We start from the raw sequence: 55,978 nt of genomic DNA on the forward strand, positions 1-55,978 counted from the left end.
CCCGCCGGGCCCTTCGCCGTCTCTACAGGTACGGTCCGCCGGAGCGGCCACCCGTGCGGGGGTCGTCGCCGTCCTCGTGGCCGACGCCCGGCGGGAGGGCGCGGCGCATCTGCTCCAGTTGGGCCCGGGCCGCCATCTGCTGGGCGAACAGGGTGGTCTGGATGCCGTGGAAGAGGCCCTCCAGCCAGCCCACCAACTGGGCCTGCGCGATACGCAGTTCCGCGTCGGACGGGGTCGCCTCGTCGGTGAACGGCAGGGACAGCCGCTCCAGTTCCTCGACCAGCTCAGGGGCGAGTCCGTCCTCCAGCTCCTTCACCGAGCTGGCGTGGATCTCCTTGAGCCGGACCCGGCTGGCCTCGTCGAGAGGAGCCGCGCGCACCTCTTCCAGCAGCTGCTTGATCATGCTGCCGATCCGCATGACCTTCGCGGGCTGCTCCACCTGCTCCGTCACCGGAATCTCACGGGAGTCCTCGTCTGCGGTGCCACCACTGAGCGCCATGCCGTCCTGGCCCACGACCAGGATCTGCGGGTTCTCCGGCGACCTTTCGTTCCTCGGCATCTCCATGCCGCCATTCTCTCGCACCCCTACATCTCATCAGCGTGGTGCCCCCCGTGGCAGGTGATCCACCGTTTACGTACGCGGACTTTCCGTCACCCGGTGGCAGGGTCCGGAATGCCTGACTTATTGGCCGATGTAAGGCTTGTTCCGTGACTCCATGGCTGCGGACAGTGCGGGCGACGGGACTGGCCGTCGTCCTCGTGGCGGGCTGGGGGTGCCAGGTGGCGTACGGCGAAGAGGGCACGCCGTCGGCTTCCGTGTCCGCCTCCGTCTCGCCCTCCCGGGCCGGGAGCGCGGCCGGGGAGGGGCGGGAGCGGCCCGGGCGGCGGGGGGAGAGCGTGCCCGAGGCCGAGGAGGAGACGCCGTTGGCCGAGCCCTCCCCGACGGCTCCGGCCGAGGCCACCGGCTCCCCCGTGCCCGCCGGGCAGGAGGTCGTGAGGGCCGAGCCCGTCCTTGAGGTGCTGCCGCTGGGCAGCGGTCTCGTACTGATCGGGCTCGGCCTCGCACTGGCCTTCGTGGGGCTACGGCTCAGACGTACCGACTGATCCGTCACGCCGTCACGAGCAGCACCTTTCCGACGTGCGCGCTCTCCTCCACGATCCGGTGCGCTGCCGCCGCCTCCCTCATCGGGACCTCCCGGTCGACCACCGGACGCACATGCCCGCCGTCCAGCAGCGGCCACACATGCTCGCGCACGGCCGCCACGATCGCCGTCTTCTCGGTCAGCGGGCGGGCCCGCAGAGAGGTCGCGCTGACCGCGGCGCGCTTGTTCAGGAGCGTGGCGATGTTCAGCTCGCCCTTGACGCCGCCCTGCATGCCGATGATCGCGAGGCGGCCGTTGACCGCGAGGGCCCGGACATTGCGGTCCAGGTACTTGGCGCCCATGTTGTCGAGGATGACGTCGGCGCCCGCCCCGTCGGTGGCCTTCCCTACCTCCTCGACGAAGTCCTGCTCCTTGTAGTTGACGAGGATGTCCGCGCCCAGCTCGGCGCACCGGTCCAGCTTCTCCCGCGTCCCGGCGGTGACCGCGACCTTCGCGCCGACGGCCTTGGCGAGCTGGATCGCCATGGTGCCGATGCCGCTGGAGCCGCCGTGCACCAGCAGTGTCTCCCCCGGGCGCAGGTGGGCGATCATGAAGACGTTCGACCAGACCGTGCAGACCACCTCGGGCAGCGCCGCCGCCTCCACCAGACCGACGCCCTTGGGCACGGGCAGCAGCTGTCCCGCCGGAACGACGACCTTCTCGGCGTAACCGCCGCCCGAGAGCAGCGCGCACACCTCGTCGCCGACGGCCCAGCCGGAGACCCCGGGGCCGACCGCGGCGACGCGTCCCGAGCACTCCAGGCCCGGATAACGGGACGTGCCGGGCGGCGGGTCGTAGAAGCCCTGCCGCTGAAGGATGTCGGCCCGGTTCACGGCGCTCGCCGCCACCTCGACCAGGACCTCGCCCTCCGCGGGCGCCGGATCCGGCACCTCGGCCCAGACCAACGCCTCGGGCCCGCCGGGTTCCTCAATCGTGATCGCATGCATGAGAGGGACGCTACTCCTCGGTCCTGCTCCTCGGTCCGCGGTCCCGGCCGCTCTCCGTCCTTGGACCGGTCTGCCGGGAAAACCCTGTGCGGGAGCGATGAGTTTGCGCGACGGTGAAGGTCTCCCCATGCGTAGCCCATGTACGCGGAAGGACATCCCACCATGAGCCAGCACACGTCAGCCCTGGCCATCGAGACGGCGGGCCTGGTGAAGACGTTCGGCGAGACCAGGGCCGTCGACGGAGTCGATCTGGCGGTCCCGGCCGGCACCGTCTACGGCGTCCTCGGCCCGAACGGCGCCGGGAAGACCACCACCGTGAAGATGCTCGCCACCCTCCTGCGCCCGGACGGCGGCGAGGCCCATGTCTTCGGCCACGACGTCGTGCGCGAAGCCGACGAGGTGCGCGGCCGGGTCAGTCTGACCGGTCAGTACGCCTCCGTCGACGAGGACCTCACCGGCACCGAGAACCTGGTGCTGCTGGGCCGGCTCCTCGGCCATGGCAAGCAGGCCGCGCGGCGGCGCAGCGAGCAGCTCCTGGCGGCCTTCGGGCTCACGGAGGCCGCCGGCAAGCAGGTCAAGCACTACTCGGGCGGCATGCGGCGCCGTATCGACATCGCCGCGTCCATTCTCAGCACCCCCGATCTGCTCTTCCTCGACGAGCCGACGACCGGGCTCGACCCGCGCAGCCGCAACCAGGTGTGGGACATCGTGCGCGCGGTGGTCGCCCAGGGCACGACCGTGCTGCTGACCACGCAGTACCTGGACGAGGCCGACCAGCTGGCCTCCCGGATCGCGGTCATCGACCACGGCAAGGTGATCGCCGAGGGCACCAAGGGCGAGCTGAAGGCGTCCGTCGGCGCCGGATCCGTCCATCTGCGGCTGCGGGATCCCGAGCAGCGGCCGGAGGCGGAGCGCGTGCTGCGTCTCGCGCTCGACGCGGACGTCCAACTGGAGCCGGATCCCGTGGCGCTGACGGCCCGTCTCGCCTCGGCGAGCAGCGACAGCGCGGCGGAGCAGGCCTCGCGGGCGCTCGCCGAACTGGCCCGTACCGGCGTCACCGTCGACAACTTCTCGCTGGGCCAGCCCAGCCTGGACGAGGTCTTCCTCGCCCTCACCGGACACGGCACACAGACTTCCGAGGAGGTGGCGGCGTGAGCACCGCGACCACGACCGACAGCAAGGACCTCGCCCCCGTCAGCGCCGAGTCGCTCGCCGCGCTGCTGGTGAGCGGTGAGCGGCCGCCCCGGCCGAGCGCGCTGTCGGCCTCGCTGACCTTCGGCTGGCGGGCGGTGCTGAAGATCAAGCATGTGCCGGAGCAGCTCTTCGACGTCACCGCGTTCCCGATCATGATGGTGCTGATGTACACGTACCTGTTCGGGGGCGCCCTGGCCGGGTCCCCGAAGGAGTACATCCAGTTCCTGCTGCCGGGCATCCTGGTGATGTCGGTGGTGATGATCACGATGTACACCGGTGTCTCGGTCAACACCGATATCGAGAAGGGCGTCTTCGACCGGTTCCGGTCGCTGCCCATCTGGCGGCCGTCGACGATGGTCGGCTATCTGCTCGGTGACGCCCTGCGGTACACCATCGCGTCCCTCGTGATGCTCACGGTCGGCATGATCATCGGCTACCGACCGGACGGCGGGGTGGGCGGTGTCCTCGCCGGGGTCGCGCTGCTGGTCGCCTTCTCGTTCGCGTTCTCGTGGGTCTGGACGATGTTCGGGCTGCTGCTGCGCAGCGAGAAGTCGGTGATGGGCGTCAGCATGATGGTGCTGTTCCCGCTGACCTTCCTGTCGAACATCTTCGTCGACCCGAAGACCATGCCGGGCTGGCTCCAGGCGTTCGTCAACAACAGCCCCATCACCCATCTGTCCTCCGCGGTGCGGGAGTTGATGGCGGGCGACTGGCCGGCCGACGAGATCGCCTGGTCGCTGGGGTGGGCCGGACTGTTCGTGCTGGTCTTCGGGCCGATCACGATGCGGCTGTACAACCGCAAGTAGCCCTCGGAGGCCCTCAGTCCTGGGGGATCGGGCGGGCGTCGGGCGCGACCTGTGTGCCCGGCGTCGCCCGGACGATGGTGATGAGCCGGTCCGTTGCCTGAAGGGTGCCGACGGCCGGGTCGTCGTATCCGAGCACCCGATGCCCCCGTACGACGCTGACCACCAGGTCCGATGTCTCCCTGGGCCCCTTGCCCACCTCGGCCTTTATGACCGGCCGTTCGACGATGTCGAGCCCGCTGCCCTGCTGGATCAGGTCCTCCATCACCATGCCGGCTGCGGGGCTGAGCACCGACAGACCGAGCAGCCGGCCGGCCGCGCTCGCGCTGGTGATGACCGCGTCGGCACCGGACTGCTTGAGCAGCGGGGCGTTCTCCTCCTCGCGGACCGCGGCCACGATCTTCGCCCCGCGGTTGAGCTGGCGGGCCGTCAGTGTCACCAGGACGGCGGTGTCGTCGCGCTGGGTGGCGATGATGATCTTCCGGGCCCGGTGCACCTCGGCCCGCATCAGCACATCGCTGCGGGTGGCGTCGCCCACGATGCCCGCGTAGCCCTCGGCGGTCGCCGCGTCGATCACCTTGGTGCTGGGGTCGACCACGATGACCTGTTCCTTCTTCAGGCCCGTGGCGCAGACGGTCTGGATCGCCGAGCGGCCCTTGGTGCCGAAGCCGACGACGACGGTGTGGTCCCGCAAGGCGGACCTCCAGCGGTTCAGACGCCATTCCTCCCGGGTGCGCTCGGTGAGGACCTCCAGCGTGGTGCCGACCAGGATGATCAGGAACAGCACTCGCATGGGCGTGATGACGAAGATGTTGGTGAGCCGGGCGCCGTCACTGACGGGGGTGATGTCGCCGTATCCCGTGGTGGAGAGGCTGACGGTCGCGTAGTAGAAGGCGTCGAGCAGGTCGACGGAACCGTCGGAGTTGTCGTTGTAGCCGTCATGGTCGGCGTAGACGACGAGCGCGGTCGCCACCAGCAGCGTCAGCGCCATGACCACCCGCTTGGCGACCTGGCGGAACGGGTGCGCCACCACCTTCCTCGGCAGCTTCACCCGATGGGTCACCACACGTTCGTCCGGCCGGCGCGCGATGACGTCCTGGCCCGGAAGTTTCACGTGAAACACACCCCGATGCCTGAGGACGCCCAGGGCAGGTCCAGCAGTTCCGCCTCCTCCCCGGCCCCGGTACCGCCCGGCGGTACGACGGCCAGGGCGTCGGCGGCCGCGACGCCCCGCAGCATCGCCGGGCCGTTGTAGTGCAGCGGCACGGCATGGTCACCGCGCAGCACCACGGGGATGAGCCGGGTGTCGTACGGATGCCCGTGCGCCGCGTCCTGCAACGGCAGCGTGTACGGCTCGGGGGCGGGGCGGGCCGCGAGGGTGCGCAGGAGGGGCTCGGCGAGCGTCAGCAGACCGGAGACGGCCGCGAGGGGGTTGCCGGGCAGGCCGACGAGGTGCTGGTTCTCCTTGGTGCGGGCCAGCAGCATGGGGTGGCCCGGGCGCACCTTGACGCCGTTGACCAGGAGTTCGGCGCCGAGGCGGCGCAGGGTGGGGTGGACATGGTCCACGGGTCCGGAGGCGGTACCGCCGGTGGTGACGATCAGGTCGGCCTCGGAGTAGGCGATGGCCTTGTGGAGCGCCTCGGCGTCGTCGCCGAGCCGGCGCACGGTGGTGACCTCGGCGCCGAGCGCCCGCAGCCAGGGCGGGAGCATCGGGCCGAGCGCGTCCCGGATCAGCCCGTCGTGCGGCCGCCCCTCGGTGAGCAGTTCGTCGCCCAGCACGAGTACGTCGACGCGCGGCCGGGGTACGGCGGTGAGGGTGTCATAGCCCGCGGCGGCGGCGAGGCCGAGGACGGCCGGGGTCATCAGGGTGCCGACGGGGAGCAGTTGGTCGCCGGAGCGGCACTCCTGGCCACGGGGGCGGATGTCCTGGCCTTGGTGCAGGGTGGGGGTCCCCCCGGTCGAGCGAAGCCGAGAGTGGGGGAGGGTGGTGTGCAGCCGGCCCTTGTCGTCGGTGCGGCCGTGCTCGCTGCGCAGGACGGCGGTGGTGTCCAGGGGGATCCGGGCGCCGGTGGCGATGCGGACCGCCTCGCCGTCGGTGAGCGGCGCGGGTTCGGCGTGCCCGGCCAGGACACCGGTCTCCCGTACGTCCCAGGGGCCGGGTCCGGCGACCGCCCAGCCGTCCATCGCGGAGGTGTCGAAGGAAGGCAGGTCGGTGAGGGCGGTGAGGGGGACGGCGAGGGTCAGGCCGAGCGATTCTTCGAGGGGCACGGAGACGGGGGCGCGGCGGGCGCCGCGCCGGCGGCCCGCGCCGGCCGCGATGGTGCGGGCCTCGGGCCAGGGGGTGGCCCGGTGGCGCTCGGTCCGGTGCTCCTGAGGGGCGGCCGGCCGGTGCCTCGGGGCGGGTGTGTGGTCGCCGGTGGGGGGGTTCTCCTTCACGAGTGCGAGCACCTCCTCGACGTCGAGGTCCTCGGCGTCCTCGTCGTGCCGGACGCTGCGGGCGGTCATCCGGCGTCCGGGGTGGCGTTCGGCTCCGCGTCCGTGCCTGCGCTCGGGGTCTGCTCCGACGCCCAGCGCGCGGCGAGGTCCGCGGCCTTGCGGGCGGCCTCGGCGACCGCCTCGGGACCGCCTTGGGCCTGCGCTGCCGCGTAGCCGACGAGGAAGGTGGTCAGCGGGGCCGCGGGCCGCGCCACTCCGTGGGCGGCGTCGCGGGCCAGGTCCAGCAGGACCTTGATGTCGACGTCGAGGTCGATGCCCAGCTCGTCCTTGACTGCGGAAATCCATTCATCCAACACGTGCCCATGCTCCCTGATACGTGCCCTGGCGGTGGCGATGTCGTCCCAGGTGTCGCAGTCGAAGGACGCGACGGGGTCGGGGACGCGGCTGAGGCGGAGCCCTGCGGTGAGCCGGCGCAGGGGCAGGCCGGTGAGGCCGCCGTACTCCTTGACGATCGCGGCGAGGCCCTCGCGCAGCACCGGTGCGCGGTACGCGGCGACCAGGGGCTGGTCGCGGCCGTCGGCGTCGGTGAGCAGCACACCGTCTTCCGTACCGTCCCGCAGCGCGGCCAGCAGTCGCCGTACGGTGCCCTCTTCGAGGAACGGCAGGTCGGCGGAGAGCGCGACGACGTGGTCCGCGGTGGTGTGGCGCAGGCCGGCGTCGAGGGCGGCGAGCGGGCCGCCGCCGGGCGGGTCCTCGCGGGCCCAGGTCACCGGGCGGGCGGTGGGCCTGGGGTCGGCGACGACGACGGTGGTGCGCGCGTCGGCGCAGGCGGCGAGCACCCGGTCCAGCAGCGGGCGCCCGCCCACGCTCAGGCCGGGTTTGTCGGCGCCGCCGAGCCGCCGGGCTGCGCCCCCGGCGAGCACGACGGCGTCGTACGCCTCAATGCCCGGGTCGACCGGGGGCTCGTACGCGGTCACACCCTGAGTATGCGTGCCCCGGCGATCACACGGAACGGCGGGGAGCACGCGCACTCATAGTGTGCGCAGCAGCACCGCCGGCTGTTCCACGCAGTCCGCCACATAGCGCAGGAAGCCGCCCGCCGTGCCGCCGTCGCAGACCCGGTGGTCGAAGGTGAGCGAGAGCTGTACGACCTGGCGCACCGCGAGCTCGCCCTCGTGCACCCACGGCTTGGGGACGATGCGGCCGACGCCGAGCATCGCGGCCTCGGGGTGGTTGATGATCGGGGTGGAGCCGTCGACGCCGAACACGCCGTAGTTGTTCAGCGTGAAGGTGCCGCCGGTGAGTTCCGCCGGCGTCAGCGCGCCGGTGCGGGCCGACTCGGTGAGCCGGGCGAACTCGGCGGTCAGCGACTCGGCGTCCCGCGCGTGGGCGTCCCGTACGACCGGGACGACCAGGCCCCGCTCGGTCTGCGCGGCGAAGCCGAGGTGGACGTGGTCGTACTGGACGACCTCCTTGGCCTCCATGTCCACGCTGGAGTTGAGCTCGGGGAACCGGGCGAGGGCGGCGGTGCAGATGCGGGCCAGCAGGGCCAGGAGGGAGATCTTCGGGCCGCCTGCCGCGTTCATCGCACCGCGGGCGCGCATCAGCTCGGTGGCGTCGGCGTCCACCCAGCAGGTCGCGTCGGGGATCTCACGCCGACTGCGGGAGAGCTTGTCGGCGACGGCGCCGCGGATGCCCTTGAGGGGGGTGCGGATCTCGCCGGTCGTGACGGGGACGGCGGGGGCAGGGGCCGCGGGAGCGGCGGTACGTCCGCGCGCGGCGGCGGCGCGAAGGGCGTACTCCACGTCGGCGCGCAGAATCAGGCCCTCGGGGCCCGAGCCGGTCAGTTCGCGCAGGTCGAGGCCGTTCTCGCGGGCGAGGCGGCGGACGAGGGGGGAGATCACCGGAACCGGCCCCTCCGGCACCTCCGGCGTCTGCGGCACCTCCGGCGCCTCATGCACGGCGGCCGTGCCGTTCGCCGACGGCTGCGCCGGGCGTACCCGCCTGCGCCGCGCCGGTGCCTCCGACGTGCCGTAACCCACCAGCACATTGCCCGACCCCTCGGTCTCACCGCCGGAGACCGGTGCTCCCACGGCGACCGTGATCAGCGGCGCCCCGACGGGCAGCTCGGTGCCCTCCTCGCCGAAGCGGGCGGTGACCACGCCGGCGTAGGGGCAGGGGACGTCGACCATCGCCTTGGCCGTCTCGACCTCGACGACCGGCTGGTCCACGGCGACGACATCGCCGACCTGCACCAGCCAGCGCACGATCTCCGCCTCGGTGAGCCCCTCGCCGAGATCGGGGAGCTTGAACTCCAACACCTGTGCCATCAGCTCTCGGCCTCCCATTGCAGACGCCCCACGGCGTCCAGGATCCGGTCCACGCCGGGCAAGTGGTGACGCTCCAGCATCGGCGGCGGGTAGGGGATGTCGAACCCGGCAACCCGGAGCACCGGCGCCTCCAGATGGTGGAAGCAGCGCTCCGTGACGCGGGCCGCGATCTCCCCTCCCGGGCCGCCGAACCCGCCCGACTCGTGCACGACGACCGCTCGCCCGGTCCGTCGTACCGAGGCGCAGACCGTCTCGTCGTCGAACGGCACCAGCGAGCGCAGGTCGACGACCTCCAGGTCCCACCCTTCCTCCCGGGCCGCCTCGGCGGCTTCGAGGCAGACGGGAACGGACGGACCGTACGTGATGAGCGTGGCGCTCCGGCCCGAGCGCCGCACCACCGCGCGGCCGATCGGTTCAACGCTCTGCGGGTCCTCCGGGTTCCAGGAGTCCTTCGACCAGTACAGACGCTTCGGCTCCAGGAAGACGACCGGGTCGTCGGAGGCGATCGATGCGCGCAGCAGGCCGTAGGCGTCGGCGACGGTGGCGGGGGTGACGACATGGAGCCCCGGGGTCGCCATGTAGTACGCCTCGGAGGAGTCGCTGTGGTGCTCGACGCCGCCGATGCCGCCGCCGTAGGGCACGCGGATGGTGATGGGCAGGGGCATGGTGCCGCGGGTGCGGTTGCGCATCCTCGCGACATGGCTGATCAGCTGCTCGAACGCGGGGTACGCGAAGGCGTCGAACTGCATCTCCACGACCGGGCGCAGGCCGTACATCGCCATGCCGACGGCGGTGCCGAGGATGCCGGCCTCGGCGAGCGGGGTGTCGGTGCAGCGGTCCTCGCCGAACTCCTTGGCGAGTCCGTCGGTGACCCGGAAGACGCCGCCGAGGGTGCCGACGTCCTCGCCCATGACGTGCACGGACGGGTCGTCCGCCATGGCGTCGCGCAGCGCGCGTGTGAGGGCCTGCGCCATGGTGGCCGGCTTGAGGGCGACGGTGGTCATCGGTGCGACCCTTCCGACTCGGCGTCGAGCTCGGCCTGCAACTGGGCCTGCTGTTCCCGCAGTTGCTGGGTGGGCTCGGCGTACACCTGGGCGAACAGGTCCCTGGGGTCGAGCCGCGGGTCCTGGTTCATGCGCTCGCGCAGGTCGGCGGCCATCGCCTCGGCGGCGTCCATCGCGGCCTGTTTGCCGGCCTCGTCGAGCAGGCCGCGCTCGGTCAGCTCGTGCTCCAGCAGGGCGATCGGGTCGTGTCCGCGCCAGGTCTCGACCTCGGAGTCGCCGCGGTAGCGGGTGGCGTCGTCGGCGTTGGTGTGGGCGTCGATCCGGTAGGTGATCGCCTCGATCAGGGTGGGGCCGCCGCCCGCGCGCGCGTGGCGCACGGCATCGGTCAGCACCTCGTGCACGGCGGCGGCGTCGTTGCCGTCGACCAGCCGTCCCGGCATGCCGTAGCCGACGGCCTTGTGGGCCAGCGACGGGGCCGCGGTCTGCTTGGCGAGCGGGACGGAGATCGCGAAGCCGTTGTTCTGGACGAGGAAGACGACCGGCGCCTGCCAGACGGCGGCGAAGTTCAGCGCCTCGTGGAAGTCGCCCTCGCTGGTGCCGCCGTCGCCGACCAGGGCGAGCGCGACCACGTCGTCGCCCTTGAGGCGGGCGGCGTGAGCGAGCCCGACGGCGTGCGGCAGCTGGGTGGCGAGCGGCGTGCACAGGGGGGCGACGCGGTGCTCGCGCGGGTCGTAGCCGGTGTGCCAGTCGCCGCGCAGCAGGGTGAGCGCCTGGACGGGGTCCACACCTCGGGCGACGGCCGCGAGGGTGTCGCGGTAGCTGGGGAAGAGCCAGTCGCGCTCTTCCAGGGCGAGCGCGGCGGCGACCTCGCAGGCCTCCTGGCCGGTGCTGGACGGGTAGACGGCGAGCCGGCCCTGCTTGGTCAGGGCGGTGGCCTGGGTGTTGTACCGACGGCCGCGCACCAGTTCGGCGTAGAGGCGGCGCAGCAGGCCGGGGTCGGCCTTGGCGGCCGCTTCGGTGCCGAGGACGCGGTAGGGCTCCGCGTCGGGCAGCAGCGGCGCGGGGTCGGTACGGGGCTGCCAGGCGGGCGGCGGCGATGGCCGGTACGCGCCTCGCTGCTCCATGACCGTCATGACGGCACCTCCTCGTGGGAGCGGCTACGGGAGGCGTGTCGGCTGTGACCCGCCTCACCTACCGATTGTTCGGTCGTCGGCACATTTTGGCTACAGGCCCCTCCAGGCTGTGGACAAACGGTTCTCCACACCCTGAAATGAACGCAGTACGTCCACGACAGGGAGGCGGGGGGACATGGCACCTGAACAAATGGCCGAGAGTCCCGAGGGCGGTGCCCTGCCACCGCCACGTCCTCTCGACGCCATCGATCAGGACATCCTCCAGATGCTCCAGGCGGACGGCCGGGCCTCGATACGGTCGGTCGCCGAGCGGGTGCATGTCTCGCGCGCCAACGCCTACGCGCGCATCAACCGCCTCATCGAGGACGGCGTCATCCGGGGCTTCGGCGCCCGCGTCGACCATGAGCGCGCCGGGCACGGGACGTCGGCGTACATCACCTTGAAGATCGTGCAGAACACCTGGCGCACCGTGCGCGAGCAGCTCAGGCAGTTGCCGGGGGCCTCGCACATCGCGCTGGTGGGGGGCGATTTCGATGTCCTGCTGCTGGTGCACACGCCCGACAACCGGGCGCTGCGCGAACTGGTGCTCACCCGGCTCCAGGCCATCCCCGAGGTGCTCAGCACCCGCACCCTGCTGGTGTTCGAGGAGGAGGACCTGGAGCCGCAGGGCTGACTCAGGCGGCCCGGCGCAGTCCGCCGAAGACCACCTGTACGACGGCGTCGGCGACCTCGCGCTCGCTCATGCCCCGGCTGTCCGGGCGGTACCACTCCACGATGGAGTTGATCATCCCGAAGACGAGCCGGGTGGCGAGCCGCACCTCCACATCGCCGCGTACGTCCCCGTCGGCGGCCGCCGCCTTCAGCAGCTCGGCGACCTTGTGGTCGAAGTCGCGGCGCCGCTCCAGGGCCCACCGCTCGGTGTCGGTGTTGCCGCGCACCCGCAGCAGCAGCGTCACGTACGGCAGCTCGGATATCAGTACCTCGACCATGCGCCGTACGACATGTTCCAGGCGGTCCGAGGCGCGCCCCACGCGCGCGTGCTCCTCGTCGAGGATCCCGAAGAGGCCGTCCAGCGCCCGGCTCACCGCGCGGCGCAGCAGCTCCTCCTTGCCGGTGACGTGGTGGTAGATCGACGACTTGGAGATGCCGGCCGCGCGGGACAGATGCTCCATGGAGGTGCCGTCGTAGCCGCGCTCGTTGAAGACCTGGACGGCCACCGACAGCAGCGTCTCGGGGGTGTACGTGTCCCGCTTGGCGGTGGTCATGAGCCGTTGCCCTCCCGCTTGTCCGTGGCGTACGCGTGCCGGTACAGCGCGAGGGAGGGCGCATACCGCCCGGAGGGGTCGCGCAGATGGAGGTCGTCGAGGAGGGCGTAGGCCCAGTTGCGGCCCAGCCTGCGGCTCCACTCGAAGGGCCCGAGCGGGTAGTTGACGCCGAGGCGCATCGCCGTGTCGACGTCCTCCTCGGTGGCCACGCCCTTGGCGACCGCGTCATGGGCGAGGTCGACGATGCGGGCGACCGTGCGGGCGACGATCATGCCGGGCACGTCGCCGATGACGCTGACGTCCTTGCCGAGCGCCTGGAACAGGCCGATCGCCTCGGTGAGGGTCACCGGGGAGGTGTCCTGGGAGGCGGACAGGGCGATCCGGGTGGCGCGGCGGTAGTCGAGCGCGAGGTCGAAGTAGACGACGTCGCGGAACTCCACCGAGGTCTGTCCGTCGGCGAGCGCCAGCTGGCCGCCGCCCGGCAGGACGAGCCGGGTGCCGTGGTCCTCGTCCTCCTCGCGCACGGAGATGCCCGCCTCGCGCAGCAGCGTGAGCAGTTCGGCGGCGGGGCCGAGGTCGCCCTCGGCGACGACGTACGCGGGCGGGCGTTCGCGCTCGGCGGTGTGCGGTTCGGAGCGGTCGGCGCCCTCTGCGTAGTCGTACCAGCCCTGTCCGCTCTTGCGGCCGAGGCGGCCGGACTCGACCAGGCGGCGCTGGGCGAGGGAGGGCGTGAAGCGGACGTCCTGGAAGAAGGACTGCCACACCGAGTGAGTGACGGACTCGTTGACGTCCTGCCCGATCAGGTCGGTCAGTTCGAAGGCGCCCATCTTGAAGCCGCCGCACTCGCGCAGGACCGCGTCGATGGTGGCGGGGTCGGCGCCCTGGGCCTCGTAGACGGCGAAGGCCTCGGCGTAGAAGGGCCGTGCGATGCGGTTGACGATGAAGCCGGGGGTGTCGGCGCAGGCGACCGGGGTCTTGCCCCAGGCGCGGGCCGTCTCGTACGCGCGCGTGGCCGAGGTGACGTCGGTGGCGAACCCGGAGACGACCTCGACGAGCGGCAGCAGCGGGGCGGGGTTGAAGAAGTGCAGGCCCACGAAGCGGCCGGGGTTCGCGAGGGCGCCGCCGATGGCGGTGACGGACAGCGAGGAGGTGTTGGTGGCGAGCAGGCAGTCGTCGGCGACGACCTCCTCCAGCGCGCGGAAGAGTTCCTGCTTGACGTCGAGGCGCTCCAGGACGGCCTCGACGACCAGGGCGCAGTCGGCGAGGTCGGTGAGGTGCTCGGCGGGCAGCAGCCGGGCGTGCGCCGCGTCCCGGTCGGCGCCGGTCAGGCGGTCCTTCTCGACGAGCCGGTCCAGGCGGGCGCGGATTGCGGCGGCCGCTTCCCGGGCTTTCCCGGGCGCGGCGTCGTACAGCCGTACGGGGTGGCCGGCGACCAGCGCGACCTGGGCGATGCCCTGGCCCATGGTGCCGGTGCCGACGACGGCCACGGGGCTGCTGAGGTCGAGTGCTGTCATGTGCGCGATCCTCCCGCACGGGGCTTTCCACAGATGCGGCGGACCCCCTTGAACCGACCGATCGTTCGGTTACTCTAACTCTGACCGCCCATTCCTGCCCATGTTTCTGCCCAGGTCATGAACTCGACGGAGAGTTCTTGAAACAAGGAGTTGGTCCCGCATGGCCGCCGCCCTGACCGCCCACGACCTGATCGCCAAGCACCGGCCCACCCTCGACCAGGCGCTCGAAGCCATCCGCACGCGCGCGTACTGGTCCCCGCACCCCGAGCACCCCAAGGCCTACGGCGAGAGCGGCAGCCTGGACATGGCGGCGGGCAAGGCCGCCTTCGACGCCCTCCTCGGCACCCGCCTGGACCTCGGCCAGCCCGGCACCGACGGCTGGGTGGGCGGCGAGGTCTCCCCCTACGGCCTCGCGCTCGGCGTGGAGTACCCGCACGCGGACGTGGACGTGCTGCTGCCCGCCATGAAGGCCGGACAGCGGGCCTGGCGGGACGCGGGCGCGGAGATCCGCGCGGTGGTCTGTCTGGAGATCCTCAAGCGGATCAGCGACCGCACCCACGCGTTCGCGCACGCGGTCATGCACACCTCCGGGCAGGCGTTCATGATGGCGTTCCAGGCGGGCGGCCCGCATGCGCAGGACCGCGGCCTCGAGGCGGTGGCGTACGCGTACGTGGAGCAGGTCCGCACCCCCGACACCGCCGAGTGGACCAAGCCGCAGGGCAAGAAGGCCCCCCTCGCCCTGACCAAGGCGTTCACGCCGGTGCCGCGCGGGATCGCCCTGCTGATCGGCTGCAACACCTTCCCGACCTGGAACGGCTACCCGGGGCTTTTCGCGTCCCTGGCCACCGGCAACGCGGTGCTGGTGAAGCCGCACCCGCGCGCGGTGCTGCCGCTCGCGCTCACCGTCCAGGTCGCGCGCGAAGTACTGGCCGAGGCCGGGTTCGACCCGAACCTCGTCGCGCTCGCCGCGGAGCGGCCCGGCGAGGGCATCGCCAAGACGCTCGCCGTGCGCCCCGAGATCCGGATCATCGACTACACCGGTTCGACCTCCTTCGGCGACTGGCTGGAGGCCAACGCCCGTCAGGCGCAGGTCTACACGGAGAAGGCCGGCGTCAACACGGTGCTCGTGGAGTCGACCGACGACTACAAGGGGATGCTGTCCAACCTCGCCTTCTCGCTGTCGCTGTACAGCGGGCAGATGTGCACGACGCCGCAGAACCTGCTGATCCCCCGGGACGGGATCCGCACGGAGGACGGTCCGCGGACCTTCGACGAGGTCGTCGCCGATCTGGCTCGCTCGGTGGACGGGCTCCTCGGTGACGACGCCCGCGCGAACGCACTGCTCGGCGCGATCGTGAACCCGGACGTCAAGGCGCGTCTCGAAGCCGCGGCGGGACTGGGCGAAGTCGCCCTCGCCTCCCGCGGGATCAGCAACCCGGACTTCCCGGACGCGGTCGTCCGTACGCCGGTCATCGTCAAGCTGGACGGGGCCAAGCCGGACGACGAGGCCGCGTACATGAGCGAGTGCTTCGGGCCGGTGTCCTTCGCGGTGGCGGTCGACTCGGCCGGCGACGCGGTGGAGCTGCTGCGGCGGACGGTCCGGGAGAAGGGCGCGATGACGGTGGGGGCGTACACCGTCGACCCGGAGGTCGAGGCGGCGGTGCAGGAGGCCTGCCTGGAGGAGGCGGCCCAGCTGTCGCTGAACCTGACGGGCGGGGTGTACGTCAACCAGACGGCGGCGTTCTCCGACTTCCACGGCTCCGGCGGCAATCCTGCCGCCAACTCCGCTCTCACGGATGGGGCGTTCGTCGCGAATCGCTTCCGCGTGGTGGAGGTGCGGCGGGAGGCCTAAGAGCCCCTGAACGCGCTCCAGTGGTACAGCGTCATCGCGACGCTCGTCGCCAAGTTGTAGCTGGACACCTGCGGGCGCATCGGCAGGGACAGCAGGTGGTCCGCGCGCGTGCGGACCTCGGGCGACAGGCCGCTGCGTTCCGAGCCGAAGGCCAGGACGGCGTCATCCGGGAGCTTGGTGCCCCGGATGTCGTCGCCCTCGGGGTCCAGGGCGAACAGCGGGCCCTCGGGGAGTTCGTCCGCCGTCAGACGTTCCACCGCCGTCGCGAAGTGCAGGCCCGCGCCACCGCGTACGACCGTGGGGTGCCAGGGGTCGAGGGTGCCGGTCGTGACGACGCCCGTCGCGCCGAAGCCCGCCGCCAGGCGGATCACGGCGCCCGCGTTGCCGAGGTTGCGCGGGTGGTCGAGGAGCACCACGGGGGCAGTGCGCGGGGCGCGGGCCAGCAGCTCCAGGTTTGCCGCACGGGACGGTCGTACCGCCAGAGCCGCCACGGCCGTGGGATGCGGGCGCGGGACCAGGGACCGGTATGTCTCCTCCGGGACCTCCGTGAGGAGCGCGGCCAGCGTGTCCCGTACGTCCGGGGCCAGCTCGTCGGCCAGGGCGAGGGCCGCCCGCCGGTCCGTCGCCACCGCCACCGGGACCTCGGCCCCGAAGCGCACCGCGTGCTTGAGGGCGTGGAAACCGTCCAGGAGTACGGCGGTGTCGGCGAGGCGGTGCCAGGTGGTGACGGGGGTGGTCATGACGGGGAGCCTACGTGGGCCTGCTCGGGGTTCTCCGGGCTGCGGGGCCGGGGAAGCGCCGCGCGGTCGGCCCGCCGTACACGCACGCGTGCCGCCCAGGCGCCCAGGCGGCGCAGGAACGTCGTCGGCAGGAAGACCGCGTCCGCCGCGATCATCGCCAGCGAGAAGAACGGCAGGCCCAGCACGACGGCGATCACCGCGTGCTCGAAGATCATGGCGGCCAGCAGGACGTTCTTGACCCGCCGGTTGAACAGCGTGAACGGAAAGGCGACCTGGACCAGGACCGTCCCGTACGTCACCAGCATCACCATGGTGCCGCTGGCCGAGAGGGCGTCGGCGAGCGCGGGCCAGGGGGAGAAGTAGTCCAGGTGCAGCGGGTAGTAGACGGCGGTGCCGTCCTGCCAGCGGGAGCCCTGGATCTTGTACCAGCCTGCGGTGGCGTAGATCAGACAGGCCTCGGCCATGATCACGAACAGGGCGCCGTTATGCACGATGTTCGCGATCACGTCGAGCAGGACGCGCGGTTCGGCGGTGCGCGCCCGGTGCCCGACGACCCACCACACGGCCTGGGCGATCCATACCGTCCACAGGATGAGCGGCACGGTCAGGTCGCCGTCGAGCCGGCCCGCGAGCGTGGCCGCGACCAGCACGAATCCCAGTACGGCCCACAGGGCGGGCCCCACCCGGTCGGTCACCCGCTCGCCACGCGCGCGTGCCGCCTGTTCCCGGTCCGCCCTGCGCGCGTCCAGGGACCAGACCCGGCCGCAGCGGGTGAAGACCAGGTACATCGACATCAGATGCAGGACGTTGTCGCCGCCGTCTCCCATGAAGATGGAGCGGTTCTGCAGCGAGAGCACGCCGACCATGAACAGGACGGACATCGTGCGGGTGCGCCAGCCGAGCAGGAGCAGGACGGCGAAGAGGACGGCGAGGGCGTAGACCACCTCGAACCAGAGGCGGCCGTCGGTCCAGATCAGCGCCGTGAAGGCGCCGTTCGTGCCGATCAGCTGCTGGGCGAGGTCGAAGCTCCAGGGGCCGCCGGGGCCGTACAGCTCGTGGCGGTGGGGCAGCTCCCGCAGCAGGAAGAGCAGCCAGGTCGCGGCGAAGCCGATCCGGACCACGGCCGTCTGGTACGGGCCGAGGGCGCACTCGGTGACCCGGGCGATGCCGGCCGAGAGCGCGAGGGCGAAGCGGTTCATGCCGGATCCCCCTCGGCCTCGTCCTCGGGGACCTCCCACCAGGGCAGCTCCCGGTACATCGGCTTGTCCGACACCTGCTCCTGGCTCCACTCGGGCGGGCGGACGTTGGTGGTGCGGGAGCGGATCTGGACGCGCTCGACGAGTCCCCCGGGTCCGGCCGCGTCCTCGCGGTCCAGGCGCAGGACCACGATCCGGCGCAGATACGACTCGGCGAGGTCGCCGCGCAGGCCGACCGGGCGGTTGTCGTTGTCGTGGGTGGCGACGAGGAAGTCCCAGGCGCGGCGCAGTTCGTTCTGCTGGGTGTGGCTCGGCAGGAGGTTGCCGTCGATGTCCCGGCCGTCGTGGGCGGACAGGTCGTACCAGCCGGTGGTGCGTATGCCGCCGTCCGGCTCGCGGATCTCGGCGCGTACCTGGACGGCGATGTTCTGCTGGAGCGGGTTGGGCGCGAAGAGCTTCCAGTTCTGCTCGAACTCGGGATAGATCCAGTCCTCGATGGCCGGGCCGTGCTTCTTGCTGACCGTGTTCGATGGCGCGACGTGCAGGAAGACCATGCCTATGTGCACACAGACGGCCACCGCGACGACGGCGAGCGCGAGGGCGGCGGCGATCTGGTAGCGCAGGGAGAGGGCGGCCACGCCTTTGCGGGGCGCGGGCTCGGGCCCCGGCCCGTGGCGGGCGTCGCCCGCTGTGTCGTACGCGTCCATTCCGCCCCCTTTCCCGATCCCGGTCCCGGCAGCACCTCCCCGGGCGGCCCTGCCTCGGGGGGACACCTTACGGCGCCCGGCTCACGAAGAGGTCACGTCCGCCGAACGGCCGGTGGGCGGCTCAGTCCCTGCCGTTCCCTTCTTCTAGAACCTGTTCTATCTTGACGCACCGTCAGATATCCGTGTGCGCGGGAGGGCAGGGACCGTGGACTTTTCCTTCACCGAGGAGCAGCAGGCGGCGGCCGAGGCGGCGCGGGGGGTGTTCGCCGGGGTCGCGCCGGACGCCGTGCCGAGTCCCGCGCTCACCCCGGGCGCGGTGGCCGAGGACTTCGACCGCGCGCTGTGGGCCCGGCTCGCCGACGCCGATCTGCTGAGCCTGCTGCTCGCCGAGGAGCACGGCGGGGCGGGGCTCGACGCCGTCGCGCTGTGTCTGGTGCTGCGGGAGGCGGCGGGGGTGCTGGCCCGGGTGCCGCTGCTGGAGCACAGCGCGGCGCTCGCCGTCCTCCAGGCGTACGGCGGTCAGGAGCTGACCTCCGGCCTGCTCGCACGGGCCGGGCGGGGGGAGGCCGTGCTGACCGTCGCCGCGCACGGGCGCACCGGGCACGATCCGGCGGAGCTCGCGGTGACCGCGCGGCGGGACGGTGCGGGGTGGGTGCTGGACGGTGCGCAGACGGCCGTTTCCTGGGCGTACGACGCCGATCTCGTCGTCGTTCCGGCGTGCGCGGACGGGGATCGGACGGTCCTTGGGGTCGTACCGCGCGGGCATGCGGGGGTCGGTCTCGCCGAGCAGTACTCCACCAGCGGGGAGCGGCTCGGGGAGCTGCGCCTTGACTCCGTGCGGCTCGCGGAGCGGGATGTGGTGGAGGCGGAGGGGGCCTGGGAGCGGCTGCGGGAGCTGTTGACGGTGGGGACGTGTGCGCTGGCGCTCGGTCTCGGCAGCCGGGTCCTGCGGATGACCAGCGAGTACACGGGCAAGCGGGAACAGTTCGGCCACCCCCTCGCCACCTTCCAGGCGGTCGCCGTGCAGGCCGCCGACCGGTACATCGACCTACGCGCGATGGAGGCCACGCTCTGGCAGGCCGCGTGGCGGATCACCGCGCGGGCGCCGGGGGCGCTGCCGGTCGCCGGGGATGTCGCCGTGGCCAAGATCTGGGCCTCGGAAGGGGTACGGCGGGTCGTGCAGACGGCACAGCATCTGCACGGGGGGTTCGGGGCCGACGTCGACTACCCGCTGCACCGGTATCACGCGTGGGCCAAACAGCTGGAGCTGGCGCTCGGGCCGGCGGCGGCGCACGAGGAGGCGCTGGGGGACTTGCTGGCCGCGCACCCCCTGGCCTGAGGCGGGGGCTATCTGGCCTGAGTCACGGCTACAGGACGAAGCCCTGCTCGCCCTCGTCCGTCACGACCGGTCGGCCCGCCGCCGCCCAGACCTGCATGCCGCCGTCGACGTTCACCGCGTCGATGCCCTGCTGGACCAGGTACATCGCGACCTGGGCGGAACGGCCTCCGGAACGGCAGATCACATTGACCCGGCCGTCCTGCGGGGCGGCCTCGGTCAGCTCGCCGTAGCGGGCGACGAACTCGCTGATGGGGATGTGCAGCGCCCCCTCGGCATGGCCCGCCTGCCACTCGTCGTCCTCGCGGACGTCCAGAAGGAAGTCGCCGTCCTTGAGGTCCGTGACCTCGACCGTGGGCACGCCTGATCCGAAATGCATGGTTCAGACGCTACCGGAGGGTGGGGAGAGCAGTTCCGCCAGTTCCGCCTCACGTGCGGAAACATCCGCCAGCAACTGCTCCGCGATCTCCTCGAGCAGCTTGTCCGGGTCGTCCGGAGCGAGCTTCAGCATGGAGCCGATCGCGCTCTCCTCCAGCTCCCGTACGACCAAGGTGAGCAGCTCCTTGCGCTGGGAGAGCCACTCCAGGCGGGCGTAGAGCTCCTCGGCGGGGCTCGGTTGCCGGTCCTTGGGGGCCGGGCCCGCCGCCCACTCCTCGGCCAGTTCCCGCAGGAGGGCCTCGTCGCCCCGGGCGTACGCGGCGTTCACCCTGGTGATGAACTCCTCCCGGCGCGCTCGCTCCTCGTCCTCCTGGGCCAGGTCGGGGTGGGCCTTGCGGGCGAGCTCGCGGTAGAGCTTGCGGGCCTCCTCGCTGGGGCGCACCCGCTGCGGGGGCCGTACCGGCTGGTCCGTGAGCATCGCGGACGCCTCCGGGAACAGACCCTCGCCGTCCATCCAGCCGTGGAACAGCTCCTCGACCCCCGGCATCGGCATGACCCGCGCCCGCGCCTCCTGCGCCTTGCGCACGTCCTCCGGATCGCCGGAACGCGCGGCCCTGGCCTCGGCGATCTGAGCTTCCAGCTCGTCGAGACGGGCGTACATCGGGCCGAGCTTCTGGTGGTGCAGCCGGGAGAAGTTCTCGACTTCGACGCGGAAGGTCTCCACGGCGATCTCGTACTCGATCAAGGCCTGCTCAGCAGCCCGAACGGCCCGCTCCAGCCGCTCCTCGGGCCGCGGGGCGGTCTCCTCGTCGGGCTGGGACTGATCGGCTTCCGGGGTCGTCACCCGCCCAGCCTAGGCCACCGCTCGACCGCACCGGTCGGGCGATCACGACTTCGGGGCTTCGGGACAGTCGGCCGGGACAGCTCCACCTGGAACTCCCGTCGGCTCACCGACCCCCGCCCGTCGGGCTCGGCGTACCTCACACCCCCGTCTCCGCCGCGATCCTCCCCGCCCGTACCGCCGTCACCAGGTCCGCGTGGTCTGCTTCCGTGCGGTCGGCGTAGGACACCGCGAAGGTTGCCATCGCCTCGTCCAGTTCCTCGTTCTTGCCGCAGTAGCCCGCGATCACACGCGGGTCCGCGCTGTGGGTGTGGGCTCGGGCGAGGAGGGCGCCGGTCATGCGGCCGTAGTCGTCCAGTTGACCGGGGGAGAGAGCCGCCGGGTCCACGCTGCCCTTGCGGTTGCGGAACTGGCGTACCTGGAAGGGGCGGCCCTCGACCGTCGTCCAGCCCAGGAGGATGTCGCTGACCACCTGCATGCGCTTCTGGCCCAGGACCACTCGGCGGCCCTCGTGTTCCACCTTCGGGGTGTCGAAGCCGGCCGTCGCCAGGTGCGGGAGGAGGGCGGAGGCGCGGGCCTCCTTCACCTGGAGGACCAGAGGTTCGCCTCGATGGTCGAGGAGGAGGACGACGTAGGAGCGGGTGCCCACACTGCCCGTGCCCACGACCCGGAACGCCACGTCGTGCACCGCGTGCCTGGCCAGCAGCGGAAGACGGTCCTCCGAGAGCGTCGCGACGTACTCCTCCAGCGACGCGGCCACCGCCGCCGCCTCCTCGTCCGGTGTCCGGCTCAGTACCGGCGGTGCGGCCACGAAGCGACGGCCGCCGTCCTCGGTCGGCTCCGTCGACTTCGCCGCGAACCGGCCGCTGGTGTTGGAGCGCGCCTTCTCGGCCACCCGCTCCAGCGTGCCGAGGAGGTCATGGGCGTCGGTGTGGGAGACCAGTTCCTCGTCCGCGATGGCGTTCCACGCGTCCAGCACCGGGAGCTTGGCGAGCAGCCGCATCGTCCGCCGGTACGCCCCCACCGCGTCGTGCGCCGCCTTGCGGCAGGTGTCCTCGGACGCGCCCGCCTCCCGGCCCGCGAGCACCAGCGAGGCCGCGAGCCGCTTCAGGTCCCACTCCCAGGGTCCGAGCAGCGTCTCGTCGAAGTCGTTCAGGTCGATGACCAGGCCGCCGCGGGCGTCGCCGTACAGACCGAAGTTCGCCGCGTGGGCGTCGCCGCAGATCTGGGCGAGGACGCGGGTCATGGGGGTGCGGGCCAGGTCGTGGGCCATCAGGCCGGCCGAGCCGCGCAGGAAGGCGAAGGGCGTCGCCGCCATCCGGCCCACCCGAATCGGCGTGAGCTCGGGGATACGGCCGCGGTTGGACTCCTCCACCGCCGCGAGCGCGTCGGGGCGGCCCGGGTCCAGATCGAGGAGTGCGTGCGTACTGCGCGGAACACGGTCCCGCAGGGCCTTGCCCTCCTGCTTCGCGGCGCCGTTCCCCGGCCACTCGGCGAATCCGCGCACCCGGGGCAGCCGCCGGGACCCCGCGCCTTCCTCCGAGGTCGCCCTCGCACCGACGTCGACCACACCGACCGCCTCCCCCGCACCCGAACCGCCTCCGGCCCGCACGAACATCAACTCGTGCCGACGGTACAGCGGGGGGACGGAAACGCGTCAGCCCCTGTGGACAACCCGGGGCCTGTGCAGGTGTCAGCGTGGCCCGGCCCGGTCTCCCCGCGCGCTCAGAAACGCCGTGAACGCCTCGATCACCAGCCGCAGCGACGCCTCCACGGCCGCGTCCCCGTCCGCGGTGGCCGCGGGGCGGGCGACCACGGCGCCCGACTGCCTGCCCCGGCCCGTCTCCAGGTACGCCAGGACGTCCTCGGCCCGCAGCGGCGCCCCGTCCGCGGGGCGGGGCAGGGCGTCGAGCAGACCTTGCAGGGTGTCGAGCAGCTGCCGCCGTTCCGCGGCGGTTTCGCGATTCATACCCCCAGGCTGGTGAAGAGTGGTCAAGGACCGTTCAAGGAGCCGCCAACGGCTGAGGTCCGGGGCATGTGCTCATGCTGCCGACCGGTCGGGGACGGACGTACCGAGAACCGCCGTGTCCCGTACGACCGTCCCCGTGCCCACCGCCCGGTCCACCAGGCCCGGAGCGGCACCCACGTACCGTGCCGGATCCAGCAACGCCTCCAGCTCCGCCGCGGTCAGATGCCGCGTCACCTCATCGGCCGCCGCGAGGACCTCCGCCAGGCCCGTCCCACGGTCCGCCGCCTCGTGCGAGGCCCGCGTCAGCAGCGCCCGCGCCTCAGCCTTGCCGAGCAGCGGGGTCAGTACGGCCGCGATCCGCTCGGAGACGATCTGTCCCCCCGTCAGGTCGAGGTTCGCGCGCATGCGCCCGGCGTCGACCGTGAGGCCCTCCAGCAGCTCAGCCGCCGTGTGCGCCGAACCGCCCGCCAGCCGCAGGCACTCCCGCAGAGGCCCCCACTCCGCGTGCCAGGCACCGCCCGAACGCTCGTCCTCCGCGAGCATCGTGCCGTACAACACGGCGGCGAGCTGTGGGACTTGGAGCGCGGCCGAGCGCATCAGCGTGGCGAGCACCGGGTTCCGCTTGTGCGGCATGGCCGAGGAGGCGCCGCGTCCGGCCACCGCCGGTTCGGTGACCTCGCCGACCTCGGTGCGGGCCATCGACTGGACGTCGACGGCGATCTTGCCCAGCGCGGAGGTGAGGTAGGCACACACCGCGCCCGTGTCGGCTATGGGTGTCCGCAACACATGCCAGGGCAGTGCGGCCGGGGCCAGGCCGGTCTCGCGCGCGTACGCCTCCACCAGGCGGTCGGCGTAGTCGTCGCCGGGGCCGCCGGCGTGTTCCAGATAGCCGGCGAGGGTGCCGGCGGCACCGCCCAACTCGACGGGCAGGGAAGCGGCCAGCTCGTCCAGGCGGCGACGGGCGTCGGTCACCAGCTGAAGCCAGCCGGCCGCCTTCAGGCCGAAGGTGGTGGGCACGGCGTGCAGGGTGAGGGTGCGGCCCGCCATCGGGGTGGCCCGGTGGGTGCGGGCCAGCCGCTCCAGGGCGGCGACGCAGCGGTCGAGGTCGGCGCGGACGAGTCCGGCGGCCCGCCGGACGATCAGCATCGTGGCCGTGTCCAGGATGTCCTGGCTGGTCGAGCCGCGGTGCACATACTCGGCGGCGGCCGGGTCCCGCGCGGCGACCACGGCGGTCAGCGCCTTCACGAACCCGACGACGGGGTTGGCCGTCTCCCGGGCCGCGTGGGCGAGGGCGACGAGGTCGAGGCGCTCGGGGTCGGCCGCGTCGACGATCGCGCGTGCCGCGGACTCCGGCACGGTGCCGAGGCGGGCCTGCGCCCGGACGAGCGCGGTCTCGGCCTCGACCATGGCCGACAGCCAGGCCTCGTCGGACACCGCCGCCTCCACGGGCGTACCCGCCCGCACCGGGGACAGCAGCCCGGAGTCCACGAAGGACGAAGGCTCCGGGGAGAGAGGGATGGTCATGGTTGGCTCCGATTTCCGGTGAAGGTTGGCGATCGGCGGATCCGTGCCGGCCGGCCGCCGGTTCCCCGGCGTGTGCCTGGCACGGATCCGCCGTTCGGCGTCCGTGACGCCCAGGTGTCACGCCGCCGTCCGCTGCAAGCTGTCCCGCTGTTCCAGTACCGCCCCGAGCGCCGCCTGGGCGATGGCGTCGGAGTCGGTGAGGGTCACCGAGTTGACGCCGGGACGGATGCCCGCGGCCGTCACCCAGTGGACCGACTCCGTGGGCACGCCGAAGGCGTACCGGCGCGGGTGCGGGCGCCGGGCGGCGTCCAGGAGCTGGAAGGGGCGAGGGGTCACCGCGAGGCCTTCCGTGTAGATCCAGGTGCCGTTGCGGGTGGCGATCCGGTGCGTGGCGCACTGGCCGGTGTCCAGCAGGTGCCTCAACAGCGGATCCTCGGTGCGGCTGAGCGTGATGTCGGGCAGCCGCGCCTCGATCAGCACCTCGGTGCTGATCCGGGAGCCCGGCACCAGCGGCGAGTGGGCGTGGAAGCCGTGGCGGTCGACGTCGACGCGCAGATCGGGGCCGACGATGTGCAGCACACCGGCCTCGATCAGGGCGGCCGCCTCCTCGATGCGGGACGCGGGCGGCCCGATGGAGAGGAAGGCGTTGAGCGGCGTGTACCAGCGGTCCAGGTGCTCACGGTGGGAGTCGCCGTGCAGTCCGCCGTGATCGACGACGAGCCGGATCTCGTTGCGCAGGTCGCGCAGCACGTCCAGGGCGGCCTTCAGCGGACCGCTGACATTGCCGCTGCGGGCCTCGGCGACATCCTCGCGCAGATGGTCCAGGAGCCAGGCGGTGAAGTCCTCGGGGCTGCCGAACTCCTGGTCCTGGTACGGCTGGGAGAGCCGGTCCCAGTCCCAGCGGTCCTTCTCACCGATCTCGTACGCGTCGAGCACCGTCTCCTCCGCGGACGTGCCCGGCAGCGCGCTGAGAAAGGCCCGCTGGAACGCCTCGGCGCGGTCCGCACGACCGCGCGAGACCAGCAGCGTCCTGTAGTAGACGGTCTCGACCTCCTTGGCGACCAGCGGCCACACGTCCCGCAGGAAGTCGGCGCCGCCGGAGCCGCGCGCGGCCCGCATCCGGGCGGTCCGGGCCGGGGTGAGCAGCAGCGGCTCATGCCGACCGTGCGGGCCCTTCTCGTTCTCGCCGCGTGCCTGGTAGGGCACCCCGCGCCGGGAACCGGCGTACAGCCGGGGTTCACGCCCGGAGGGCAGATAGACCAACCGGCCGTAGACGCGGGTGAAGCTGCCGCCGCGGCCGGTGGTGAGCAGGGCCATGTAGTCGAAGAAGTTCAGACCGAGCCCGCGCAGCAGGACCGGCTGGCCCGGGCGTACGCATTCCAGGTCGGTGTCGGCCGGGTTGGAGGGGGCGAGATGGGTGTGGCCGTACTCGCGGGCGAGGTCGGCGAACTGCTCCTCCACGGCCGTCGGCCGGGCCGGCAGATGGCCCTGGGCCAGGACGACGGAGTCCAGGTGCTCCAAGGCCGTGCCGTCGTCCAGGGTGACCGTCTGGCGTGGTGGATGGCCGGTCGCCAGGGCGGCGGCCTCGTCGTCCAGGGCCACGGCACGGGCCCGGTGCCAGGTGACGGTCACGCAGTCCGGGGCGCCCGCGACGGTGCGGTCGAAGGCCCAGCGCAGATAGTGGCCGTAGAACGCCCGGGTCGGGTAGGTGTCGGGGCCCAGCTCGCGGGCCTCGGCGAGGACATGGTCGGGGTGATGGCCGGGGATGTCACCGGCGACCAGCGACCGGGCCCAGGCGTGCAGGCTGGGGCCCGGTTCCAGGGGGCCGGTCAGCTCGACGCTGGCGTCGGTGAACACCGAGATCTGTCCGGCCACCGTGTTCATCAGCAGATGCGCGGACTGGCTGGTGCGCCAGACCTGGCCGGCACCGGGCGCGTGCGGGTCGACGACATGGATGCCGACGGTGGTGTCGGGGGCGGCGGCACGGGCGGCGGCGCAGAGCCGCTCGATCACGGAGAGACCCCGCGGTCCCGCGCCGATCACGCACACGGTGTGCTGTCTGGTGGTCATGTCTGCTGTCCGTCCTGCTGAATACGGAACTCGGTACGGGAAGTGGGGGAGCCGGGCGGCCACGGCAGGGCGACCGCCGCGATCATGCGGCTGCCGACCACGGCGCAGCGGCCGGTGGTGCCGGGCGCGGGACCGCGTACGACACGCAGCCGCACCGGCACGCCCGGGTCCTGGCCGGCCGGCGGCTCCTCCCACTCCAGGTCCACGGACTGGAAGGAGACGCCGTCCTGGGTGTCGGGCGGCAGCGCCTTGTAGAGGGCCTCCTTGACGCAGAACAGCCGGAGCACGGCACGGGCCGGGTCGGGGCAGTCGCGCAGCCGGTCGCGCTCCTCGGGCGTGCACACGTAGTGCACGGCGGAGAGCAACTCCTCGCCCGTCTCCAGGGGTTCGATGTCGATGCCGAGCCCGACGCCGTGGTCGGGTCCGGTCACGCACAGGGCGACCCGGTTGGTGTGACTCAGCGAGCCGGCCACGCCGTACGGCCAGCTCGGCGCCCCTCGGGCGTCGGCGCTCAGCCATCGGGGCATGCCGGTCAGGGCGGCCGTGGCACGGGCCGCGGCCAGGCGTCCCGCGGTGAAGGTCTCGCGGCGCAGCGGCGCGGTGAAGCCGCGCAGCAACTCCCGGACCGGCGCGGGCAGTTGGGCGAAGTCCAGCTCGCCGGTGTGCGCCTGCGCCGCGATCACGGGCGGCTCGAACAGGGCCGCTACGGCGGCCAGGTCGACGGGCTCGGGGTCACCGCTCGCCGACGCCGACACCGGGGCCGGGAGCAGGGCGCTCACCGCAGGGCTCCTATCGGGGTACGGGTGAGCCGCGCCACCGCGTTGTGCACCACGAGCCGGCCGGTACGCCCGGCGGTGGTCATGATCGACTCGGGGTGGAACTGGACCGCGGCGAACCGGCGCTCGGGCGCCTCCACGGCCATCGCGACCCGCCCGTCCTCGGTGGCCGCCGTGACCCGCAGGGAGTCGGGCAGCTGGGCCGGGTCGGCGTAGAGGGAGTGGTAGCGGCCGACGGTGAAGCTCTTGGGCAGTCCGTCGAGGAGCATCGAGTCGGCCTCGGTGCGCCTGACCCGGGACGGCTTGCCGTGCACCGGCTCGGGCAGCACGCCGAGGGTGCCGCCGAGGTACTCGACGATGCCCTGCAGGCCCAGGCAGACCCCGAACACCGGGATGCCGAGCCGCTCGGCCTCGGCGAGCGTGGCGGCGGTGCCGAAGTCGGACGGGGTGCCCGGTCCCGGCGAGAGCACCACCAGGTCGGGCCGCTGCTCGGCGAGCAGCGGGAGGTGGCCGCCGCTGCGGTAGGTGCCGACCTCGGCGCCGGTCTCGCGCAGATAGCCCGCGAGGCAGTGCACGAAGGAGTCGCGGTGGTCGACCAGCAGGATCCGCCGCCCCGCGCCGGGCCCCTCCTCGACGCCGAGCCGGGCAGGCCGTAGGGGCGTGGCGGGCTCGTCCAGGACGCCGAGCAGGGCCTTCGCCTTCAGCTCGGTCTCCAGTTCCTCGTCCTCGGGGGTGGAGTCGTGCAGCAGGGTCGCGCCGGCGCGGACCGTGGCCACGCCGTCGTGCAGATGGATGGTGCGCAGGGTCAGCACGGTGTCCAGGCCGCCGTCGAACCCGATCCGGCCCACCGCTCCCCCGTACCAGCGGCGCGGGGAGCGCTCGTGCCGTTCGATGAACTCGATGGCGGACAGCTTGGGTGCCCCGGTGACGGTGACCGCCCACAGGTGGGCGAGGAAGGCGTCCAGGGCGTCCCGGTCGGGCCTGAGCACCCCTTCGACCCGGTCGACGGTGTGGATGAGGGTGGAGTACATCTCGATGCGGCGGCGGGCGGTGACCTGGACGGTGCCGGGCAGGCAGACCCGGGACTTGTCGTTGCGGTCGACGTCCGTGCACATCGTCAGCTCGTGCTCGTCCTTGGACGAGTTGAGCAGGGTACGGATGCGGTCGGCGTCCTCCAGCGCGTCCCGACCGCGGGCGATGGTGCCGCTGATCGGGGAGGTCTCGACGAGGGCGCCGGACGCGCCGCGCGGGGTGACCCTTACGAACATCTCCGGCGAGGCGCCGACCAGGTACTCGTCCTGGGCGAGGTTCATCAGCAGGCTGTGCGGGGCGGGGTTGCGCTCGCGCAGGGTGCGGAACAGCCGGGACGGCGGGCGCTCGACGACCCGGTGGAAGGACTGGCTCGGCACGACCTCGAAGAGGTCGCCGGAGCGGAACAGCGGGCGGGCCCGCTCGACGACGCGGGCGTACTCGCCGGGCGCGTGGTCCCTTTCGGGGGCCTGCGCGGCGGGCACGAAGGGGCGGGCCGGGGTGGCCCGGTCCAGGCCGTCGGTGCGGGAGGCGCCGACGCGGAAGTCGTAGTCGTGCCGGACCGCTTCATCGGCCTTGAGATCGAGTTCGTAGATGGTGTCGGGCAGGTGCAGCACCATGTCGCGGTCGCCGGGGGCGCGGTGCTGGCCGAGCGTCACCGGATCGACCTGGAAGATCAGGTCGTAGCCGAAGGCGCCGTAGAGGCCGAGCAGCGCGTCGTCGGGGAGGGCGAGGCCCTCGACGACGGACCGGATGGCGGCGAAGACGCCGACCTGGCGGGTGCGGTCCTCCTCCGCGAAGGTGCCGTCGGGGACGCCGCCGCGCACACGCAGGGTGTCACCGTCGGCCTCGGCGCGACCGCCGGGTCCGATCGCGCGGGAGAACAGCGCCAGCAGGGCGGGGAGCAGGACGCGGCCGCGCTCGTTGAGCGCGGTGGCCCGTATCTCCTGGCCGGTAGCCGTGATCTCCACCGGCGGGTCGGAGTAACCGATGATCCGGTCGGGACCGCGGAACAGAAGCATGCCGCGGCGCTCGTCGAGGGTGTCCTCAAGGTCGGTGCGGAGGACGGCGGCGGAGCCGAGGAGCTCGGTGGTGCGGACGACCTCGACTCCGACGGGTGTCGTCCACCGCCCGGACGTGGCTGCCCGGCCGGTGCGCGGCCGGGAGGTTTCCAGCAGGGGCATCCCCCAAATTCCTTTCTCGAACCCGGTGGTGTCCCGGGGCTGAAAAGCGGCGGGCCCGCGCCCGGAGCAGGCCGGGGTACGGGGTTGTCGTGGCCGGGGACGAAGCCCTGGCCGGGGCCGGGGGCACGGATGGTGACCCGGGACTGGAAGGCTGTCGGCCCGCACACCCTCGCCCCAGGGCAAGGGGCAGCGTGCGGGGCGCGTGGTCTGGGGCCGGTGGCCCTTATGGCGAGCGCGTGGTCTGGGCCCGGTGGCCTGGGCGTGGGTGTCTGGTCAGGGGCCGGTGGCGCATGCAGTGGGTATCTGGTCAGGGGCCGGTGGCCCATGCAGTGGGCGCGTGGTCAGGGGCCGGTGGCCCATGAGGCGGGCGCGTGGTCAAGGGCCGGTGGCCTGTGCCGTGGATGTCTGGTCAGGGGCCGGTGGCCGATGCAGTGGGTGTCTGGTCAGAGGCCGGTGGCCCATGCAGTGGGCGCGTGGTCAAGGGCCGGTGGCCTGTGCGGTGGATGTCTGGTCAGGGGCCGGTGGCCATGAGGCGGGCGCGCGGTCAGGGGCCGGTGGCACTTATTGGTGGGCACGTGGTCAGGGGCCGGTAGCCCAAGAGGTGCGCGTCTGGCCAAGGGCCGGTGGCCCAAGAGGCGGGCGTCTGGTCCAGGGCCGGTGGCCTGTGCGGCGGGCGCGGGTCGAGGGACGGTGGCCTGTGCGGTGGGTGGCTGGTCAGGGCTCCGTGGTCCATACGGTGTCGGCGCGGCCTGAGCGGGCATGGGTCCAGCCCTGGCTCAGTTCGTTCGGACGGCACACGTAGGCAGTGCGCATCCCGGCCGCCGTCAGTCGTTCGGCGAGCGCCGAGCGGGCGGTGCGGTCGGCGGCGGGGAGCCGGGGGCCGGGGGCTACGGCCACCACATCGAGCGGTACGGCGGTGGCGAGCGCGACGACCGAGTCGACGACCCGGGCCACGGGCTCCTCGGCCGGCGCCGGTGCCTGGATCAGCAACCCGAGTACGGCGTTCGGCAGTTCGGCCCGCAGTCCCTTCAGCCGCTCCTCGGCCTGCTCGTCGGCGGCGACCAGCAGGGGGCCGTCGTGGCCGGCCGGTGCCTGCGCCCCGGGTGCCAGGAGCAGCGCGTCGCCCGGAACCGCGGAACCGTCGGACGACACCAGCGCGGGTACCGGACCCTCCGGCAGTGCCGTCACCCCGTCACCGATCTTCGCGAGTTGGGGATCGAGCCGCAGCAGCACATCCGCGGCGGACTGACCGGTGCGGGTGAGCAGCCGCAGCATCAGCGTGGCCGGGTCAAGAGCGCGGTGCTCCTCCGGGTGCGACCACATCCGCAGGCTCGCCCAGGCCGCCTGCTGCACGGACTCCACGATCGGCCGGCGGGTCGCCTCGTACGCGGCGAGCGTCGCGTCGAGGTCGTCGCCCTCCCCGTGCTCGGAGAGCCGGCGGGCCAGCTCCACCGCGTCCTCCAGGGCCAGGGTGGTGCCCGAGCCGACGGAGAAGTGCGCGGTGTGCACGGCGTCGCCGAGGCCCACCAGGCGGCCGCTGGACCAGCGGGAGCTGGTGATGTGCGGGAAGGTCAGCCAGCGAGAGCCGTTGCCGAGCAGCTTCGCCCCGCGCAGGTGCTCGGCGAACACCTCGGCGCAGAACTCCATGGCCTGCTCGTCGTTCCAGCCGGGCGGCTTGGTGGCGCCCTCGGTGAAACCGGCCCGCTGCCAGGCCTGTTCGCCCAGCTCGACCAGGAACGTCGACCGGTCCGGACCGTAGGGATACACATGGGCGCCGACCGGTCCGTACTCACTGTCGGCGAAGAGGAACGTCATCGCGCCGAAGGCACGGTCCACGCCGAACCAGGCGTACCGGCCGCGTCCGGGGACGACCTCGGCCCCGAACTCCCCGGCGAAAGAAGTCCTCGTGCGGCTGCCGGAGCCGTCGGCGGCGACCACGACGTCGTAGCGCCCGAGCAGTTCGGCGGCGTCGGCCTCCGTGTTGAAGTACAGGCGGGCGCCCGCGTCTTCGGCCAGTTCGTTCAGTGCGGTGAGCAGGGTGCGGCGCTCGACCGCGGCGAAGCCGTGACCGGAGGAACGGATCTCCTCGCCGTCCCGGCGCACCTCCACGTCGTCCCAGCGGGCGCCGCGGTCCAGCAGGGCGGCGACCACATCGGGGGCGGCGCGGCGCAGCCGGGCCAGGCTGAAGCGGGAGAAGACCACGCCGAAGCCGTAGGTGGCACCGGCCGGGCTGCGTTCGTAGACGTCGACCTCGTGGCCGCCGAGGCGGCGCAGCAGCAGGGCCAGCATGAGCCCGCCGGGGCCCGCGCCTATGCAGGCGACTCGCATGCCGCTCACGCTCCCCGGTCCACGGGCGGCACCGGGGCGGCGCCCGGCATGCCGTCGGCGAAACGCTCCCGCAGCTTGCGGCGCAGGATCTTTCCGGCCGCGCTGCGCGGGATCTCGGACACGAACTCGATGCGCACCGGCCGCTTGTAGCTGGCCAGTTCGCTGGCGCAGGCCTTCAACAGCCCGGCCGCGGAGACCTCTTCGCCTTCGGCGACGACGAACGCCACCGGGACCTCGCCCCATTCCTCCGAGGGCGCGCCCACGACGGCCGCGTCGGCGACGCCGCGCTGGGCGCCGAGGACCCGCTCGATCTCGGCGGGGTAGACGTTCTGCCCACCGCGGATGAGGACGTCGTTGATCCGGTCGACCAGGTAGAGGTAGCCGTCGGCGTCGGAGTAGCCGAGGTCACCGGTGCGCAGCCAGCCGTCGCGCAGGGTGGACTCGGTGGCCGTGGGGTTGCGCCAGTAGCCGCGCATCAGACCGTCGCCGCGGACGCAGACCTCGCCGATCTCGCCGGGCGGCAGCGCCTTGCCCTCCTTGTCCTGCACCTCGATGTGGCAGCCGGGCAGCATCCGGCCCGCCGAGCGCAGCCGCAGTTCCCGGGTCGCGGCGTCCGCGCCGTGATCCTCGGCCCCGCCGAAGACGACGGTGGCGATCGGGCCGCCGCCCTCGGTGATGCCGTAGATCCCGCGGAACGGGCAGGGGAAGCGCTCCAGGGACTCGCGCAGCAGCTCCTCCGGCATGGGGGCGCCGCCGAACATGACGTCGACGAGGGTGGACAGGTCGGTGGAGTCGAAGGCCTTGGTGCGCATCGCGAAGCGGACCATGGACGGCACCAGGAAGGCGCGGGTCGCGCCGCGCTGCTCGGCCTCGGCGAGGAAACGCTGCGGGGCGAACTCCCGCTGAAGGACCAGGGTTCCGCTGGCCGCGAGCAGGGCCAGGCCGATCACCATCGATCCGTGGAACAGCGGACACGGGTTGAGCATGACGTCGTCGGCGGTGAACCGGGCCTCGGCGGCGAGAGCCGTGTAGCAGGCCGACACCGAGCGGTGGGTGACGGCGACGCCCTTGGCCCGGCCGGTGGTGGCCGAGGTGTGCAGGATCGCGAACAGGTCGTCCATGTGGGGCAGCGACAGCGCCCGGGGCGGGGTGGCGAGCAGCTCCTCGTAGGCGGGGCTGTCCAGGGCGAGGCGCCAGCTGTCGCCGAACGCGTCACCGAGCCGGTCCAGGACGCCCTGCTCGGCGATCACGCCGCGCGGGGCGGAGTTGGAGACGACGTGCTCGACCTCAGGGGCCGGGAAGGAGTGGTTGACGGGGCAGACGATCGCCCCGGCCTTGCCGGCCGCGATGTACAGCTCCAGCACCTCGACCCGGTTGGGCGAGCTGACGACGAGACGCTCACCGGGGCCGACCCCGCGGTCGATCAGCGCGGCGGCCAACGCGTCGGTACGTTCGTCGAGTTCACGCCAGGTGAGCGAGAGCCGCTCGTCGGCGAGGGCGAGTGCGTCGGGGCGCTGTCCGGCGTGCCGCCGGACGAAGTGGGCCATCCACATCAGCGGGCCTCGCTCACGGAGGCGGAGCGCGCGGTCAGCACCTGGTCGATGCCGGCGACGGTGTGCAGCGCGGTCAGTTCGTCGTCGTCGAGCGGGCTGCCGGTCTGCTCCTCGATGGCGAGGGCGAGCCGGATCAGGTCGCCGGAGTTGAGCCCTGCCGTCGTCAGATCGTCGTCGCGGCCGATGCCGTCGAGGAGTTCGGGCAGATCGACGAACTCCAGCAGGAGCGCGTGGCCCGGGGTGAGCTGGTCGGACATGGGAGTTCCCCTCGGATACGTGTCTGGGTGGGTGTGGGGGGAGGGAGGCCCGGCGGGGCCCCGGTGGCCGTGGGGCCCCGCCGGTGGTTCGTTACGCCGCTCGGGTCACCGGCCGACGTCGGCAGGCTCACGCCCGGCGTCCACGGACTTGCCGGAACCGGCGTTCGCCGGGGCCAGGTCGTCCTCGCCCTCGCTCAGGCCGAACCGCTCGTAGATGCGGGTCAGCGGGCGCGGGGCCCACCAGTTGTAGCGGCCGGCCAGGCGCATGAAGGCCGGGACCAGGACACCCCGGACGAGGGTGGCGTCCATCAGTACGGCCAGGGCGAGACCGAGGCCGAGCAGCTTCATGTACGTGATGCCGGAGACCAGGAAGGAGGCGAAGACCAGGGCGATCAGCGCGGCGGCCGCGGTGACCAGGCCGCCGGTGCGCTGGAGGCCCAGCGCGACGGCCCGGGTGTTGTCTCCATTGCGGTCGTACTCCTCCTTGATGCGGGACAGGAGGAAGACCTCGTAGTCCATGGAGAGGCCGAAGGCCACGCAGAACATCATGATCGGGGTGGTGGCCACGATGCCGCCGGTGACGGTGAAGTCGCCGGTCAGCCACATCAGATTGCCGTCCTGGAAGACCCAGACCATGGCACCGAAGGTGGCGGTGAGGCTGAGCAGGTTGAGCACGAAGGCCTTCACCGGCATCAGCACGCTGCCCGTCATCAGGAACAGCAGCACGAACGTGGAGACGGCGATCAGCAGCAGCGCCCACGGCATGCGGTCGGTCAGCGAGGTCATCGTGTCCTTGAAGGAGGCCGCGGTGCCCGCCACCTTCACGTCCTCGAACGGCGCCTTCGTGTCCCGGATGTCGTCGACCAGATCCTGGCCCGCGTCGGTGTAGGAGCCGACCTCCGGGATCACCGACAGCCAGGTGCCCTCGCCCTTTTCGTAGCGCTCGTTGATCGCGCCGGCCGGGGCGATCTGCTTGCCGTCCGTGTAGGAGCCGGTCAGGGCGTCGACCCTGGCGACGTTGTCGAGCTTGGACAGCGTCTCGGCGTAGGCCGCGACATTCGTCTCCCGTTCGGCCGCGTCACCGGCGTTCTCGGCGACGACCATGAGCGGTTCCATCTCGCGGGCCGAGTAGTCCTCGACGAGGACCGTGCCGACCTGGTGCGCCTCGGCGTCCGCGGGCAGGGTGCGTTCGTCGGCGAGGTTGAGCTTGATACCGAGGAACGGCGAGCCGAGCAGCAGCAGGATCACGATGACACCGGTGGCCAGCGGCAGCGGACGGCGCATCACCAGGGTGGCGAGCTTGTGCCAGAAGCCGCTCTCGACGGCCGTCTCGGGCTTCTTGCGGTTCCACGACCACTTGTTGATCCGCGTGCCGATGACCGCGAGCAGCGCCGGCAGCAGCACCAGGGCGGCGACCACCGCGAAAGCGACGACCGCGATACCGGCGTAGGCGAAGGAGCGCAGGAAGTACATCGGGAACAGCAGCAGCGCCGACAGCGACAGCGCCACGGTGATCGCCGAGTACAGGACGGTACGGCCGGCGGTGCGCAGGCTGGTGGCGATGGCGTCGTTGACCTCGGCGCCCTTCTTCAGCTCCTCCCGGTACCTGCTCACCACGAACAGGCTGTAGTCGATGCCGAGTCCGAGGCCGAGGCCCGTGGTGAGGTTCATCGCGAAGACCGACACATCGGTCAGCTCCACCAGCACCCGCAGCACACCGAGGGCGCCGATGATGGCGACGATGCCGACGGCCAGCGGCAGCAGGGCCGCGATGACCCCGCGGAAGATGAAGACCAGCAGGATCAGGGTCAGCGGCAGCACCAGGGTCTCGGCGAGCGCGAGGTCCTCCTGGGTCTGCTCGTTCATCTCCGCGTACGCCTCGGCACGGCCGCCGAACTGGATCTGCAGGCCCTCGAAGCCGTCCTCGTAGTGCGGGCGCAGCTTGGCCAGGTAGTCGTCGACCTCGTCCTCGTTGCCCTCCAGATGGGCGAGGACCAGGGCGGAGTCGGACTTCTCGGCCTTCAGCGAGGGCGCCTTGTCCAGGGTCCAGTAGGAGGCCGCCTCCTGGACGCCGTCCTCGGCGCCGAGCTTCCCGGTCAGCTCGGCGCCCTTGGCGGCGGTGTCCGGGTCGTCGACTCCCCGCGGGGTCTTCACGAGCAGCACGAGGTTGGGCTCACCGGTGCCGAACTTCTCGCCGAGGATCTCGTTCGCCTGCGTCGACGGGGCGTCGGGCACCTCGTAACCACCGGAGGACAGCTTGCTGTTGACGGCGCCGCCCAGTCCTCCGGCCACGACACAGAACAGCAGTCCCAGCCAGAGAACCAGCTTTCGGCGGCCGGTCGCCAAGGCGGCCAGCTTGTTGAACATGGGTATTCCTCCAGAAATGACGGGGCGGGGCGTCGCCCCGATGGGGGGATGTGTCCACCCGTGCGCTCAGGCGGGGGTACGGGCGGCGGGGAGCCCGCGGCAGTCGACGCGGACGTGTCCGCCGGCCACGCAGTCGTGGTCGGCCAGCGACTCGTCGACGGACCGGTCCCAGGCAAGGAGCCGGTTGTGCACCGAACCTCGGGTGAAGTCGGCGAACTCTGGGTGGGTGGTGCGGTGGCGGGAGCCGAGATACGCCAGCACCGGGTCCAGGAGCAGCCAGCGGCCCTCCTCGAACACCTCGGTCCAGGCGTGCTCGACCCCGACCAGACCGAGCAGGAAGCCACGGCGGGTGCGGGCGCGGACGCCCGCCTCCTCGGCCCACCGCTGCATCTGCCAGGCGGCGACCACGCAGTCCACGGTGCGGTGCTCGATCGCGACGGCGGGGCGGGCCCGCAGTGCCTCGGGCACCCAGCCGTACTGGTACTCGCCGGAGATCAGCCGGTCGAGCAGGTCGTCGTGGATACGGCGGACGGTGTCGGTGCGGGGGGCGTCCCGGTGGCCGCGGGTGGTGACCGTGGCGATCATCGAGCCGGCCTCTTCCCGCACCCACTCCGTCAGCCGGCCCTCGTACAGCTTGGGGGCGGGTTCGGCGGGGACCGGGGTGGTGACGCAGCTGGTGCAGCCGGCGGCGGAGCAGGTGGCGGTGAGCCGGATCCGGGTGACCCGCTCGGTCATCCACTGCTCGGGCTGTCCGGCCGCGAGCCGCATGCACTGGCGTTCGCCCAGCTCGGCCAGGGAGCGGCCGAGGCCGGACTGGAGCCCGAGGTTCATCACGTCGTGGTAGTCGTAGCGCAGCCCGTCGGGGGTGTCCTCGGCGGGGAAGCCGGCGCCCACCAGGTTCTCCAGGACGGCCTCGTCGATGGCGAGTTCGCGGGCCGCCTCGGCGTGGGCGAGCCGGGCGACGCGGAACTCCCGGGGCACCGCGACGAGCCGTTCCACCGCCGGGAGCCAGTTGAGCCAGAGTTCCGCCGCCGTGGTGGTCCGGCGCGGCGGGGCGGTCGTCATCGTTCCTCCCCTGCCGTGGCCAGGACCGGCAGATCGCCCGCGGCCAGCCGGCGTGCCACCTCCAGCCGCTTGACCTTCCAGGTGGCCGTGTGCGGGATGTCGTCCCAGCGGCACTGCACCGGGGCGGCGAGTTCGGGCAGTCCGGCGACCGCGCGGCGCCAGGCGGCGAGGTCCAGCGGGGCGTCGCCGCGGGTGACCACCAGCGGGATCGCGGGCCCGTCGGACATCGGGATGATGACGGCCTCGGTGAGCTGCGGCAGCGCTTCGAGGATGTCGTCCTCGGCCGCCAGCAGGCTCTCCACGCCGCTGCCCCGGTCCACGATCCGGTCGAACAGGTGCAGACAGCCGCGGTCGCTGACCAGGCCGTAGTCGCCCATCGCCCACCAGCCGTCGACCCGCTGGTCGGGGGAGCCGAGATAGCTGGGGGTGACTCCGGAGGAACGGGCGAAGATCTGCCCGGGGACGCCCTTGGGGGCCTTGTCGCCCTGGTCGTCCACCACGCGGATCTTGGTGTGGCCGAGCACCCCCCGGCCCACGCAACGGCCGTCGTCGCAGCGGCTCTTGAGCTTGTGCGACTTGACGGTGACGGGTCCGGTCTCGGTCTGGCCGTACGCCTGCATGTAGCGGGCGCCGGGCCTGGCCGCGGCGAGCAGGGTGCGGATGGTGCGGGGGTGGGCGGCGTCGAAGGAGCTGACGAACAGCCTTGTCTGCGCGAACAGTTCGGGCTGCCGCTCGGCCACCTCCTCCCAGCGGATGAAGGCGTTCGGGACGGTCTCCACCACACCCGGGCGCACCGCGGCGAGCAGCTCGGCGGCGTTCTCGGGGGCGGTGTCGGTGAGGAAGCCCAGCGGCAGGCCGAGCGCCAGGATGGCGAGCATCCCGGACATGCAGCGGGCGTGCACCGGCGACAGGCACATCAGGTACGGGTCGCGCACCCGCAGCACCTTGCCGATGGTGATCTGCGGACGGGCGTGCCCGGCGAAGCTGTGCACGGAGTGCAGCACCAGCTTGGGCACTCCCGTGGTGCCGGAGCTGTGGGTGACCAGCTGCGGGGTGTCCTCGCGGGGCACCACGGCGGGCGGGATGTGGCCGCGCTCGGCGTCCAGCAGGGAGAGCCCGTGCTCGCCGCGCTCGCCGACGTACCAGCGCGGCAGCATGGGGTCGACGGAGTCCAGCACGCCGGCCGCCTCGGTGGTGGCGTCGGTGAGGACGGCCGCCGGGGCGGCGCGCTCCGTCATGACGCCGAGCGCCTTGAAGCCGACGGCCGAGTGCACCAGCACCGGCACGGCGCCGATCCGGGCGCAGGCGAAGGCCAGCAGGGGTATGTCGAAGTTGGACTGCTTGACGATGAGGATGCGCTGGCCGTCGGTGACGCCGGCCCCGGAGAGCAGGGCGGCGGCCTCCTCGACCAGGTCGGCGAAGGTGGCGTAGTCGAAGTTCCGGCCCGCCTGCGGGAACAGGTCGAGCGGCTTGTCGAGGCGGATCGGCACCGCGCGGTGGCGGCGGGCGGCCTCGGCGGGGGCGGTGGCCAGCGCGAGCCGGCGGTTCACGCGAGCCATCACGCACCCCCCGCCTTGGCCGTACGGCGCTCCAGGTGCTCGGTGATGTGGGCGAGCAGCGCGTCGTAGGACGAGAACGCCTCGGTCGGCTGGTCCAGGTCCCACTCGATGCCGAAGGCGTCCTCGACGTCGGCGAGCAGTCGCATGAAGCCCGCCGACGCGAGCCCCAGGTTCCACAGCGACGCCGCACGGGCCGCCGGGTCTTCCAGCGGCAGCGGAGCGCCGACCGCGTTCTCCAGCAGGCCGCGCAGATGCTCCGCGACCGTCGTGCTGTCGTACATGTCTCCTCCAGTGACGGCCCGCGGGGTGACGCAGGCTCGGGGATCTTTTGAAGCGAGGGGCTGGGCAGCGCCGCCAAGGGGCGCGGGACTGTGTCGATTTGCGGCTACCGCCGCGTGGGCGCGACCAGCCACGACGGCGCCGCAGCTGATCGACGGCCCTCTCAGCGGAGCGTCAGGCGGCTACGGGGTGGACGATCCGGTCGTTGCCGCTGTTCTCCTCGAAGCCGCGCAGGGTGCGCAGGTAGTAGAGGAGGTACTCGGCCAGGTCCTCCTCGCCGGTGGGCGCGAAGGAGGCGTCGGGGCCGCAGACGGCGGCGGTGTTGGTGAGGTCGAAGCGCTTGTTGTAGCGGAGGTAGGAGCGGTAGAAGTTCATGCCGCCGTCGAGGGCCTCGTCGATCGCGGTGAAGCCGTCGCGGTCGTCCACCCACAGCGGCTCGCGCAGACCGATCAGCTCGAAGATCTGCGTGACCATGTCGCGGACCTTCGGTCCGTCGGAGTTGCCGAGGTGGAAGTACGTCTCCGTCGAGTCCGACAGCGAGATGGCGACGGCGTTGCGGGCGACGATGTCGACCGGGACGAGGTTGACGACGGTCTCGGGGTCGGCCAGCAGCCGGACCCGGGCGTGCGAGAGGAAGGTGCCGAGCTTGCGGGAGGCGGTCTTCTTGAAGACCAGCACCTGACGGGCGAAGCCGTACAGGCCGGACCAGTTCAGCCCGTGCCGGGTGACGCTGTGGCCGATGACCACGGTGGGCCGCAGGATGCGGATCCGCATGTCGCCGGCGGCCTCCTCGACGAGGGCCTCGGCCCGCATCTTGGTCTGCTCGTAGCAGTTGTTGGCCACCGACCGGTCGGTCACCGGGCCCTCGGCGATCAGGTCGGTCCGCGAGCCCGCGACATAGGCGGTGGAGACGTAGTTGAAGGTGCTCGCGCCCGTCCTGCGGGCGAGTTCGAGGACGTTGGCGGTGCCCTGGACGTTCTGCGCCTCGATCTCGGTGCGGTACTCCTCCTCGTAGCGCAGCGAGGCGGCGCAGTGCCAGACCTCGTCGACGGGCGGCACCGTGGTCAGGTCGACTCCGCAGCCGTCCACGGTCATGTCGCCGTGCACGGCGACGGTCCGACGCAGGATCTCCGGGTGCAGGTCGGAGCGGCCGTAGCCGTCGGCCATCGCCGAGAGCGTGTCGTGCAGGCGCCGCGTCGCCTCGGAGTCGTCCTTGCCGCGGACCAGTGCGATGACGGGGTCGTCGGTCTTGTCGAGGAGTTCGAGGACCACGGCTCCGCCGACGAAGCCGGTGGCCCCGGTCAACAGACGTGTTGTCATGAGTGCTTGTCTCCAGCGTCGGGACGTGGTGTGCGTCGATGAGGTGCTGCGGTGGTGCAGCGGATCGGGGTTCGGGGGTGCGGGCGGGCGGCGCGGCGGAGGGCCGGCGGGTGCGGGATCACCGGACCCCGGCCGCCCCCGTGTCGCCCGTCCCCGCTACGCGCCGGTGACCGCGGTGGCGGTCTCGGCCGCGTGTCGCGCCTCCAGTTCGTGTACGAACTCGGAGACGGCCGTCTGGAAGCCCTGCGGGTCGTCGAAGAACGGCACGTGGCCGGCGTGCTTGAGGGTGACCGCCCGGCTGTCCGGGATGCGGGCCAGGGCGTCCTCGATGACGGACTCGCTCCAGGCGAAGTCGCCGTCGCCGTTGATGATCAGCGTCGGGGCGGCGAGGCGGGCGAGCTCCTCGGGGTCGTCCTCGATCTCCAGGGAGGCGAGCAGGTTCTCCCGGATGGAGCCGACGGAGAGCAGGGACAGGAAGTTGTCCTTGAGCGCCAGATAGGCCGCGGTGCCGCCCTCGTGGATCATCTGGTCCGGGAAGACCAGCGGGTAGAGGTGGCCGAACAGCTGCTGGGTGCCGCCGGACTCCAGGCTCGCCAGCCAGGAGCGGCTGACCAGCTTGCGGCGCAGGGTGCCGTTGGGCGAGAACGCCGGGCCCACCAGGACCAGGCCTGCCACGCGCTCGGGGTACTTGAGCGCGAACTCCCGGGCGATGAGGGTGGATATGGACGTGCCGACCAGGTAGGTCTTCTCGATGCCGAGGTGGTCCAGCAGGCGGCGCACGTCCTCGACGTGGTCCATGAACTTCACCGGCTCGGGGCCCGGGTTGGAGGCGCCCTGGTTGCGCAGGTCGTAGTGGACGAGCCGGAAGTCGTCGGCCAGGGCGGTGGTGAAGTTCCGCCAGATCGGGCTGACGATGTAGAAGTTGTTCAGCAGGGTCACCGCCGGGCCCTCGCCGCTGTCCTCGTAGTACAGCTCCCCGCCGCCGGGCAGGGCGAGCGCGGAGTGGTTGAGGTAGCGGACATCGAGCTGGCCGAACTGCTGGTCCGTCATGGGGTCTCCTTGGATGGTTCGTTCCGTCGCCGTTGTCCAGACTCCGACGGCCCGTTCAACACCCGCCCAAGGCGTGTCCAAGAGCGGGACAACGTGCTGGTCAGAGCAGTTTTTCGAGGGTTGTGCGGGGCGCTGGGTGCGGACGATCGGGGAAGGCTGAAAAGGGTCAGGTGGCCGGGGTCACCGGGCGCCGCCTCGGCGGACCGGGGACCGGGCCGTGCGAGCGGGCCGGGAGCAGCCCACGGCGGGCGGCGCCGATGACGTACGGTCGGTCGGCCTCGGAACCGGCGGTATCGGTCCGACCGGCGTCGGACCACGCGGAGTCCATCCGGCCGGCGGAGCGACCGGTCGCGTGCGCGAGGACACCGAACCGGACGATCTCCGGGACCCGGAAGGTGGCCGAGCCGCCCGGCGGGGCGTCGGCGAGGACCAGGACATGCCGGTCCAGCAGCCGCCCCACGACCGACTGGGCGCTCCAGGTGTCGAGTTCGAGCACCTTCTTGACCTGCTCGGTGTCGAAGGGCCCCGGGCCCGCCGCGGCGAGCAGGAACATCGACCTGCGCAGCCAGGGCGCGAGCCGGGCCAGGGCACTGTCCGCGCGGGCGAGCGCGTCGCAGGCCTCGTCCTGGAGTTCGGCGACCAGACGGTCGTCGTCGAGCAGTCCCGCGGCCAGATCGGTGAGCGTCCACATGGGCCGGGCCGCGTACAGCTCGCCCACCGCCCGCAGCATCAGCGGATGCCTGCCCATCCGGGTGACCATGTGCCGCAGCGCCGGGTGGTGCCCGGTGATGCGCTCCTCGCCGACCAGCCGCTCGAAGAACGCGTCCGCGTCCTCGGCGCCGAGCGGCCCGAGCGTCAGGCGCCGGGCGCCGGGCAGTGACAGCCGGACCCGGGAGGTCACCAGGGTCAGGCAGGAGTCGCCGCCGGGCAGCAGCGCGAGCACCTGGTCGGGTCCTGCGGCGTCGTCGAGCAGCACGAGCAGTGAGCGTTCCCGGGCGGCGGCCCGGAAGAGCGCGGCGAGTCCCTCGGTGTCCTCGGGCTGGCGCTGGCGTCCGATGCCGAGCCCGTCCAGCAGCGACCGCAGCACGGCCTCCGGGGAGCGCGGCCGGTCGGATCCGTCGTGCAGGGACGCGTACAGCAGCCCGTCGGGGAACCGTTCGGCCATCGCGCGGGCGGCCCGCACGGCGAGCGCGGTCTTGCCCACGCCCGCAGGGCCGAGCAGGGTGATCACATGGGGTCCGGGAGCGGCGAACGGCTCGCCGATCTTCGCCAGTTCGAGTTCCCGTCCCACGAAGTCCGGTGTCGACAGCGGCAGTTGATCCACGACCGGGGTGACGGACACCGGGGCCGCGGGACGCCGTACGGCCGCCTTCTCGGGCTTCGCGGCAAGCGGCAGGACCTCGCGCAGTATGTCCTGCTGGAGCCCCCGCACCCGCTCGGACGGCTCGATGCCCAGTTCGTCGACGAGCCGGTGGCGCAGCCGCAGATAGGCGTCTAGGGCCGTGCTGCGCTGTCCCGACCGGTGGGCGGCGATCATCAACTGGGCGGTGAACCGCTCGTCCAGCGGGTGGTCCACGGTGAGCCGGCGCAGCTCCGCCACCAGCGCCTGGTGGCGGCCGAGTTGGAGGTCGGCCTCGATCCGCAGCTCCAGGGCGCTGAGCCGGGCCTCGCCGATCTGCGCGATCCGCGCGGTGAGCAGCGGACCGGCCTCAAGACCGGCGAACGGCTCCCCGCGCCACAGCGCGAGTCCCTCACGCAGCAGCCGGGCGGCGTCCTCGGGCGCCCCGGAGGCGAGCGCGGCACGGGCGCGGGTCGCCCGCTGCTCGAACTCCCACAGATCCAGCTCCCCCGCACGCGCGGTGAGCCGGTATCCGCCGGGCCCGGTCTCCAGGCGCTCCCCGGCGGCGTCGATGCTGCCCTTGAGGGCCTGGCGCAGTTGGTAGATGTACGTCTGCACGGTCTTGCGGGCCAGCCGCGGCGGCTCCTCGTCCCACAGCTCCTCGACGAGGGCCTGCGTGGACACCAGATGGTTGGCGTCCAGCAGCAGTACGGCCATGGCCCGCCGCGCCATCGGCGCGGTCAGGGTGCGGCGCTCGCCGCCCACGTGGATCTCCAGCGGGCCGAGCACCTTGATGCGCAGCTCGGGCAGGCCGGTGGCGGTTGCGGTCATGTCTTCCTCCTCCGGCCCCGGTCCCTGCCCCGGTCCCGTACGGCCGGGTGCGGTGCCGTGTTCTGGTGGGTCACCGTCCTGGCCGAGACCAGGCGGCCGGGGCAGGACGACTCCGGCTCAAGTCCGCCGGGCAGCAGCAGGCCGAGGAAGTGCTCGACGGTTCCGTAGCGCGCCGTCGGGGCGGCGCCGGTGTCCGCGCTCATCGCCGGGCTCCGGCGTTCGCGGGGTCGGTGTCCAGGTGGTGGTCCATGGCGCGGCGCTCCTTCCGGAACTCGCTGGGCGTGACCCCGTAGCGGCCGCGGAACAGGCGGCTGAAGTGGGACGCCCCGTACAGACCGGCCCGCTCGCCGATCAGCGCGACGGGCAGGTGGTCGAGGGTGGGGTCGGCCAGTTCCGACCGGCAGCGGGCGAGCCGCTCGTCGCGGATCCAGCGGGCCGGGCTGACGCCGAACTCCTGGAAGATCTTCTGGAGATAGCGCAGCGAGATGTTGTGCCGGCGGGCCACCTCGATGGGGCTCAGGCTCGGCTCGGCGAGGTGCTCGCGCACATGGGCCTGGATCCTGAGCATCAGCGCCTGGCGGGCGATCTCGCTGTCGGGCGCGACCTCGCGCATCCGCTCGGCGAACAGGACCGCGGTGAGCCCGGCGACGGAGCCGCCGAGCAGATCGACGGCCGTCTCGACCTCCTCGCCGTGCCGGTCCAGGCCTTCGAGCAGGCTGCTCAGCAGGGCGGCCGCCCCCTGGTCGCCGCTCCAGGCGCGGGCGGTCAGACGCTGGGTGTCGGCTGCGGTGAGCCCGACCAGGGAGTGGGTCACCATGACGTCGACCATCCGGAACTGCTCCGGCATGATCACCTTGAACGGGCGCCCGGTGTCGAAGGAGATCAGCTGCGGCGACCGTACGACGCCGTGCCGGCCGTCCTGGAACACCCAGACCTCGCCGTGCAGCGGCCGGCACATCCTGAGCCGCGACCGGCCACCGTCCCCGATCAGCCGCCCGGGACGGACGAGTTCCCGAGGCCCTCCCTGGACGAGCGACACGGTCACCTCGCCGAAGCGATGGCGGGCCGTGGTCCCTTCGAGGATCTCCTCGTGGCTCTTGACGATCTGCAGGCCACCGCGCTCCGCGGGCGGCGGATCGGCAGCGCATCTGCGCAGCTGCCGGGGCTTCACCTCACTGACACGTTGCATCGCGTACCCCCTGTTCCGATGTCGGAGCTCTCGATGAAGCACCACCAGAGAAACATACCCGCATGCGGGTTTTCCACTTGGATCGAGAGTTTCGATGGATACGAAGAGGGCGCGCCGATGAGGCCGGGCCGCTCTCAGCCCGGCCTCACGTCCCGGAATTCAGTGCGAGTGCGCTGGTCAGGCCGCCTGTGCGATACGCGGGCGGGCGGGAGCCAGAGCGGCTCGGTCGGCGTACAACTCCGCGACCTGGAAGGCGAGATCGAGCGCCTGGTAGCGATTGAGCCGGGGGTCGCAGGCGGTCTGGTAGCGCCGGTGCAGGTCCGTCAGACCGATCGGATGACCGCCCCCCACGCACTCGGTGACGTCGTCGCCGGTGAGCTCGATGTGGATGCCGCCGGGGTGGGTGCCGAGCTCGCGGTGCGCCTCGAAGAAGCCGGTCACCTCGTCGAGCACGTCGTCGAAGCGACGGGTCTTGTGACCGCTGGCCGCCGAGAAGGTGTTGCCGTGCATCGGGTCACAGATCCAGGCGACCGGAGCCTGCGCCTCCGCCACCACCTCGACGAGCGAGGGCAGCACGTCACGGACCTTGTCGCGGCCCATGCGCGTGATGAACGACAGGCGGCCCGGCTCGCGTTCGGGGTCGAGCCGGTCGATGAGCGCGAGCACCTCGTCCCGCGAGGCCGACGGACCGAGCTTCACGGCGACGGGGTTGCGGACGGCGGCGGCGAACTCCACGTGGGCGTGGTCGAGTTGGCGGGTGCGCTCACCGATCCAGACCATGTGCCCGGAGACGTCGTAGGCGTACCCCGTGCGGGAGTCGGTACGGGTGAGGGCGGCCTCGTAGTCGAGCAGGAGCGCCTCGTGGCTGGAGTAGAACTCCGCGAGGTGGAACTCGCCGGGGTCCGCGCCACAGGCGGCGAGGAAGGTCAGGGCGCGGTCGATGTCCCGGGCGAGGGCCTCGTAACGGGCGCCGATGGGGGAGTTGTTGACGAAGTCACGGTTCCACTCGTGGACCTGGCGCAGATCGCCGTAGCCGCCGGTGACGAAGGCGCGGATGAGGTTCAGGGTGGAGGCGGAGGCGTGGTACATGCGTTTGAGGCGTTCCGGGTCGGGCCGGCGGGCCTCCTCGGTGAACTCCTGTCCGTTGACGGCGTCGCCGCGGTAGACGGGCAGGGTGATCTCGCCGCGGACCTCGACCGGCTGGGAGCGCGGCTTGGAGTACTGGCCGGCGATCCTGCCGATCTTCACGACCGGTACGGAGGTGGCGTAGGTCAGTACGGCGGCCATCTGGAGCAGGGTCTTGACCTTGTCCCGGACCTGGTCGGCGGTGATCCCGTCGAAGGTCTCGGCGCAGTCGCCGCCCTGGAGCAGGAAGGCCTCGCCCTTGGCCACCCGGGCGATGCGCTCGCGCAGTTGGTCGCATTCCCCGGCGAACACCAGCGGCGGGTAGGACGCCAGCTCTTCGAGCACGCCCTTGAGGGCGTCCGGGTCGGGCCAGTCGGGCTGCTGGGCGGCCGGAAGCAGGCGCCAGGAATCCACATCCGTGATGCGCTGATCAGCATTCATGTCGGGCTGAGCCTCACTCTTGTCCGGGGAAGGGTGTCGGTCGGGCGTCCGGGGAAGGGCCGGTGCGATGCCCTGCGGGCGCGGGTCCTGGGGTACGGAGCGGCCCTCCCACCGCCGGGGCGCTCCTCGCCGGGGGATGTACGAGGAGGGCACCGGTCGACGGGAGGGCCGCGACTCGGGGGGCGAGCGACATCCGGCCCGCCTACGGCCCCGGACTCACCGCGATGCCCCGACTCTACGAACGCCCCCACCCCCGTGGTTGCCGCACCGCGCACCGTCCCTTGCCGAAACACGCGTGAGCGGACGCAAACGCCGGAATTTCACATTCCAGGGCGCCGGAATAGATCATTCCGAGTGGAGGGGTCGGGAAACGGGGTACCGAGGGACTTCTTTCAGCCACGAAGGAATACGGAAGGAGAAATTCGGAATGACTTCTTCCGGGGGCCGGAACACCAAGGGCGGCTCCGGAACAACCAGAGCCGCCATGGCCGCCGCACTGGCGCAGCCGCGGGCGGTCGTACCGCCGAACCGCGCACGGACAAGCCCTTACTACCGAACCCGCGCCCCACTTCTGGCAGGTTCGCGCACACCCGCCCCCCGCCCCCGGCGCACAGGCGCCGTGCACACCGGCTGCGTAGCCACCGCCCGCCGCCCCGCCTCCGCCGCGTCGATGATGATCCGGGCGTACGGCAGCAGCCTCAACCCCGCCTCGGTCAGCTTCAGTTGGCGGTGGCTCCGATCGAACAGCGCGGCCCCGACAGACTCCTCAAGGTTCTGGATCTGCGCCGTCACCGTGGACTGCGCGTAGTTGAGGTTCCGCGCCGCACGAGTCACGCTCAACTCGGCCGCCACCTCACGAAATGCCCGTAGCTGCTGGATCTGCATGTGCCGCTCCCTTCGGGCGGCCCCCACGAGGGCCGCCCAGAACCGCTCTCAGACGGAGCTGTGAGCCGCGGACCCACGGGTCAGCCGCTTCCCGCGCTCCGCGGTGATGTCGAGCCGGGCGTACACCTCGGGCATGGCCAGCGTGCGGGCCATCAGGTCGTAGAGAACGGCGATCCGCTCCTCCACATCGGCCCGGTTCGTCATGATCTCCGACAGCAACTGCACGCCGGTGAACGCTCCCACCGCCGCCTCGGACACCGTGTCGACATCGATGCCCGGCACCAACTCCCCCAGCTCCTGGGCCTCCCCGAGCAGCCGGGTGCTGACCTCGATCCAGGCCTGGTAGGGCACCTTGCGGTCGATGACGTCATGCCCCTGGTCCACCGCGAGACGAATGCTGCCCTGGAGCATCCGGTCGAAGGTGAGCCGGTGCGCCACGAGCAGCGTCACGTCCACCCACTCCTGGATCTTCGGTGCCCCCGGCTCCTGCGGCGGCGCGAAGTAGCGGAACTGGTCCGCCACCTGCTCGTCCAGCACCGCCTGCGCCAGCTCGGCCTTGGAGGTGAAGTGGAAGTAGAAGGCCCCCTTCGTCACACCGCACCTCTGGTAGACGTCCGAGATCCTCGTGGCGGAGTAGCCGCACTCCGCGAAGACCTCGCCCGCCGCTTCGAGAATCGCCTGACGTGTCCTGATGGCTCGATCCTGCTGCGCCACTGGGCCCCCTTCCTTCGTCGTTGTTGATGATGAACACACGCGGGCTCGTATGCGGAACCACCCGCTCTCATTGAAAAACATACCCGCATGCGCGTATCTTACCGGCGGGGTTGGAACCAGTCACCCGTCATGCACCTTCTCGTTCCAGAAGGAAGAGCAATGACCACCAACATTGGTATTCACAGGGGCCGACGCCGCCACGGGGGGATAAGGAAGACGGTGTTCCCGGCCATGCCGGTCGCACCGGTCAGGCCGTTCATCCTGCCGCCCACGGCGTCGGTCGACACCAGGCTCGTACATCGCACGCACCGAAAGGACGTGCTGCCGACCGGCATCACCAAGCTCGACGACGGTCACTACACCGTCTCCACGCAATGGCCCGCCGACCACCGCCGTTTCACGGACGAACAGGGCAACTTCCTGCCCTCACTGGTCATCGAGAGCATCCGTCAGGCCGTGATCCTGGTCGCGCACGACGGCCTCGGCGTACCGCTCGGGCACCAGTTCCTGGTGTCGTCCGCGCACCACCGCGTGGACCCGAGCCGGCTGCTCGCACCCGACGCGCCGGCCCGGCTCGACCTCGATGTCTCCATCCACGACCTCAAGCACCGCCGAGGAATCCCGTCCTCGCTCCAGGCCCGGGTGGTCCTGCGGGTGGACGGCGAGATCATCGGCACCGGCGGCGGCGACTGCTCCGTCATGACCTCCGAGGTCTACCGCCGACTGCGCCGCGGCCGTACCGACACCGCCTGGTCCGCCGCGCTCACCGCGCCGCTGCCCGCACCCGTGCCCGCGCACTCCGTCGGCCGGACCCACGACTGCGACGTGGCCCTGGCCCCCGGGGACGAACCCGGCCACTGGCTGCTGCGGGCCGATGTGTCGAACGAGCTGATGTTCGACCACCCGAACGACCATATGCCCGCGATGGTCCTCCTCGACGCCGCCCAGCAGGCCGCGCACTCCGTCTTCGGACCGCGCCCCTTCCGGCCGTCGTCCTGCGAGGTCTTCTGCTCCCGCTACGTCGAGTTCGACTCGCCCTGCACCGTCCGCGCCGACCTGCGCGACGACGGCGACCGCGGCTGTGTCCTGTCCGTGACCGGACACCAGGACGGCGAGCAGGTCTTCGAGATCCTGTTCCGCGAACTGCCCTCCGCGCGCCAGGCCACAACGGCCCGGTCCCGCCGGAGCCGCGAGATCTAGTACGCGCACAGTCGGCACCTTCTCCCGCACCGCGCCGGATCCTCACCGGCCGCACGGCCCACTACCGGGCACCGCCCTTGCGACGATCCGCTACCGACACCCAGGCGCTCGCGCCGCCCCAGCCGCACATCCGCACCCCGGCATGTGTGGCGTCCGCGGCCCTCGCGCGCCGGGTCCTCCTCCGCGTGACCTCGCCGGCATCCGCCCATCCACCCTCACCGCCCTTCACCACTCATCCCTCATCCATCGACCGACCCGGCCCCATCAAGCGGGCCTTCGCTCACCCGCCCGAACCCGTGGGCCGCCGTTGCGCGGCCCGGGTGGGCGGGACCCCCGGCCCCGGCCGGGCACCGCACCTCGTTCCGTCTCAGTTCAGGAGCACGTCTCCCATGACCCGCACCGACGGAGTCCGCACGGCACGACCTGCCCCGGCGCCCTCTCCGCTTCTCCACCCGCACCGCTCACCCGTGGGCCACCGCCGTTGCGTCCCACCGTCCTCATCGCACCGTCCAGCCGCCGTCCACCGGCACCGTCGCGCCGACCACGAACGAGGCCCGGTCGCTGCTGAGCCAGGCCGCCGCCTCGGCGATCTCCTCCGGCACCGCGATCCGCGGCAGCAGCGCCGCCCGCGCCAGTTCCTCCGCCACCCCGGGCACTTTCGCCATCCAAGCGTCCGTCATTTCGCTGTGGGTCGCCCCGGGCACAATGGCGTTGACCCGAATTCCGCTCGCCGAATATTCCGCGGCGACCGCCTTCGTCAATCCGATGACCGCATGCTTCGCGGCGATATAGGGCGCGGCCACCGGGGTCGCCACAAGCCCCGCCGTACTGCTGGTGTTCACAATGGCGCCACCTCGGTCAAGCATGGCTGTGATTTCATGGCGAAGGCAGTTCCACATTCCGCGGACATTGGTGTCCATGACGGTGTCGTAGACCTCGTCGCTCATCTCGTGCATGGGCGTGCCCTCGGCCGCGACGCCGGCGTTGTTGAACGCCACGTCGAGCTTCCCGAATCTCTCCACGGCATGTGTCACCCCCTCTGCCACCTGCTCGTTTCTTGCCACGTCGACCACCACGTACTGGGCTTCGTACCCCTCGGCGCGCAGCTCGTCGACGAGCGCGGCGAGCCTTTTCCCCCGGCGGGCGGCCAGAGTGACCGCGGCGCCCTCCCGGCAGAAGACCCGGGCCGCAGCCGCCCCGATTCCACTGCTGGCACCCGTGATGAACGCGTGCTTTCCCTGAAGAAGTCCGCCGCTCCGCATGGCCTCACATTACCCGTTTCATAAGTCCCTGATTCGCGTCGTACTCGATTCTGACTCGAATCCTTCCCAAACCCTTTTACACAGCAACGGCAACCCCCATGCGCCGCTTTCTTCCCCCCTCCGTTCCGCACTGCCGCCCTGATCCCTTTTCCCGAGACGAGATCGGAAAGAAATTCACATGGCACCGACGCGACGGATACTGATCACCGGTGGCACCGGCTTCGTGGGCTCCCACGTCACCGGTCTGCTGTCCACCGGCCCTGACGCGATGGACTCCCCACAGCTGCGCCTACTCGTCCACAACCGGCCCCCAGCCCTCGACGACACGGGCCGGGTGGAGGTGCGCCACGGCTCGCTCGGCGACCCGCGCTCGCTGCGCGGGGTCTGCGACGGCGTGGACACCGTGCTCCATCTGGCCTCGCTGATCGGCGGCAGCCCCGCGGACTGCGCGGCCGTCAACGACGCGGGCACCGAGGCCCTGCTGGCGGAGGCCGCTCGCGCGGGCGTCGAGCGGATCGTCCAGCTGGGCACGACGGCCGTCTACCAGGACGAGCCGCACACCGGAGCCAAGGAGGGCGAGCCGGAGCTCGGCCCGTCCTCGCCGACGAGTGTCAGCAGGCTGGCCGGTGAGCAGCGGGTCCTCGCGGCCGGCGGCCTGGTCCTGCGCCCGCACCTGGTCTACGGCCCCGGAGACGTCTGGGTGGTCCCGGCGCTGGTGGACTTCCTCACCGCCTTCCCCCGTTGGATCGACGGCGGACGTGCCCGCACGTCCGTGATCGGTGTGCACGACCTGGCCCGGGTCGTGGCCGCGCTGGCCCTGCGGCCCGAACTGCCGCGTGGTGCCGTCCTGCACGCGGGCCGGCCGGAGCCGGTCCTGGTGCGGGACCTGATCGAGACGGTCTGCCGTGAGCTGCGACTGCCGCTGCCCGAGGGCGAGGTGTCCTACGACCGGGCGGCCGCCCTGACCGGCGCCGACCGGGACCGCCTGGTCCGGCGGCGTCTGTCGCTGCTCGCGGTCGACCACTGGTACGACAGCTCCCGTCTGTGGCAGTTGCTCGACATGGCGCCCACGAGCGGCTTCGCCCGTGACTTCGCCGTCGGTGCCACCTGGTACCGGTCCCTCCTGTCCCGACGTATGGACGGCGAGCTGTTCCCCACGAGGTGACGACCGGAACCGCCACACGGCCGCGAACCCCACCGGAATGTCCCCGTTCCAGTGGGGCGCCGCTGCACCGATGCCACGCTAGGCCGCCCTGACGCGATCTTTTCGCCGGGCCGCGCACGCGCCGTGGCACATCCGCGCACGACGACAGGGGTGCCGGAACGCCGGGTCGACCTGCCGGGACCCGGTGCCACGTTCACGCAGGATCTCTTGCCCGTTCGCGTCCGACGGGCCCGCCCGGCCCTTCGCCGGGCGATGGTGTCAGGACGTATCGACGATTGGTCCCGCAGGATCCGAGGAGACATCAGATGGCCCCGCACGGTGACGACGTACTGGTGACAGGTGTCGGTGCGCTGACACCGCTGGGCGCGAACGCCGCCGCGTCCTGGGAAGGCCTGCTGGCCGGGCGGTCCGGTGTGCGCGCGCTCGGCGCCGACTGGCCCGAGGAGCTGCCGGTGCGCATCGCCGGCACCGTGGAGGCCGATCCGGCCGAGGCGATGCCCCGGGCGCAGGCCCGCAAGCTGGACCGGGGCGAGCAACTGGCCGTGGCCGCCGCCCGCGAGGCCTGGCAGGACGCGGGCGTGCCCGCCGTCGAACCGGAGCGCCTCGCCGTCGTCGTCGGCACCGGCATCGGCGGCATCCTCAGCTCGCTGGGCCAGGACGACCTCTACGAGAGCTCAGGCATGCGGCGGCTGTCGCCGTTCGCGGTGCCGATGCTGATGCCCAACGGCCCGGCCGCCTGGGTCTCCATGGAGCTCGGCGCCCGGGCCGGCGCCCGCGCCCCCGTCAGCGCCTGTGCCTCCGGCGCGGAATCCATCGCGCTGGGCCTGGACCTGATCCGCGCGGGCCGCGCCGACGTCGTCGTCGCGGGCGGCACCGAGGCCACCCTGCACCCGTTCATGATCGCGGCCTTCGCCCAGATGAAGGCGCTGTCCGTGCGAGGAGGCGACCCGGCCGCGGTGTCCCGGCCGTTCGACGCGGCCCGCTCCGGGTTCGTGATCGCCGAGGGCGCCGCCCTGGTCGTACTGGAACGCGCGGAGTTCGCGCGGGCGCGCGGGGCCCGCGTCTACGGCGCGCTCGCGGGCGCGGCCGTGCAGTCCAGCGCCCAGCACATCACCGCCTCCGACGCGGAGGGCCAAGTACAGGCGATGCGTACGGCGCTGGCCGACGCGGGCGTCGAGGCCCGGGACATCGGGCACGTCCACGCGCACGCCACGTCCACCCCGAGCGGCGACCTCGCGGAGGCGGAGGCGCTGGCGAAGGTCCTCGGCGAGGGGGCCGCGGTCACCGCCACGAAGTCCATGACGGGCCACATGCTGGGCGCCTCGGGCGCGTTCGGCGCCCTGTCCACGCTGCTGTCCCTGCACCACGGCGTCGTACCGGCCGTCCGCAACCTCGACCACCAGGACCCCGAGGTCCGACTGGACGTGGTCCGCGGCGAGAACCGCACCGGCACCTGGGACGCGGCCCTCGCGAACTCCTTCGGCTTCGGCGGCCACAACGTGAGCCTGGTCATGAAGCGCGCGTCCTGACCACGCGGCACTCGACCCGGCGAGTGAGAGAGACCTCACATTGACGAACATCACACCGAGAGGAGCACCACAACACGAGAAAGCCCCCCAGGTCCAGGACCTGGGGGGCTTCCAGCGGTGCGCGAGGGGGGAGTTGAACCCCCACGCCCTTGCGGGCACTGGAACCTGAATCCAGCGCGTCTGCCTATTCCGCCACCCGCGCATTGGGTGTGTTTTCAGGCTCCGTTCCTTGCGGTGCGGCGCCTTCCGACACGCAGAACATTAGCACGCTGGATGGGGTGGATTCACATCCCTTGTCGCCGGGCAGCCGCCCACCTGCGGCGGAGCCACCGGCGCCGCCCGCTCACGTCTCAGGCCGTATCTGTTCACGTATCAACCTCGTACCGGTCCGGCCCGTCTGCCCAAGAGCCGGTCCGGGTCCACAGTCAGGTGCGGGACACTGGTCTGCGGCCGCCTCTACGATCCTTGGCAGGAGTACGTCCGAGAAGAGTTCGAAGGCGGGCTCCACAGGGAACTTCGACAGGCGTCGACACCCGTCGACCGGGCCGACAGGGGGAACCAGCCGATTCACCGGCGCGTGGATACGATCAGTAAGCAGTACCAGGTAAGGCAGTACCCGCAGGGCGGGACGCAGGACGAAAGCAGCTACGGAGGAGGTGCCCCATGGGAGTCCTGAAGAAGTTCGAGCAGCGTCTCGAAGGTCTGGTCAACGGCACGTTCGCCAAGGTGTTCAAGTCCGAGGTCCAGCCTGTGGAGATCGCGGGGGCGCTGCAGCGCGAGTGCGACAACAACGCCACCATCTGGAACCGCGACCGCACGGTCGTCCCCAATGACTTCATCGTGGAGCTCAGCGCGCCCGACTTCGAGCGCCTGAGCCCCTACTCCGGGCAGCTCGGCGACGAGCTCGCCGGCATGGTCCGCGACTACGCCAAGCAGCAGCGCTACAGCTTCATGGGCCCCATCAAGGTCCACCTGGAGAAGGCCGACGACCTCGACACCGGCCTGTACCGCGTGCGCAGCCGCACCCTGGCCGGCTCCACCGACCAGCAGGGCGGCGGGCCCGCCCCCGCCCCGGCCGGACGCCCCGGCGGCTACGGCTACCCGCCCGCCGCTCCGGCCGCGCCCGCGGGAGCGCCGCCCATGCCGAACGCGCCGCCCCCCGGCGGCGCCCGCCCCGGCGGCTACGGCTACCCGCAGCCCGCGGGCGGCCAGCGTCCCACGGCACCCGCGGCCGGCGGCCGCACCCGCCACTGGATCGAGATCAACGGCACCCGCCATCAGATCTCCCGCGCGACGCTCGTGCTGGGTCGCAGCACCGAGGCCGACGTGCGGATCGACGACCCCGGCGTCTCCCGCCGGCACTGTGAGATCCGGACCGGAACGCCCCCGACGATCCAGGATCTCGGGTCCACCAACGGCATCGTGGTGGACGGGCAGCACACCACCCGCGCTACGCTCCGCGACGGCTCGCGGATCGTCGTGGGCAGCACCACCGTTATCTATAGGCAAGCCGAAGGGTGAAGCGGGGGCAATGTCAGAGCTGACCCTCACGGTCATGCGGCTGGGTTTCCTGGCCGTCCTGTGGCTGTTCGTGATCGTGGCCGTGCAGGTCATCCGCAGCGACCTGTTCGGTACGCGCGTCACCCAGCGCGGGTCGCGCCGGGAGGCCGGACGCCAGCAGCAGCCGGCGCGGCAGGCGGCGCCACCGCAGCAGCGCCAGCAGACGGGCGGCGGTGGCCGTCAGCGCCGTAACGCCCCCACCAAACTCGTGGTCTCCGAGGGCACCCTCACCGGCACCACGGTCGCGCTCCAGGGCCAGACCATCACTCTGGGCCGGGCGCACGACAGCACGATCGTGCTGGACGACGACTACGCCTCCAGCCGGCATGCCAGGATCTACCCGGACCGCGACGGCCAGTGGATCGTCGAGGACCTGGGCTCCACCAACGGCACGTACCTCGACCGAACGCGGCTGACGACCCCCACACCGATTCCGCTGGGCGCGCCGATCCGCATCGGCAAGACCGTCATCGAGCTGCGGAAGTAGTACGAAAATGAGCGAGCGGAGCGAGCACGCAGCGGCGGCCCCCACGACGGGCCCCGGCGCGCTCCCGACCGGAGGGTGGGCACCGTGCGGATGTACCCGGAGCCGACGGGCGAGGTGCGCATGAGTCTGTCACTGCGCTTCGCCGCCGGATCGCACAAAGGCATGATCCGGGAGGGCAACGAGGACTCCGGATACGCCGGTCCCCGGCTGCTCGCCATCGCCGACGGCATGGGCGGCGCGGCGGCCGGCGAGGTCGCCTCCTCCGAGGCCATCTCCACCATCGTGGCCCTCGACGACGACGTCCCCGGCTCCGACATCCTCACCTCGCTCGGCACCGCCGTACAGCGCGCCAACGACCAGCTGCGCTCGATGGTCGAGGACGACCCGCAGCTGGAGGGTATGGGCACCACGCTCACCGCGCTGCTGTGGACGGGGCAGCGCCTCGGCCTCGTGCACGTCGGCGACTCGCGCGCGTATCTGCTGCGCGACGGTGTGCTCACCCAGATCACACAGGACCACACCTGGGTGCAGCGGCTGGTCGACGAGGGCCGCATCACCGAGGAAGAGGCCACCACCCACCCCCAACGCTCCCTGCTGATGCGGGCGTTGGGCAGCGGCGACCATGTCGAGCCCGATCTGTCGATCCGCGAGGTCCGGGCCGGCGACCGCTATCTGATCTGCTCCGACGGCCTGTCCGGCGTGGTGTCGCACCAGACCCTGGAGGACACCCTCGCCAGCTACCAGGGCCCGCAGGAGACCGTGCAGGACCTCATCCAGCTCGCCCTGCGCGGCGGCGGCCCCGACAACATCACCGTGATCGTCGCGGACGTCCTCGACCTGGACACCGGTGACACCCTCGCCGGGCAGATCTCCGACCAGCCCGTCGTGGTCGGCGCCGTCGCCGAGAACCAGCACCAGCTGCACGACAACGGCATCATGCAGACCCCGGCCGGACGCGCCTCCGGGCTCGGCCGCCAGGTGCCCGGACAGGGCGGCGGGGGCGGCGAGTTCGGCCCGCCCGGCTCCGGCGACGTCACCGGCTACATCAACACCGCCGGCTTCGGCGACTACGGCGACGACGACTTCGTCAAGCCCCGCAAGGG

Annotated in this window: 49 protein-coding genes and 1 tRNA gene (1 of these 50 cut by a window edge); 12 read left to right on the plus strand and 38 right to left on the minus strand. The window is 72.0% G+C overall.

Annotated elements, in window-relative coordinates:
- Positions 1–22: 22 nt before the first annotated feature.
- Positions 23–565 carry a bacterial proteasome activator family protein gene (locus tag H4N64_RS29125; RefSeq protein ID WP_186285413.1) on the minus strand — a complete coding sequence of 181 codons (543 nt, stop codon included), beginning with the start codon at positions 563–565 and terminating at the stop codon, positions 23–25.
- A gap of 143 nt (positions 566–708) precedes the next feature.
- On the opposite strand from H4N64_RS29125, the gene H4N64_RS45630 reads away from it, so the two are divergent.
- Positions 709–1,104 (plus strand): hypothetical protein, encoded by a 396-nt coding sequence (locus H4N64_RS45630; RefSeq protein WP_186285414.1) that lies wholly within the window; start codon positions 709–711, stop codon positions 1,102–1,104.
- 4 nt (positions 1,105–1,108) lie between these two features.
- Here H4N64_RS45630 and H4N64_RS29135 read toward each other — a convergent pair whose 3' ends face one another.
- On the minus strand, positions 1,109–2,089 hold the full coding sequence (locus tag H4N64_RS29135) for an NAD(P)H-quinone oxidoreductase (RefSeq protein ID WP_186285415.1): 981 nt from the start codon (positions 2,087–2,089) through the stop codon (positions 1,109–1,111).
- Between the two features lie 162 nt (positions 2,090–2,251).
- Here H4N64_RS29135 and H4N64_RS29140 point away from each other — a divergent pair, with 162 nt between their 5' ends.
- Both H4N64_RS29140 and H4N64_RS29145 read left to right on the plus strand, forming a co-directional pair.
- Complete coding sequence (locus H4N64_RS29140) at positions 2,252–3,244, plus strand: ATP-binding cassette domain-containing protein (protein WP_186285416.1); 993 nt, start codon at positions 2,252–2,254, stop codon at positions 3,242–3,244.
- Positions 3,241–4,089 carry an ABC transporter permease gene (locus tag H4N64_RS29145; protein ID WP_186285417.1) on the plus strand — a complete coding sequence of 283 codons (849 nt, stop codon included), beginning with the start codon at positions 3,241–3,243 and terminating at the stop codon, positions 4,087–4,089. Before H4N64_RS29140 ends, H4N64_RS29145 begins: the two co-directional genes overlap by 4 nt.
- 13 nt (positions 4,090–4,102) lie before the next feature.
- Here the strand turns inward: H4N64_RS29145 and H4N64_RS29150 are convergent, their stop codons facing one another.
- From H4N64_RS29150 to pdhA, 6 genes are read right to left on the minus strand one after another with little or no spacing between them, the layout of a single operon-like run.
- Positions 4,103–5,209, minus strand: a complete 1,107-nt coding sequence (locus H4N64_RS29150; protein ID WP_186285418.1) for an NAD-binding protein — start codon at positions 5,207–5,209, stop codon at positions 4,103–4,105.
- Entirely contained in the window at positions 5,197–6,591 is a 1,395-nt protein-coding gene (locus H4N64_RS29155; protein ID WP_186285419.1) for a molybdopterin molybdotransferase MoeA, read from the minus strand. Before H4N64_RS29155 ends, H4N64_RS29150 begins: the two co-directional genes overlap by 13 nt.
- Positions 6,588–7,499, minus strand: coding sequence for an NTP transferase domain-containing protein (locus tag H4N64_RS29160; protein WP_186285420.1), 912 nt, complete (start codon positions 7,497–7,499; stop codon positions 6,588–6,590). The genes H4N64_RS29155 and H4N64_RS29160 overlap by 4 nt, the downstream gene beginning before the upstream one ends.
- A gap of 54 nt (positions 7,500–7,553) precedes the next feature.
- Positions 7,554–8,852: a dihydrolipoamide acetyltransferase family protein gene (locus H4N64_RS29165; RefSeq protein ID WP_186285421.1), complete on the minus strand. Its 1,299-nt coding sequence runs from the start codon at positions 8,850–8,852 to the stop codon at positions 7,554–7,556.
- Positions 8,852–9,856, minus strand: coding sequence for an alpha-ketoacid dehydrogenase subunit beta (locus tag H4N64_RS29170; protein ID WP_186285422.1), 1,005 nt, complete (start codon positions 9,854–9,856; stop codon positions 8,852–8,854). Before H4N64_RS29170 ends, H4N64_RS29165 begins: the two co-directional genes overlap by 1 nt.
- Positions 9,853–10,989 (minus strand): pyruvate dehydrogenase (acetyl-transferring) E1 component subunit alpha, encoded by a 1,137-nt coding sequence (gene pdhA / locus H4N64_RS29175; RefSeq protein WP_186285423.1) that lies wholly within the window; start codon positions 10,987–10,989, stop codon positions 9,853–9,855. The genes H4N64_RS29170 and pdhA overlap by 4 nt, the downstream gene beginning before the upstream one ends.
- A 190-nt stretch (positions 10,990–11,179) precedes the next feature.
- Here pdhA and H4N64_RS29180 point away from each other — a divergent pair, with 190 nt between their 5' ends.
- Positions 11,180–11,662, plus strand: coding sequence for an Lrp/AsnC family transcriptional regulator (locus tag H4N64_RS29180; protein WP_186285485.1), 483 nt, complete (start codon positions 11,180–11,182; stop codon positions 11,660–11,662).
- Between the two features lies 1 nt (position 11,663).
- Here H4N64_RS29180 and H4N64_RS29185 read toward each other — a convergent pair whose 3' ends face one another.
- The gene (locus H4N64_RS29185) at positions 11,664–12,254 is read right to left on the minus strand and encodes a TetR/AcrR family transcriptional regulator (protein ID WP_186285424.1); all 591 of its coding nucleotides are present in this window, start codon (positions 12,252–12,254) and stop codon (positions 11,664–11,666) included.
- Positions 12,251–13,768, minus strand: a complete 1,518-nt coding sequence (locus H4N64_RS29190; RefSeq protein ID WP_186285425.1) for a 3-hydroxyacyl-CoA dehydrogenase — start codon at positions 13,766–13,768, stop codon at positions 12,251–12,253. Before H4N64_RS29190 ends, H4N64_RS29185 begins: the two co-directional genes overlap by 4 nt.
- Positions 13,769–13,928: 160 nt before the next feature.
- On the opposite strand from H4N64_RS29190, the gene paaN reads away from it, so the two are divergent.
- On the plus strand, positions 13,929–15,620 hold the full coding sequence (gene paaN / locus H4N64_RS29195; protein WP_186285426.1) for a phenylacetic acid degradation protein PaaN: 1,692 nt from the start codon (positions 13,929–13,931) through the stop codon (positions 15,618–15,620).
- Here the strand turns inward: paaN and H4N64_RS29200 are convergent.
- From H4N64_RS29200 to H4N64_RS29210, 3 genes are read right to left on the minus strand one after another with little or no spacing between them, the layout of a single operon-like run.
- Positions 15,617–16,360, minus strand: coding sequence for a TrmH family RNA methyltransferase (locus H4N64_RS29200; protein ID WP_186285427.1), 744 nt, complete (start codon positions 16,358–16,360; stop codon positions 15,617–15,619). The genes paaN and H4N64_RS29200 overlap by 4 nt on opposite strands.
- On the minus strand, positions 16,357–17,559 hold the full coding sequence (locus H4N64_RS29205; RefSeq protein WP_186285428.1) for an HTTM domain-containing protein: 1,203 nt from the start codon (positions 17,557–17,559) through the stop codon (positions 16,357–16,359). Before H4N64_RS29205 ends, H4N64_RS29200 begins: the two co-directional genes overlap by 4 nt.
- A complete protein-coding gene (locus tag H4N64_RS29210) occupies positions 17,556–18,263 on the minus strand; it encodes a DUF5819 family protein (protein WP_186285429.1) in 708 nt (235 codons plus the stop codon). Before H4N64_RS29210 ends, H4N64_RS29205 begins: the two co-directional genes overlap by 4 nt.
- Before the next feature lie 205 nt (positions 18,264–18,468).
- Between H4N64_RS29210 and H4N64_RS29215 the strand changes: the two genes are divergently transcribed.
- A complete protein-coding gene (locus H4N64_RS29215) occupies positions 18,469–19,602 on the plus strand; it encodes an acyl-CoA dehydrogenase family protein (protein WP_186285430.1) in 1,134 nt (377 codons plus the stop codon).
- Positions 19,603–19,630: 28 nt separating this feature from the next.
- Here H4N64_RS29215 and H4N64_RS29220 read toward each other — a convergent pair whose 3' ends face one another.
- From H4N64_RS29220 to H4N64_RS29330, 23 genes are all read right to left on the minus strand, one after another.
- Positions 19,631–19,960 (minus strand): rhodanese-like domain-containing protein, encoded by a 330-nt coding sequence (locus H4N64_RS29220; protein WP_186285486.1) that lies wholly within the window; start codon positions 19,958–19,960, stop codon positions 19,631–19,633.
- Positions 19,961–19,981: 21 nt separating this feature from the next.
- Complete coding sequence (locus H4N64_RS29225; RefSeq protein ID WP_186285431.1) at positions 19,982–20,821, minus strand: hypothetical protein; 840 nt, start codon at positions 20,819–20,821, stop codon at positions 19,982–19,984.
- A gap of 136 nt (positions 20,822–20,957) precedes the next feature.
- On the minus strand, positions 20,958–22,436 hold the full coding sequence (locus tag H4N64_RS29230) for a DUF2252 domain-containing protein (RefSeq protein WP_186285432.1): 1,479 nt from the start codon (positions 22,434–22,436) through the stop codon (positions 20,958–20,960).
- A 75-nt stretch (positions 22,437–22,511) separates the two neighbouring features.
- On the minus strand, positions 22,512–22,787 hold the full coding sequence (locus H4N64_RS29235; protein WP_186285433.1) for a hypothetical protein: 276 nt from the start codon (positions 22,785–22,787) through the stop codon (positions 22,512–22,514).
- A 72-nt stretch (positions 22,788–22,859) separates the two neighbouring features.
- Positions 22,860–24,311 carry a nitrosuccinate lyase gene (locus H4N64_RS29240; protein ID WP_186285434.1) on the minus strand — a complete coding sequence of 484 codons (1,452 nt, stop codon included), beginning with the start codon at positions 24,309–24,311 and terminating at the stop codon, positions 22,860–22,862.
- A 117-nt stretch (positions 24,312–24,428) separates the two neighbouring features.
- Positions 24,429–26,381: an FAD/NAD(P)-binding protein gene (locus H4N64_RS29245; RefSeq protein WP_186285435.1), complete on the minus strand. Its 1,953-nt coding sequence runs from the start codon at positions 26,379–26,381 to the stop codon at positions 24,429–24,431.
- Positions 26,378–27,160 carry a 4'-phosphopantetheinyl transferase family protein gene (locus tag H4N64_RS29250; RefSeq protein WP_186285436.1) on the minus strand — a complete coding sequence of 261 codons (783 nt, stop codon included), beginning with the start codon at positions 27,158–27,160 and terminating at the stop codon, positions 26,378–26,380. Before H4N64_RS29250 ends, H4N64_RS29245 begins: the two co-directional genes overlap by 4 nt.
- Positions 27,157–29,370: an anthranilate synthase component I gene (locus tag H4N64_RS29255; RefSeq protein WP_186285437.1), complete on the minus strand. Its 2,214-nt coding sequence runs from the start codon at positions 29,368–29,370 to the stop codon at positions 27,157–27,159. The genes H4N64_RS29250 and H4N64_RS29255 overlap by 4 nt, the downstream gene beginning before the upstream one ends.
- A gap of 714 nt (positions 29,371–30,084) precedes the next feature.
- Positions 30,085–31,698, minus strand: a complete 1,614-nt coding sequence (locus H4N64_RS29260) for an FAD-dependent monooxygenase (protein ID WP_260860043.1) — start codon at positions 31,696–31,698, stop codon at positions 30,085–30,087.
- Positions 31,699–31,703: 5 nt separating this feature from the next.
- A complete protein-coding gene (locus tag H4N64_RS29265; protein WP_186285439.1) occupies positions 31,704–33,245 on the minus strand; it encodes a class I adenylate-forming enzyme family protein in 1,542 nt (513 codons plus the stop codon).
- A 5-nt stretch (positions 33,246–33,250) separates the two neighbouring features.
- Positions 33,251–33,508 (minus strand): phosphopantetheine-binding protein, encoded by a 258-nt coding sequence (locus tag H4N64_RS29270; protein ID WP_186285440.1) that lies wholly within the window; start codon positions 33,506–33,508, stop codon positions 33,251–33,253.
- Between the two features lie 105 nt (positions 33,509–33,613).
- Entirely contained in the window at positions 33,614–35,875 is a 2,262-nt protein-coding gene (locus tag H4N64_RS29275; protein WP_186285441.1) for an MMPL family transporter, read from the minus strand.
- Positions 35,876–35,941: 66 nt separating this feature from the next.
- Entirely contained in the window at positions 35,942–36,940 is a 999-nt protein-coding gene (locus H4N64_RS29280) for a transglutaminase-like domain-containing protein (RefSeq protein WP_186285442.1), read from the minus strand.
- A complete protein-coding gene (locus tag H4N64_RS29285) occupies positions 36,937–38,499 on the minus strand; it encodes a class I adenylate-forming enzyme family protein (protein WP_186285443.1) in 1,563 nt (520 codons plus the stop codon). The genes H4N64_RS29280 and H4N64_RS29285 overlap by 4 nt, the downstream gene beginning before the upstream one ends.
- Positions 38,499–38,780, minus strand: a complete 282-nt coding sequence (locus H4N64_RS29290) for a hypothetical protein (protein WP_186285444.1) — start codon at positions 38,778–38,780, stop codon at positions 38,499–38,501. Before H4N64_RS29290 ends, H4N64_RS29285 begins: the two co-directional genes overlap by 1 nt.
- A gap of 172 nt (positions 38,781–38,952) precedes the next feature.
- Entirely contained in the window at positions 38,953–40,098 is a 1,146-nt protein-coding gene (locus H4N64_RS29295; protein WP_186285445.1) for an SDR family oxidoreductase, read from the minus strand.
- 156 nt (positions 40,099–40,254) lie between these two features.
- The gene (locus H4N64_RS29300; protein WP_186285446.1) at positions 40,255–41,148 is read right to left on the minus strand and encodes an alpha/beta fold hydrolase; all 894 of its coding nucleotides are present in this window, start codon (positions 41,146–41,148) and stop codon (positions 40,255–40,257) included.
- Between the two features lie 166 nt (positions 41,149–41,314).
- Complete coding sequence (locus H4N64_RS29305; RefSeq protein ID WP_186285447.1) at positions 41,315–43,318, minus strand: AfsR/SARP family transcriptional regulator; 2,004 nt, start codon at positions 43,316–43,318, stop codon at positions 41,315–41,317.
- Positions 43,315–43,521, minus strand: coding sequence for a hypothetical protein (locus H4N64_RS29310; protein WP_186285448.1), 207 nt, complete (start codon positions 43,519–43,521; stop codon positions 43,315–43,317). Before H4N64_RS29310 ends, H4N64_RS29305 begins: the two co-directional genes overlap by 4 nt.
- Entirely contained in the window at positions 43,518–44,507 is a 990-nt protein-coding gene (locus H4N64_RS29315; protein WP_186285449.1) for an AraC family transcriptional regulator, read from the minus strand. The genes H4N64_RS29310 and H4N64_RS29315 overlap by 4 nt, the downstream gene beginning before the upstream one ends.
- A gap of 177 nt (positions 44,508–44,684) precedes the next feature.
- Positions 44,685–46,073 (minus strand): class II 3-deoxy-7-phosphoheptulonate synthase, encoded by a 1,389-nt coding sequence (locus H4N64_RS29320; RefSeq protein ID WP_186285450.1) that lies wholly within the window; start codon positions 46,071–46,073, stop codon positions 44,685–44,687.
- A gap of 549 nt (positions 46,074–46,622) precedes the next feature.
- Positions 46,623–46,958, minus strand: coding sequence for a LysR family transcriptional regulator (locus H4N64_RS29325; RefSeq protein WP_186285451.1), 336 nt, complete (start codon positions 46,956–46,958; stop codon positions 46,623–46,625).
- 48 nt (positions 46,959–47,006) lie between these two features.
- Positions 47,007–47,672 carry a ScbR family autoregulator-binding transcription factor gene (locus tag H4N64_RS29330; protein WP_186285452.1) on the minus strand — a complete coding sequence of 222 codons (666 nt, stop codon included), beginning with the start codon at positions 47,670–47,672 and terminating at the stop codon, positions 47,007–47,009.
- Positions 47,673–47,831: 159 nt separating this feature from the next.
- Here H4N64_RS29330 and H4N64_RS29335 point away from each other — a divergent pair, with 159 nt between their 5' ends.
- Complete coding sequence (locus tag H4N64_RS29335) at positions 47,832–48,872, plus strand: ScbA/BarX family gamma-butyrolactone biosynthesis protein (RefSeq protein ID WP_186285453.1); 1,041 nt, start codon at positions 47,832–47,834, stop codon at positions 48,870–48,872.
- 497 nt (positions 48,873–49,369) lie between these two features.
- Here the strand turns inward: H4N64_RS29335 and H4N64_RS29340 are convergent, their stop codons facing one another.
- Positions 49,370–50,134, minus strand: a complete 765-nt coding sequence (locus H4N64_RS29340; RefSeq protein WP_186285454.1) for an SDR family NAD(P)-dependent oxidoreductase — start codon at positions 50,132–50,134, stop codon at positions 49,370–49,372.
- A 178-nt stretch (positions 50,135–50,312) separates the two neighbouring features.
- Between H4N64_RS29340 and H4N64_RS29345 the strand changes: the two genes are divergently transcribed.
- Together H4N64_RS29345 and H4N64_RS29350 are read left to right on the plus strand one after the other, a co-directional pair.
- A complete protein-coding gene (locus H4N64_RS29345) occupies positions 50,313–51,299 on the plus strand; it encodes an NAD-dependent epimerase/dehydratase family protein (protein WP_186285455.1) in 987 nt (328 codons plus the stop codon).
- 305 nt (positions 51,300–51,604) lie between these two features.
- Entirely contained in the window at positions 51,605–52,828 is a 1,224-nt protein-coding gene (locus tag H4N64_RS29350) for a beta-ketoacyl-[acyl-carrier-protein] synthase family protein (protein ID WP_186285456.1), read from the plus strand.
- A gap of 118 nt (positions 52,829–52,946) precedes the next feature.
- Here H4N64_RS29350 and H4N64_RS29355 read toward each other — a convergent pair.
- Positions 52,947–53,030 (minus strand) — tRNA-Leu (locus H4N64_RS29355).
- Between the two features lie 461 nt (positions 53,031–53,491).
- Between H4N64_RS29355 and H4N64_RS29360 the strand changes: the two genes are divergently transcribed.
- From H4N64_RS29360 to H4N64_RS29370, 3 genes are all read left to right on the plus strand, one after another.
- A complete protein-coding gene (locus tag H4N64_RS29360; protein WP_186285457.1) occupies positions 53,492–54,349 on the plus strand; it encodes an FhaA domain-containing protein in 858 nt (285 codons plus the stop codon).
- A gap of 10 nt (positions 54,350–54,359) precedes the next feature.
- Complete coding sequence (locus H4N64_RS29365) at positions 54,360–54,875, plus strand: FHA domain-containing protein FhaB/FipA (RefSeq protein ID WP_186285458.1); 516 nt, start codon at positions 54,360–54,362, stop codon at positions 54,873–54,875.
- Positions 54,876–54,995: 120 nt separating this feature from the next.
- Positions 54,996–55,978 carry the 5' portion of a Stp1/IreP family PP2C-type Ser/Thr phosphatase gene (locus H4N64_RS29370; protein ID WP_260860040.1) on the plus strand. It continues 571 nt past the right edge of the window, so 983 of the gene's 1,554 nt are visible here — the first part of the coding sequence; the start codon lies at positions 54,996–54,998; its stop codon lies off the right edge, out of view.

Source organism: Streptomyces cupreus, assembly GCF_014257025.1.
GTDB classification, from domain to species: Bacteria; Actinomycetota; Actinomycetes; order Streptomycetales; family Streptomycetaceae; genus Streptomyces; species Streptomyces cupreus.

Excerpts from the sequence above, each read along its gene's own strand:
- H4N64_RS29125 (WP_186285413.1), bottom strand. The coding sequence starts at position 565 with ATGGAGATGCCGAGGAACGAAAGGTCGCCGGAGAACCCGCAGATCCTG.
- H4N64_RS29135 (WP_186285415.1), bottom strand. The coding sequence starts at position 2,089 with ATGCATGCGATCACGATTGAGGAACCCGGCGGGCCCGAGGCGTTGGTC.
- H4N64_RS29140 (WP_186285416.1), top strand. The coding sequence starts at position 2,252 with ATGAGCCAGCACACGTCAGCCCTGGCCATCGAGACGGCGGGCCTGGTG.
- H4N64_RS29155 (WP_186285419.1), bottom strand. The coding sequence starts at position 6,591 with ATGACCGCCCGCAGCGTCCGGCACGACGAGGACGCCGAGGACCTCGAC.
- H4N64_RS29165 (WP_186285421.1), bottom strand. The coding sequence starts at position 8,852 with ATGGCACAGGTGTTGGAGTTCAAGCTCCCCGATCTCGGCGAGGGGCTC.
- H4N64_RS29170 (WP_186285422.1), bottom strand. The coding sequence starts at position 9,856 with ATGACCACCGTCGCCCTCAAGCCGGCCACCATGGCGCAGGCCCTCACA.
- pdhA (WP_186285423.1), bottom strand. The coding sequence starts at position 10,989 with ATGACGGTCATGGAGCAGCGAGGCGCGTACCGGCCATCGCCGCCGCCC.
- H4N64_RS29180 (WP_186285485.1), top strand. The coding sequence starts at position 11,180 with ATGGCCGAGAGTCCCGAGGGCGGTGCCCTGCCACCGCCACGTCCTCTC.
- H4N64_RS29185 (WP_186285424.1), bottom strand. The coding sequence starts at position 12,254 with ATGACCACCGCCAAGCGGGACACGTACACCCCCGAGACGCTGCTGTCG.
- H4N64_RS29190 (WP_186285425.1), bottom strand. The coding sequence starts at position 13,768 with ATGACAGCACTCGACCTCAGCAGCCCCGTGGCCGTCGTCGGCACCGGC.
- paaN (WP_186285426.1), top strand. The coding sequence starts at position 13,929 with ATGGCCGCCGCCCTGACCGCCCACGACCTGATCGCCAAGCACCGGCCC.
- H4N64_RS29200 (WP_186285427.1), bottom strand. The coding sequence starts at position 16,360 with ATGACCACCCCCGTCACCACCTGGCACCGCCTCGCCGACACCGCCGTA.
- H4N64_RS29205 (WP_186285428.1), bottom strand. The coding sequence starts at position 17,559 with ATGAACCGCTTCGCCCTCGCGCTCTCGGCCGGCATCGCCCGGGTCACC.
- H4N64_RS29210 (WP_186285429.1), bottom strand. The coding sequence starts at position 18,263 with ATGGACGCGTACGACACAGCGGGCGACGCCCGCCACGGGCCGGGGCCC.
- H4N64_RS29230 (WP_186285432.1), bottom strand. The coding sequence starts at position 22,436 with ATGTTCGTGCGGGCCGGAGGCGGTTCGGGTGCGGGGGAGGCGGTCGGT.
- H4N64_RS29235 (WP_186285433.1), bottom strand. The coding sequence starts at position 22,787 with ATGAATCGCGAAACCGCCGCGGAACGGCGGCAGCTGCTCGACACCCTG.
- H4N64_RS29240 (WP_186285434.1), bottom strand. The coding sequence starts at position 24,311 with ATGACCATCCCTCTCTCCCCGGAGCCTTCGTCCTTCGTGGACTCCGGG.
- H4N64_RS29245 (WP_186285435.1), bottom strand. The coding sequence starts at position 26,381 with ATGACCACCAGACAGCACACCGTGTGCGTGATCGGCGCGGGACCGCGG.
- H4N64_RS29255 (WP_186285437.1), bottom strand. The coding sequence starts at position 29,370 with ATGCCCCTGCTGGAAACCTCCCGGCCGCGCACCGGCCGGGCAGCCACG.
- H4N64_RS29260 (WP_260860043.1), bottom strand. The coding sequence starts at position 31,698 with ATGCGAGTCGCCTGCATAGGCGCGGGCCCCGGCGGGCTCATGCTGGCC.
- H4N64_RS29265 (WP_186285439.1), bottom strand. The coding sequence starts at position 33,245 with ATGGCCCACTTCGTCCGGCGGCACGCCGGACAGCGCCCCGACGCACTC.
- H4N64_RS29270 (WP_186285440.1), bottom strand. The coding sequence starts at position 33,508 with ATGTCCGACCAGCTCACCCCGGGCCACGCGCTCCTGCTGGAGTTCGTC.
- H4N64_RS29275 (WP_186285441.1), bottom strand. The coding sequence starts at position 35,875 with ATGTTCAACAAGCTGGCCGCCTTGGCGACCGGCCGCCGAAAGCTGGTT.
- H4N64_RS29280 (WP_186285442.1), bottom strand. The coding sequence starts at position 36,940 with ATGACGACCGCCCCGCCGCGCCGGACCACCACGGCGGCGGAACTCTGG.
- H4N64_RS29285 (WP_186285443.1), bottom strand. The coding sequence starts at position 38,499 with ATGGCTCGCGTGAACCGCCGGCTCGCGCTGGCCACCGCCCCCGCCGAG.
- H4N64_RS29290 (WP_186285444.1), bottom strand. The coding sequence starts at position 38,780 with ATGTACGACAGCACGACGGTCGCGGAGCATCTGCGCGGCCTGCTGGAG.
- H4N64_RS29295 (WP_186285445.1), bottom strand. The coding sequence starts at position 40,098 with ATGACAACACGTCTGTTGACCGGGGCCACCGGCTTCGTCGGCGGAGCC.
- H4N64_RS29300 (WP_186285446.1), bottom strand. The coding sequence starts at position 41,148 with ATGACGGACCAGCAGTTCGGCCAGCTCGATGTCCGCTACCTCAACCAC.
- H4N64_RS29305 (WP_186285447.1), bottom strand. The coding sequence starts at position 43,318 with ATGACCGCAACCGCCACCGGCCTGCCCGAGCTGCGCATCAAGGTGCTC.
- H4N64_RS29310 (WP_186285448.1), bottom strand. The coding sequence starts at position 43,521 with ATGAGCGCGGACACCGGCGCCGCCCCGACGGCGCGCTACGGAACCGTC.
- H4N64_RS29315 (WP_186285449.1), bottom strand. The coding sequence starts at position 44,507 with ATGCAACGTGTCAGTGAGGTGAAGCCCCGGCAGCTGCGCAGATGCGCT.
- H4N64_RS29320 (WP_186285450.1), bottom strand. The coding sequence starts at position 46,073 with ATGAATGCTGATCAGCGCATCACGGATGTGGATTCCTGGCGCCTGCTT.
- H4N64_RS29325 (WP_186285451.1), bottom strand. The coding sequence starts at position 46,958 with ATGCAGATCCAGCAGCTACGGGCATTTCGTGAGGTGGCGGCCGAGTTG.
- H4N64_RS29335 (WP_186285453.1), top strand. The coding sequence starts at position 47,832 with ATGACCACCAACATTGGTATTCACAGGGGCCGACGCCGCCACGGGGGG.
- H4N64_RS29340 (WP_186285454.1), bottom strand. The coding sequence starts at position 50,134 with ATGCGGAGCGGCGGACTTCTTCAGGGAAAGCACGCGTTCATCACGGGT.
- H4N64_RS29345 (WP_186285455.1), top strand. The coding sequence starts at position 50,313 with ATGGCACCGACGCGACGGATACTGATCACCGGTGGCACCGGCTTCGTG.
- H4N64_RS29350 (WP_186285456.1), top strand. The coding sequence starts at position 51,605 with ATGGCCCCGCACGGTGACGACGTACTGGTGACAGGTGTCGGTGCGCTG.
- H4N64_RS29360 (WP_186285457.1), top strand. The coding sequence starts at position 53,492 with ATGGGAGTCCTGAAGAAGTTCGAGCAGCGTCTCGAAGGTCTGGTCAAC.
- H4N64_RS29365 (WP_186285458.1), top strand. The coding sequence starts at position 54,360 with ATGTCAGAGCTGACCCTCACGGTCATGCGGCTGGGTTTCCTGGCCGTC.